This window comes from Gemmatimonadaceae bacterium, assembly GCA_035606695.1.
GTDB lineage: Bacteria > Gemmatimonadota > Gemmatimonadetes > Gemmatimonadales > Gemmatimonadaceae > JAQBQB01.
Genome location: DATNEW010000017.1, coordinates 1 through 57,671, shown reverse-complemented (window position 1 = coordinate 57,671; position 57,671 = coordinate 1). Strand labels below are relative to the sequence as shown.

Annotated in this window: 46 protein-coding genes (1 of these 46 running past the window's edge); 22 read left to right on the top strand and 24 right to left on the bottom strand. The window is 65.1% G+C overall.

What is annotated here, in order from left to right:
* The 5 genes from VN706_07000 to VN706_06980 all read right to left on the bottom strand — a co-directional run.
* A protein-coding gene (locus VN706_07000) for a xanthine dehydrogenase family protein molybdopterin-binding subunit (GenBank protein HXT15361.1) crosses the window boundary here: on the bottom strand, positions 1-428 show its 5' portion. Its footprint begins 1,693 nt before the window's first position; 428 of the gene's 2,121 nt are visible here — the first part of the coding sequence; it begins with the start codon at positions 426-428; its stop codon lies off the left edge, out of view.
* Positions 425-1,417, bottom strand: a complete 993-nt coding sequence (locus VN706_06995) for a xanthine dehydrogenase family protein subunit M (protein HXT15360.1) — start codon at positions 1,415-1,417, stop codon at positions 425-427. The genes VN706_07000 and VN706_06995 overlap by 4 nt, the downstream gene beginning before the upstream one ends.
* Positions 1,414-2,439, bottom strand: a complete 1,026-nt coding sequence (locus VN706_06990; protein HXT15359.1) for a 2Fe-2S iron-sulfur cluster-binding protein — start codon at positions 2,437-2,439, stop codon at positions 1,414-1,416. Before VN706_06990 ends, VN706_06995 begins: the two co-directional genes overlap by 4 nt.
* 63 nt (positions 2,440-2,502) lie before the next feature.
* Entirely contained in the window at positions 2,503-2,952 is a 450-nt protein-coding gene (locus tag VN706_06985; protein HXT15358.1) for a PIN domain-containing protein, read from the bottom strand.
* A gap of 28 nt (positions 2,953-2,980) precedes the next feature.
* Positions 2,981-3,235, bottom strand: coding sequence for a hypothetical protein (locus VN706_06980; GenBank protein HXT15357.1), 255 nt, complete (start codon positions 3,233-3,235; stop codon positions 2,981-2,983).
* A gap of 202 nt (positions 3,236-3,437) precedes the next feature.
* Between VN706_06980 and VN706_06975 the strand changes: the two genes are divergently transcribed.
* On the top strand, positions 3,438-4,574 hold the full coding sequence (locus tag VN706_06975) for a type IV pilus twitching motility protein PilT (GenBank protein ID HXT15356.1): 1,137 nt from the start codon (positions 3,438-3,440) through the stop codon (positions 4,572-4,574).
* On the opposite strand, the gene VN706_06970 is transcribed toward VN706_06975, so the two are convergent.
* Positions 4,571-6,319: a cation:proton antiporter gene (locus tag VN706_06970; protein HXT15355.1), complete on the bottom strand. Its 1,749-nt coding sequence runs from the start codon at positions 6,317-6,319 to the stop codon at positions 4,571-4,573. The two genes, VN706_06975 and VN706_06970, sit on opposite strands and share 4 nt — an antisense overlap.
* Before the next feature lie 228 nt (positions 6,320-6,547).
* Here VN706_06970 and VN706_06965 point away from each other — a divergent pair, with 228 nt between their 5' ends.
* Complete coding sequence (locus tag VN706_06965) at positions 6,548-7,744, top strand: type II secretion system F family protein (GenBank protein ID HXT15354.1); 1,197 nt, start codon at positions 6,548-6,550, stop codon at positions 7,742-7,744.
* Positions 7,745-8,020: 276 nt separating this feature from the next.
* Positions 8,021-8,551 (top strand): hypothetical protein, encoded by a 531-nt coding sequence (locus VN706_06960; protein ID HXT15353.1) that lies wholly within the window; start codon positions 8,021-8,023, stop codon positions 8,549-8,551.
* Between the two features lie 59 nt (positions 8,552-8,610).
* On the opposite strand, the gene VN706_06955 is transcribed toward VN706_06960, so the two are convergent.
* Together VN706_06955 and VN706_06950 are read right to left on the bottom strand one after the other, a co-directional pair.
* Complete coding sequence (locus VN706_06955) at positions 8,611-11,271, bottom strand: ADOP family duplicated permease (GenBank protein HXT15352.1); 2,661 nt, start codon at positions 11,269-11,271, stop codon at positions 8,611-8,613.
* A gap of 10 nt (positions 11,272-11,281) precedes the next feature.
* Positions 11,282-11,626 carry a PadR family transcriptional regulator gene (locus VN706_06950; GenBank protein ID HXT15351.1) on the bottom strand — a complete coding sequence of 115 codons (345 nt, stop codon included), beginning with the start codon at positions 11,624-11,626 and terminating at the stop codon, positions 11,282-11,284.
* 358 nt (positions 11,627-11,984) lie between these two features.
* Here VN706_06950 and VN706_06945 point away from each other — a divergent pair, with 358 nt between their 5' ends.
* A complete protein-coding gene (locus VN706_06945) occupies positions 11,985-13,334 on the top strand; it encodes an amidohydrolase family protein (GenBank protein HXT15350.1) in 1,350 nt (449 codons plus the stop codon).
* Here the strand turns inward: VN706_06945 and VN706_06940 are convergent.
* Positions 13,331-15,985: an ABC transporter permease gene (locus tag VN706_06940; GenBank protein HXT15349.1), complete on the bottom strand. Its 2,655-nt coding sequence runs from the start codon at positions 15,983-15,985 to the stop codon at positions 13,331-13,333. The two genes, VN706_06945 and VN706_06940, sit on opposite strands and share 4 nt — an antisense overlap.
* The gene (locus tag VN706_06935; protein HXT15348.1) at positions 15,982-16,311 is read right to left on the bottom strand and encodes a hypothetical protein; all 330 of its coding nucleotides are present in this window, start codon (positions 16,309-16,311) and stop codon (positions 15,982-15,984) included. Before VN706_06935 ends, VN706_06940 begins: the two co-directional genes overlap by 4 nt.
* 129 nt (positions 16,312-16,440) lie before the next feature.
* On the opposite strand from VN706_06935, the gene VN706_06930 reads away from it, so the two are divergent.
* Positions 16,441-16,776, top strand: coding sequence for a helix-turn-helix transcriptional regulator (locus tag VN706_06930; GenBank protein HXT15347.1), 336 nt, complete (start codon positions 16,441-16,443; stop codon positions 16,774-16,776).
* The gene (locus VN706_06925; GenBank protein ID HXT15346.1) at positions 16,773-19,547 is read left to right on the top strand and encodes an ADOP family duplicated permease; all 2,775 of its coding nucleotides are present in this window, start codon (positions 16,773-16,775) and stop codon (positions 19,545-19,547) included. Before VN706_06930 ends, VN706_06925 begins: the two co-directional genes overlap by 4 nt.
* A 63-nt stretch (positions 19,548-19,610) precedes the next feature.
* On the opposite strand, the gene VN706_06920 is transcribed toward VN706_06925, so the two are convergent.
* The 5 genes from VN706_06920 to VN706_06900 all read right to left on the bottom strand — a co-directional run bounded on the left by VN706_06920 (position 19,611) and on the right by VN706_06900 (position 26,166).
* On the bottom strand, positions 19,611-20,336 hold the full coding sequence (locus tag VN706_06920) for a hypothetical protein (GenBank protein ID HXT15345.1): 726 nt from the start codon (positions 20,334-20,336) through the stop codon (positions 19,611-19,613).
* A 111-nt stretch (positions 20,337-20,447) separates the two neighbouring features.
* Entirely contained in the window at positions 20,448-23,090 is a 2,643-nt protein-coding gene (locus tag VN706_06915; GenBank protein HXT15344.1) for an ADOP family duplicated permease, read from the bottom strand.
* Between the two features lie 10 nt (positions 23,091-23,100).
* The gene (locus tag VN706_06910; GenBank protein ID HXT15343.1) at positions 23,101-23,427 is read right to left on the bottom strand and encodes a PadR family transcriptional regulator; all 327 of its coding nucleotides are present in this window, start codon (positions 23,425-23,427) and stop codon (positions 23,101-23,103) included.
* 94 nt (positions 23,428-23,521) lie between these two features.
* Complete coding sequence (locus VN706_06905; protein HXT15342.1) at positions 23,522-24,724, bottom strand: metallophosphoesterase; 1,203 nt, start codon at positions 24,722-24,724, stop codon at positions 23,522-23,524.
* 20 nt (positions 24,725-24,744) lie between these two features.
* Positions 24,745-26,166 carry a DEAD/DEAH box helicase gene (locus VN706_06900; protein ID HXT15341.1) on the bottom strand — a complete coding sequence of 474 codons (1,422 nt, stop codon included), beginning with the start codon at positions 26,164-26,166 and terminating at the stop codon, positions 24,745-24,747.
* A 19-nt stretch (positions 26,167-26,185) separates the two neighbouring features.
* Here VN706_06900 and VN706_06895 point away from each other — a divergent pair, with 19 nt between their 5' ends.
* Both VN706_06895 and VN706_06890 read left to right on the top strand, forming a co-directional pair.
* Positions 26,186-26,902, top strand: a complete 717-nt coding sequence (locus VN706_06895; protein ID HXT15340.1) for a hypothetical protein — start codon at positions 26,186-26,188, stop codon at positions 26,900-26,902.
* Between the two features lie 6 nt (positions 26,903-26,908).
* Entirely contained in the window at positions 26,909-27,499 is a 591-nt protein-coding gene (locus VN706_06890) for an NADPH-dependent FMN reductase (GenBank protein ID HXT15339.1), read from the top strand.
* On the opposite strand, the gene VN706_06885 is transcribed toward VN706_06890, so the two are convergent.
* Positions 27,433-27,807: a YciI family protein gene (locus VN706_06885; GenBank protein ID HXT15338.1), complete on the bottom strand. Its 375-nt coding sequence runs from the start codon at positions 27,805-27,807 to the stop codon at positions 27,433-27,435. The two genes, VN706_06890 and VN706_06885, sit on opposite strands and share 67 nt — an antisense overlap.
* A gap of 84 nt (positions 27,808-27,891) precedes the next feature.
* Here VN706_06885 and VN706_06880 point away from each other — a divergent pair, with 84 nt between their 5' ends.
* From VN706_06880 to VN706_06860, 5 genes are all read left to right on the top strand, one after another.
* A complete protein-coding gene (locus tag VN706_06880) occupies positions 27,892-28,692 on the top strand; it encodes an alpha/beta hydrolase (GenBank protein ID HXT15337.1) in 801 nt (266 codons plus the stop codon).
* A 44-nt stretch (positions 28,693-28,736) separates the two neighbouring features.
* A complete protein-coding gene (locus tag VN706_06875; protein HXT15336.1) occupies positions 28,737-29,438 on the top strand; it encodes a response regulator in 702 nt (233 codons plus the stop codon).
* Positions 29,435-30,520 (top strand): ATP-binding protein, encoded by a 1,086-nt coding sequence (locus VN706_06870; protein ID HXT15335.1) that lies wholly within the window; start codon positions 29,435-29,437, stop codon positions 30,518-30,520. Before VN706_06875 ends, VN706_06870 begins: the two co-directional genes overlap by 4 nt.
* 105 nt (positions 30,521-30,625) lie before the next feature.
* The gene (locus VN706_06865; protein HXT15334.1) at positions 30,626-30,907 is read left to right on the top strand and encodes a hypothetical protein; all 282 of its coding nucleotides are present in this window, start codon (positions 30,626-30,628) and stop codon (positions 30,905-30,907) included.
* Positions 30,908-30,989: 82 nt separating this feature from the next.
* Entirely contained in the window at positions 30,990-32,918 is a 1,929-nt protein-coding gene (locus VN706_06860) for an APC family permease (GenBank protein ID HXT15333.1), read from the top strand.
* Between the two features lie 185 nt (positions 32,919-33,103).
* Here the strand turns inward: VN706_06860 and VN706_06855 are convergent, their stop codons facing one another.
* Genes VN706_06855 through VN706_06835 form a run of 5 tightly spaced genes read right to left on the bottom strand, consistent with a single transcriptional unit; the run spans position 33,104 to position 38,438 of the window.
* On the bottom strand, positions 33,104-34,546 hold the full coding sequence (locus VN706_06855) for an APC family permease (GenBank protein ID HXT15332.1): 1,443 nt from the start codon (positions 34,544-34,546) through the stop codon (positions 33,104-33,106).
* An 18-nt stretch (positions 34,547-34,564) separates the two neighbouring features.
* A complete protein-coding gene (locus VN706_06850) occupies positions 34,565-35,974 on the bottom strand; it encodes a dipeptidase (protein HXT15331.1) in 1,410 nt (469 codons plus the stop codon).
* Positions 35,971-36,738, bottom strand: coding sequence for an SDR family oxidoreductase (locus VN706_06845; GenBank protein HXT15330.1), 768 nt, complete (start codon positions 36,736-36,738; stop codon positions 35,971-35,973). Before VN706_06845 ends, VN706_06850 begins: the two co-directional genes overlap by 4 nt.
* Positions 36,739-37,752, bottom strand: a complete 1,014-nt coding sequence (locus VN706_06840; protein ID HXT15329.1) for a 2-dehydropantoate 2-reductase — start codon at positions 37,750-37,752, stop codon at positions 36,739-36,741.
* Positions 37,749-38,438: a creatininase family protein gene (locus tag VN706_06835; GenBank protein HXT15328.1), complete on the bottom strand. Its 690-nt coding sequence runs from the start codon at positions 38,436-38,438 to the stop codon at positions 37,749-37,751. The genes VN706_06840 and VN706_06835 overlap by 4 nt, the downstream gene beginning before the upstream one ends.
* Before the next feature lie 137 nt (positions 38,439-38,575).
* Between VN706_06835 and VN706_06830 the strand changes: the two genes are divergently transcribed.
* On the top strand, positions 38,576-40,651 hold the full coding sequence (locus VN706_06830) for a CocE/NonD family hydrolase (GenBank protein ID HXT15327.1): 2,076 nt from the start codon (positions 38,576-38,578) through the stop codon (positions 40,649-40,651).
* 138 nt (positions 40,652-40,789) lie between these two features.
* Here VN706_06830 and VN706_06825 read toward each other — a convergent pair whose 3' ends face one another.
* Both VN706_06825 and VN706_06820 read right to left on the bottom strand, forming a co-directional pair.
* On the bottom strand, positions 40,790-42,139 hold the full coding sequence (locus tag VN706_06825; protein ID HXT15326.1) for a HAMP domain-containing sensor histidine kinase: 1,350 nt from the start codon (positions 42,137-42,139) through the stop codon (positions 40,790-40,792).
* A 10-nt stretch (positions 42,140-42,149) separates the two neighbouring features.
* On the bottom strand, positions 42,150-43,796 hold the full coding sequence (locus VN706_06820) for a DHA2 family efflux MFS transporter permease subunit (protein ID HXT15325.1): 1,647 nt from the start codon (positions 43,794-43,796) through the stop codon (positions 42,150-42,152).
* Positions 43,797-43,950: 154 nt separating this feature from the next.
* Between VN706_06820 and VN706_06815 the strand changes: the two genes are divergently transcribed.
* The 5 genes from VN706_06815 to VN706_06795 all read left to right on the top strand — a co-directional run bounded on the left by VN706_06815 (position 43,951) and on the right by VN706_06795 (position 51,076).
* Positions 43,951-44,595: a TetR/AcrR family transcriptional regulator gene (locus tag VN706_06815; GenBank protein ID HXT15324.1), complete on the top strand. Its 645-nt coding sequence runs from the start codon at positions 43,951-43,953 to the stop codon at positions 44,593-44,595.
* An 18-nt stretch (positions 44,596-44,613) separates the two neighbouring features.
* A complete protein-coding gene (locus VN706_06810) occupies positions 44,614-46,173 on the top strand; it encodes a DHA2 family efflux MFS transporter permease subunit (protein HXT15323.1) in 1,560 nt (519 codons plus the stop codon).
* A 173-nt stretch (positions 46,174-46,346) separates the two neighbouring features.
* The gene (locus tag VN706_06805) at positions 46,347-49,673 is read left to right on the top strand and encodes a S41 family peptidase (GenBank protein HXT15322.1); all 3,327 of its coding nucleotides are present in this window, start codon (positions 46,347-46,349) and stop codon (positions 49,671-49,673) included.
* A 25-nt stretch (positions 49,674-49,698) separates the two neighbouring features.
* Positions 49,699-50,445 carry a dienelactone hydrolase family protein gene (locus tag VN706_06800; protein ID HXT15321.1) on the top strand — a complete coding sequence of 249 codons (747 nt, stop codon included), beginning with the start codon at positions 49,699-49,701 and terminating at the stop codon, positions 50,443-50,445.
* Between the two features lie 244 nt (positions 50,446-50,689).
* The gene (locus VN706_06795) at positions 50,690-51,076 is read left to right on the top strand and encodes a response regulator (protein HXT15320.1); all 387 of its coding nucleotides are present in this window, start codon (positions 50,690-50,692) and stop codon (positions 51,074-51,076) included.
* Here the strand turns inward: VN706_06795 and VN706_06790 are convergent.
* A complete protein-coding gene (locus tag VN706_06790) occupies positions 51,042-52,994 on the bottom strand; it encodes a multiheme c-type cytochrome (protein ID HXT15319.1) in 1,953 nt (650 codons plus the stop codon). The genes VN706_06795 and VN706_06790 overlap by 35 nt on opposite strands.
* 396 nt (positions 52,995-53,390) lie before the next feature.
* Between VN706_06790 and VN706_06785 the strand changes: the two genes are divergently transcribed.
* From VN706_06785 to VN706_06775, 3 genes are all read left to right on the top strand, one after another.
* Positions 53,391-54,758 carry an arylsulfotransferase family protein gene (locus VN706_06785; GenBank protein ID HXT15318.1) on the top strand — a complete coding sequence of 456 codons (1,368 nt, stop codon included), beginning with the start codon at positions 53,391-53,393 and terminating at the stop codon, positions 54,756-54,758.
* A 282-nt stretch (positions 54,759-55,040) separates the two neighbouring features.
* Positions 55,041-56,531, top strand: coding sequence for an aryl-sulfate sulfotransferase (locus tag VN706_06780; GenBank protein HXT15317.1), 1,491 nt, complete (start codon positions 55,041-55,043; stop codon positions 56,529-56,531).
* Positions 56,532-56,710: 179 nt separating this feature from the next.
* The coding region (locus tag VN706_06775) for a sulfatase-like hydrolase/transferase (protein HXT15316.1) at positions 56,711-57,671 on the top strand (961 nt) is incomplete at its 3' end.

Genomic DNA, 57,671 nt, shown 5'->3' with positions numbered 1-57,671 from the left:
AGTGGATGGACCTGATCGGGCGGATTCTTCGGCGCGGTGTCCATGTCGAGCACCGCCTGCTCTTCGTCGTATCGCACCCGCACCATGTGCGAGGCCGCCGTCGCGTGTTCGAACGTGTCGGCGATCGCCAGGCCAATCGGCTGGCCATTGTAATGAACGTCGCGGTCCTGCAGCAGCGTCGGACGACGCATGGTCGCCGCGCCGGCGCCGGGCAACTTCGGCGCGTTGAACGGCGTGATGATCTTGATCACGCCGGGCGCGCGCTCCGCCGCCGACGTGTCGAATGCCGCCACGCGCCCTTTGGCGATGGTGCTCGTGATCATCACCGCATGCACGAGGTTCGGTATCGCAAACTCGGCCGCGTACTTCGCGCCGCCGGTGACTTTGAGACGTCCGTCAACTCTGTCCAATGGCTGGCCGAGACTCATGCCGACACCTCCGTCAGTGCGCGCACGAGCGTGCGTTTGGCTAATTCCACTTTGAACGCGTTGTCCTTGTGCGGCTTCGCACCGGCGAGGGCGGCGTTCGCTGCCGCGCGGAATGTCGCGGCGGATGCGGGCTTGCCGATGAGCGCATGCTCTGCTTCGCGCGAGCGCCACGGCTTCGTTGCGATGCCGCCAAGCGCGACGCGTGCATCGCGCACCGTGCCATTCTGCACGTCGAGCGCGACGGCAGCCGCGGCCAGCGCGAACGCGAAGCTCGCGCGATCGCGCACCTTCAAATACATCGACCGCCGCGCGAACGATATCGCCGGCAGATCGAAACCCGTGATCACGTCGCCAGGCGCGAGCACCGTTTCGCGCTCGGGATGCGCGCCGGGCAACACGTGCAGCGTCGAGAAGGGAAGCGTGCGGTCGCCATGGACACCGCGCACGCGCACCGTGGCGTCGAGCGCGGCGAGCGCCACCGCGAAATCCGACGGGTGCGTCGCGATGCAATGCTCGCTCGTCCCGAGAATGGCATGTTGGCGGTTGAAGCCGCGAATCCCGGAGCAGCCGCTGCCAGGCGCGCGCTTGTTGCATGCGCTCGCGGTATCGCGGAAGTACACGCAACGGGTGCGCTGAAGCACATTGCCGCCCATCGTCGCCATGTTGCGCACCTGTCCCGACGCGGCGAGCAGCAGCGACTGACTCACGAGCGGGTACCGCTCCCGCACGCGCGTGTCCCACGCGACGTCGCTCATGTGCGCGAGTCCGCCGAGTCGCAGTCCGCCGTTCGGCAGATCGCTCACCGACGCGAGCGATGCATCGCGCCGCACGAGCGGATTGAGATCGACGACGCGCGCCGGCCGCTCGACGTCGAGCTTCATGAGATCGATGAGCGTCGTTCCGCCGGCAACGAACCGTGCCGCGGTTGTCGAGCCCGCGCGGACGGCGGAATCAAGATCGGCGGCGGTGACGTATTCGAAATCGATCATTGCGACGCCCTCCGCTGCCGCACGTCCTGAATGGCGGCGACGATGCCGACATAGGCGCCGCAACGGCAGATGTTCCCGCTCATCGCTTCGCGCACGTCGTCGTCGTTCGGTCCCCACGGCTCGGCGAGCATCGCCGTCGCCGACATGATCTGTCCCGATGTGCAGTAGCCGCACTGAAAGCCGTCGTGCGTGATGAACGCTTGCTGCATGGGATGCAGCTCGTCGCCCTCGGCGAGACCTTCGATCGTCGTGATGCGCTTGCCCTGCTGCATCATCGCGAGCGTGAGACAGGAGAGCGTGCGGCGGCCGTCCACGTGCACGGTGCACGCGCCGCACTGGCCGTGATCGCACCCCTTCTTCGTCCCGGTGAGCGCGGCGTACTCGCGCAATGCATCGAGCAGCGTCACACGTGGCTCGAGCGTGAGCGCGACGTCGCGTCCGTTGACGTTGAGCGTCACGTCGCGCGCGGTCGACGTCATCACCGCGGCGGCGCGTTCGGCGCGTGCGAACTTGGGCTCGAGCGTCAGCGTGATCGCGGCGCCGAGCACCGTGGCCACGAACTCGCGACGCGACCATTGGCCGCGCGCCGAAACCGGCGCGATCGCCGCGCTGATCGAGCGGCCGAGCGTGACGTCGTCGAGCGGGTCGCCGACATGTCGCCAGCGAACGAGGCCGTCCGCATCGATCACGAACACGGCCGCTTCGCCCTCGACGCCGAATGCGCGCGCTGCCGACGCTTCGCCGTCGAGCACGGGAATCGAGACGTCGTCATCGCCGAACGCGAGCGAGCGCCACGGTCCATCGCCGCCGACGCTCACCAGTCGCGCGGCCGCGACACCGGGCAGATGGGCAATGAGGCGGTTGTACGCGTCCACGTGCGCCTGGCGAGCGGGATCCCAGCCCGGCGGATGGAAAACGAGCAGCAGCGGCGAGCCGCGAAATTCAGAGAGTCGTCGGGATTCGCCGGCCGCCGTGACGAGCGTGAAATCGGGCGGCTGCTGTCCCATGGAGAGAACGGGCATCGGCAGTCAGTTCGCGTGGTTGACGAAACGCGACCTGGCGCCGCAAAAGGCGTGCTTCGCCCATCAAAGGACGGCGGCTGTCTCTCGAAATTGAAAGCCGCGCAGATGGCGTTGAATCGCCGCGAAGTCGCGCACGTTCTCCGTCACGAGGATCGCCTCGGCTTCGCGGCACGATGCGGCAAGCAGCGCATCGTTGACGAGCGAGGGCGGCCCGTCCGCCAGGCGTCGTCGTTCGCGCGTGGCGAGATCCGACAACACTCGGCCCGCCTGCGTGTATGCGTCGAACGACGGCACGATGAGGCGATCGCGCGATTGATACGGCGCAATGAACGCCTCGAGCGCGGCCCGTTGTCTCGGGTCATTCGCGCCGGCGCGCAACTCCAGCGCGACGACCGCGTGCAGACGCAGTCCGTTGCCGGCGCGCACGCGGAAGCGCTTGAGCGCCCCGAGCCGCTCAGGGTCTCGGAGCGCCGTGATGTAGACGTTGGTGTCGAGCGCGTAAAGCCCGCTCACGTCCGGTTAATTTCGGGAAATGCCGGTGTCACCGCTCGGCGACGCGGCGACGGCGCGCCGCGGCGTTGCCGGCGAACACGTCGTCGAGGCCGCCGAGCGAGGCCAAACGGTCGAGCGCGGCGAACTCATCGCCGAGCGCGACGATGTAGTCGAGCGCGAGGTCGACGGTTTCCGTATCGTTGCGCGCACCGAGCACGCGCTTGGCGGCGTCGAGCTTGGCCGCGTCCATATCCATGTTCTTGCGGACGCGGCCGGCTTTGTAGGTGGCGGGATTCTCAGTCATGTCAGTACAGAAAATAAGTTGACAAAATATGTACGAATCGTCCAGGAATGTCAACTTTGTCGGTCGCCATTCCCCGCAGGCCTTCGGGGCGCGCCGACGGTCAGCTTCCCCTTGGCTGGGTTCGCCATTCGTTGACCGATGGGCTCGTAGATCGTCTGTATAAGTCAGTTATCCCATCTCGCTCAGGTCAGCACCGACTTCGATGACCGCTCCTACCGCAACACCTCCCTCCGTCGCGCCGCAGTCGCTCAACCTCCGGGTGCTCCTGGAGGAGATGATCGAGCGTGGCGCGTCCGATCTGCACGTCACTGCCGGCGAGCGCCCCATGCTTCGCGTGGACGGCGACATGACCCGGTCGTCCATCGATTACGTGATGCAGCCCAAGGACACGCTGCAGCTCGCGTATTCGGTGTTGACCGAGAATCAGAAAAAGCGCTTCGAGATGGAGGATGAGCTCGATTTCTCGTTCGGCATTCAGAACCTGGCGCGCTTCCGCGGCAACTGCTTCAAGCAGCGCGGCTGCGTCGCGATGGTCATTCGTCAGATCCCCTTCAACATCAAGACGTTCGAGCAGCTCAACCTCCCGAAGGTGTTGAGCGATCTCGCCGATCGTCCGCGCGGGTTGATTCTCGTCACGGGCCCGACGGGCTCGGGCAAGTCGACGACGCTCGCCGCGATGCTCGACAAGATCAACAAGGAAGTGAAGGGGCACATGATCACGATCGAGGATCCGATCGAGTTCATTCACAAGCACCAGAGCTGCATCGTCAACCAGCGCGAGGTCGGCAGCGACACCAAGAGCTTCAACGCGGCCCTCAAGTACGCGCTGCGGCAGGACCCGGACATCGTGCTGATCGGCGAAATGAGAGATCTCGAAACGATCTCCGCCGGTCTCACCATCGCCGAGACGGGCCACTTGGCCTTCGCGACGCTCCACACGAACAGCGCGGCCGAGGCAATCAACCGCATCATCGACGTGTTCCCGAGCCACCAGCAGTCGCAGGTGCGCGCGCAGCTCGCCTTCTGTCTCGAGGGCGTGGTGACGCAGACGCTGCTGCCGAAGGTCGGCGGCAAGGGCCGCGCGATGGCGGCGGAGATCCTCGTCGTGACGCCGGCGATTCGCGCCCTCATTCGCGACGACAAGATCCACCAGATCTACTCGATGATGCAGTCCGGCAAGAAGTACGGCATGCAGACGATGAACGACGCGCTGTATCAGCTCTACATGAGCAAGACGGTGGCGTTCGAGGACTGCATGCGCGCCAGCCACGACGGAGCGGAGCTCATGCGCATGTGCGGCATGACGCCGGAAGAGAAGGGCGCGCCGGCGAAGCGCTAGTCGCCGTCGTTCCGCGTTTCGGAACGCCGCTCTCGTCGTAGTCGATCCAGCAGGCGGTCGGTTTCCACCGGGTCGATGCCGCTGCGTCCGAGCGCGTAGCGAGCCATGCCGAGCGCGAGCTCTCGCTCGCCCATCACCGCGGTGCCGACGCGCCGCTCCTCGAGCCACTGCTGCTCGGCGGCGCTGTGCGTGCGCACGACGATGTCCATCGATGGGTTGAACGATCGCGCGAGATCGACCATCGCTCGCGTTTGATACGCGCCGGGCGCCGCGATGACGAGGATGCGCGCGGTCGCGATGCCCGCGTGCTCGAGCACCGTCCGCCGGCTCGCGTCCCCGAAGATCGCGTCGATGCCGCGGCGGCGAAGATCCTCGACCGCCAACCGGTCGCTCTCGATGACGACGAACGGAATCGACTCGGCGCGCAGCGCTTCGCCGATCGTCGCGCCGACGCGGCCATAACCGACGAGCACGACGTGTCCGGTGACATCGGCCTCGTCGGCGACCGGGTTTGCGTCGCGCAACTCGCGATGCTCGAGCAGGCGAGCGGCGCGAGGGTGCGCGTTCAGCCACGTGACGGTTGGCTTGGCCGCCGCGAACAGGAGCGGGTTCACGATGATCGACACGATCGCCGCGCCGAGGATGAGACTCTGCCCCTCGGCGGGCAGCAGTCCGGTCGCGAGTCCGAGCGTCGCGAGAATGAATGAAAATTCGCCGATCTGCGAGATGCCCGCGGAAACCTTGAGCGCGGTCGCGACGGGATAGCGGAAGCGAAGGACGAGTGCGAATGAGATGATCGCTTTCGCAACGACGGCGATCAGGGTGGCGACGAGCAGAGCGAGCGGCCGCTCGACGACGACGCGTGGGTCGAACACCATGCCGACCGAGACGAAGAACAGCACCGCGAACGCATCTTGAAGCGGAAGCGCTTCGGCCGCGGCCTGGTGGCTGAGATCCGATTCGGCGATCACGACGCCGGCCAGGAATGCGCCGAGCGCGAAGGACACGCCGAACAGCGATGCGGCGCCGAACGCGATGCAGAACGCGGTGGCGAGCACCGACAAGGTGAAGAGCTCTCGCGATCCGGTGCGCGCAACGGAGGCGAGAAGCCGCGGGATGAAGCGCGTTCCAGCGAACAGCATGATCACGACGAAGACCGCGACCTTCGCGAGCGTGATCGCCAGCGATTTCGCGATCGCGCCCGATCCCCCGGCGCCGTGTCCTGCGCCGGCGAGCGCAGGGAGGAGCACCAGGACGACTACCATCGTCAAATCCTCGACGACGAGCCAACCGACGGCGATGCGTCCTTCGGTCGAGGTGAGCAGTCCGCGTTCTTCGAGTGCGCGAAGAAGCACGATCGTGCTGGCAACGGATAAGGCGAGACCGAACACGGCGCTCGCGCCGAGACTCCAGCCCCATGCGTGGGCCACGAGCATCGAGAGTGCGGTGACGAGCGCGATGCGTAGGAGCGCTCCGGGCACCGCGACGTGCCAGACCGCGAGCAGGTCGCGGATGGAGAAATGCATTCCGACGCCGAACATGAGCAGGATGACGCCGACTTCCGCGAGCTGCGAGGCGAGACTGGCGTCGGCAACGAAACCCGGCGAGAACGGCCCGACGAGGATCCCCGCGGTGAGGTAGCCGACGATCGCGGGAACGCGGATCCGGGTCGCGATGAAGCCGAAGACGAAGGCCAAACCGAGCCCGGCGGTGATGGTCGCGATGAGCGCCGTTTCCTGATGCATGCAGGGAATTACGCGTGGTGGGGAAGCGTGATCCACATCACCGGCAGCTTGGGCGGCCGCGAAAGGCGCCAAACGCGGTTTCGGCGGGTTCCGGCTTCGTAATTCTTCGTAATCTTTGGCCCGGTCGGATCGTCTTCAGAGGGAGCAAAGAGGGGCGAAGAGGGGCAGAGGGGCAAAGAGGGGCAACGCCGCCCGCGGACCATTCATCCGACGAACGAGCTGTCACGCATGCCGCAATTCACGTATACCGCGCGCGCCGTCAATGGCGACCTGAAGCAAGCGACCATGGACGCGCCGAATCGCGACGAGGTCATCAAGCAGCTTCGCCAGCAAAAGTTGAACGTCATCAAGATCGACGAAGGCTCGTCGACGCCGAAGAAGCGGTTGGGGTCGATCAAGATGCGCGACATCGTGATCTTCACCCGCCAGTTCTCGACGATGATCAACTCGGGACTGCCGCTGGTGCAGGCGCTGGACATTCTCGCGCAGCAGAGCGAGAACCCGGCGCTGAAAGCCGTGACGCGCCAGGTGGTGTTCGACGTCGAGTCGGGCAACACGGTCGCCGACGCGCTGCGCAAGCATCCCAAGGCGTTCAGCGAGCTGTACGTGAACATGGTCGCGGCGGGCGAGGCGGGCGGTATTCTCGACACCATCCTCATGCGTCTGGCCGTGTTCATGGAAAAGAACGACGCGCTCGTTCGCAAGGTGAAGGGTGCGATGATTTACCCGGGCGTCATCATGAGTGTGGCGGCGATCGCGATCACCGTGCTGCTCGTGTTCGTGATCCCGACGTTCGAGACGATGTTCTCGAGCGCGAACATTCCGCTGCCGATGCCGACGCGCATCGTGATCAACCTGTCGCGGGGCCTCAAGAGCTACTGGTACCTGCTCGTTGGCGCGATCGTGGCCGGCGTGGTGAGCCTCAAGCGCTTCTACGCGACGCCGAACGGCAAGCTGACGATCGATCGCCTGTTGCTCAAGGCGCCGATCCTGGGCGACGTGCTCCGCAAGTCCGCCGTGTCGCGCTTCACGCGCACGCTCGGCACGCTGATCTCCTCGGGCGTCAGCATTCTCGACGGCCTCGAGATCACGGCCAAGACGTCGGGCAACCGGGTGATTCAGGATGCGATCATGGAATCGCGCGCGTCGATCGCGGGCGGCGAGACGATCGCGGCGCCGTTAAAGAAGTCTCAAGTGTTCCCGCCGATGGTCATCTCGATGATCTCGGTCGGCGAGCAGACGGGCGGCCTTGATGAAATGCTCACGAAGATCGCGGACTTCTATGATGAAGAGGTCGATGCGGCCGTGGGCGGGTTGCTCGCGATGATGGAGCCGCTGATGATCGTGTTCCTCGGCGTCGTGGTCGGTGGCATGGTGGTGGCGATGTATCTGCCGATCTTCGACATGGTGAACGCGGCGGGGTAAGCGTCATCCCGAGCGAAGCGAGGGATCTAACGTCACGAGAGAGGGGCATTCGGCGTTACGCCGAATGCCCTTTTTGCCGAATGAGCCGCGGTTACGTCGTCACAATGGCCCGGCACCAATCCTCGTCGATGAAGGTCGCTACGTATGAGCAAACTCGAATCGACGCTCGCTGATGCGGATATGCAGGGCGCACCGCGCGCCACGGCGTACGAAATGCGCGTCGTGGTTTCCGGAAACCGATGTCCCAACGATGGTCCTCTGCAAGGCTCGGTTCACATGAAACAGATGAAACAGATCTTCAATCGTGCCGCGGTGCTACTCGTCGTCACGGCGTGCGTCGGCAAGCCTGACGCGCCGGCGATTCAACTGACCGACGTCGGTTTCGTCCTGCACTTGCCCCCGGCGATGCAGCAGGCGCTCGACGCCACGGCACCGGGCTTTCAGCCGGTGCGTGCGACGAACTTTCGGTCCGATGTGAGCCAAGCCGCGGTCGCTGGCGGCGGAGGCCCTCCCGCACTCTCGGCCACCGTTGGCGACTTCGATCACGACGGGACGGTTGACGCGGCCGTCGAAGGAGCCGCGCCGGGCGACTCGGCCCTTCGTGTATTCGTAATTCTCAACGGGGCAACGCCGAGGGCGATTGAGGTGGCGAGGTTCGCGAGCTATGACGCCGATGCGGTCGGCATTTATCTCACCGGTGTGACCGGCGGAGCGACCGGCGCGTTCGAGGTGGTCAGCTATCCCGATTCGTCGACGCTGTTTCGATACGAGAACGGAAAGTTTCAGGGCTCGAAGATCGGGAGTTGAGGAAAGGACGCGCGCACGTAGATACAACCGCGATGCGCTCTTCAACGGCCGCGCATCTATCAGCCCTCACTCGCGAGCGCACGTACCGGGTCGATGTGCGCCGCACGCCGCGCCGGGATGTAGCCCCCGATAGCGACGCCCAGGAGCAAAGCAGCGGCCGCGCCGGCGAGCGCCGCAGGGTCACCGCGCCGAACCTCGAACAGCTCCGAGGTGAGGAATCCAGTCCCAACAAGCGTCAACACGCCTCCGAGTGCGACCCCAACGAGCGCGACCCGGACCGAGTTCGCCAGAGCAAATCGGACGACGTCGGCGCGCGTTGCGCCGAGCGCGATGCGAATGCCAAGCTCGCGAGTCTGCGCCCGGACGACAAATGCAACGACGCCGTACACTCCGACACTCGCGAGAAAGAGCGCGAGCGCCGCGAAGACGGCGAGCACGAACGCCTCGACCCTCGGGCGACTGAGCGGTCCGGCGAGCACGTCGTCCATTGTTTGTGCGCGCCAGAGCACAATGTCGTGGTCGCTCGCCGCCGCCGCGCGACGCAGATCGGGAAGCAGAGTCGCAAGCTCGCCGCGCGACCGCACTGCGAAAATTCCCTGCTGGAAGGCTTGTGGATATGACAACAGCACGGTCGGCGTTGGGGTACGCAGCGAGCGATAGTTGAGTGGCTTGATAACACCCACCACGGTACGCCATGCGGTGTCGCCCGCGCTGGTGGTGCCCGCGAATCGCAGCTGCTTACCCAGCGCGTTCTCTCCCGGCCAGTACTGGTTTGCCAGGTCCGAAGTCACTACCGCGACGTCGGGTGTCCCCAGACGATCGGCCGCGCTGATGCCGCGTCCGCGGACGACCGAGGCATCAAATGCTTTCGAGAACTCCGGGCCGACGGCGTCCCAAGACACGTACGGCGCGTCGGCGCTGCTGAGCGCCGGCCGATCGCGCACGTCGAAGCGTGCGGCGAATACGTTCGATCCCGTGAACGGCCACGCGAGCACTGGTGTGATCGCGACGACGCCAGGCACCGACCTCATTTGACGTTGCGCCGCGTCGAAGGCGTCGTTGAACTGTTGCGGCGTGCCATACTTGTGAAAGGGTGCCGTAATCTGTACGATCGAAAGATGCGTGGGATCGTATCCGAGGTTCGCGTCTTCGAGGTGCACTAAGCTTCGCAGCAGCAGTCCCGCGCCCGCGAGCAGCACCAGCGCGAGCGCCAGCTGCGCCGCGACGAGTGCGGAGCGAACGGAGCGCGCATGACGGGAATCGGTCCCCGCACGGCTGTCGGAACGCAACGCTTCGATCGCCGGGCTGGCCGACGACACAGCCGGCAATACACCAGAGAGAAGGAGCGCCATCGTCGTCGCGACCGTTGCCACAGCCAGCGCCGCGGGCGACAACGCAACCTCGTCGATGCGCGGAACCCCGGCCGGCGCCACGGCTATGAGAATCCGGAGCAGCAGCTCCGCAACGCATGCTCCGAGGACGGCACCGGCGAGTGCGAGGACGCTGACCTCAACGGTGAGCTGGAGTGCGAGGCGCCGCGAGCTCGCGCCGAGCGCGCGACGAACGGCCATCTCGCGTGCCCGCGCAGTCGAGCGAACCAGCATGAGGTTGCTCACGTTGACACACGCAATGAGCAGCAGTCCCACGACGGCAGCAACGAGCACCGTGAGCCCCCGCCGCGCCGATCCAATGATGACTTCCGACAACGGTTGCACGACGGCATCGCTTGCCACGAGCGAGCGCGCGCCGAGGCTCGTGGGAAACGCTCGCGCGTCGTTGCGAATGAACACCGCGAGCTCGGCGCGGGCCGCGTTCGGCGTCGTGCGATCGCGCAGTCGACCGACGAGATCGACGGCCGGGTACTTCGTCGGGACGATCGGCAGCCAGTAGTCGGCGCCATTCGGGTACTCGAGGCCGGCAGGCGCGACCCCGACGATGGTCGCCGTCATCTCGCGATTCAGAATTGTCACACGGCGTCCAACTGCTGTTCGGTCGCCGCCAAATTCAGATCGCCAATATCGCTCGCTGATCACGATGACCGGCTCCGCACCGATCACATCGTCCTCGCGGCGCAGCAGTCGGCCGCGAACCGGAATGGCGCCGAGCACCGCGAAGAAGTTTCCGGTGACGACGGCCTCGCGTGCGTGACGCGTCACGTCGCGATCCTGTAGGGGCACCAAACTGGTGCCGTAGTGGGCGAAGCCGGCGACGTCCGCCAGTGTCGTGGTCGAACGCCGAAAGCGTTCGTATCGATCGAGGATCGTTGGAACTTCCGTCGCGGCACCGGGTGCGGTTGCCCACAGCGCAACCACCCGATCCTGCGCGCGGATCGGCAGTGGCCGAATCAAAACGGTGTCCGCAACGGAAAAGACGGCGGAGGTGGCGGCGATCCCGAGGCCGAGCGTCGCGATAGTCGTCACGCTGAACGCAGGTGCGCGGCGAAGCGCCCGCAGAATGATGCGCAGATCCTCAGCCAGTGATTGCACCGCATCCCTCCAGGTGTTGTACCGATGAACGGCACGATCGTGCGCGTAGAGCGCGCGCTCAACGGCGACCAGGTCGCCGAATCGTTCGCGGGCCAGCTGTTCCGCCGCGGCGCGTGTTGCACCGCGGCACTCGTACTGAGAGATGAGCGATTCGAGATGAAAACGCAGCTCATCATCGATGTCGCCGTCGATGTCGCGGCCCCAAAAGCGCGCATAACGTCGCGATGCGCTCATTGCTTGCCTCTCAGCTGAGCGCTGGTGCCGCGCGCATGACGCGCGTCATCGCGCGCGAGAACCGGTGCCACGCCGCGGCTTCATTGCGCAGATACGCGCGCCCTGCAGTCGTCAACCGGTAGTAACGGGCGCGTCGGTTGTTCTCCGACAACCCCCAATCCGAGCTGACATATCGCTTGTCCTCGAGGCGGCGGAGGGCGGGATAGAGCGACCCTTCTTCAACGCGCAGTGCGTCGTCCGTCGTTTTCTCGATCCAGCGAGCGATGCCATAGCCGTGGGCCGATTCAGCGAGGAGAGCCTTCAGAATCAGTACCTGCAGCGTGCCTTGCAGTAGATCGCTAGACTCGATCGGCAATTTACCCTCTCCCTGTCACGTCTATGGGAGAGCTAATATGAGGCCGCGCATGCCGCAAGAGACCGGCACGACAATGTGAGCATCTTCATCTCGGGTAAGGCACCGGGCAACGGGAACGTTGTCATCCAGGACGGCGCATACTACGGGCAAAAGGTCACGGTGAGCCTGACGAGAACCGTCACGTGCTCGGACGACAGCAGCGGCCCGGTCCTCAGCGGCCAAGTTCTAGCGCAAGGAAGGGTTCGGGACGATCTCGCTGGACACCTGAGGATGAGCGGTTGTCGCTCGGCGTAGCGCTCGTGGCGGTACGCTTCGCCAAGCGCCATCTTCCGGCTCGAACCCAACCGAGTCGCTCGCGATGCTCCACCGAACTGTTCGTCTATTCCGGCTCACCGTGCTGGCGCCATTGTTCGCCAGCACGGGAATGCCGTTGCTGGCACAGGCGCCGGCTGCCGACCGCGCGCTCCTTACCGAGATCCGTCGCATTCGCGCGATCGACAATCACTCGCACCCGCCGAAGCTCGTGGCGGCGGGCGAGAAGGATGATGAGTTCGACGCCTTGCCGTGCGATCCGCTCGAGCCCACCGCGCCCGGGCTGATGACACGACCGGAAAACCCGCAGTATCTCGCGGCCTGGAAAGATCTGTGGGGCTACCGCTACGACGATCGCACACCGCAGCACGTACGTGAAGTCATCGCCGCCAAAGCGCGCGCGCACGCCGCGCATGGCGACGACTATCCCGCATGGATACTCGGCCGCATCGGGATCGACATGGAATTGTCCAACCGCGTGGCGATGGGCCGCGGATTGAACGATGCGCATCATCGCTGGGTGCCGTTCGACGACGCGTTGCTCTTTCCGCTCGACAACAGCCCGCTGGCCGCGCAGACGCCCGATCGCAAGTTCTTTTTCTCGCGCGAGGACATGCTGCGCGGCCGGTACATGCGTGACATCGGCGCCGGCGCGCTCCCCGCGACGCTCGCCGATTACGTGCATCGCGTCGTGACGCCCGTGCTCGAACGACAGAAGCAGCAGGGCGCCGTCGCGATCAAGTTCGAGGTCGCGTATTTGCGTTCACTCGATTTCGCCGCGGCCGGCGAGCGTGATGCGGCCGCCGTGTACGAGCGATACGCGCGCGGCGGCGCGCCCGACACCGTCGAGTACCGCCATTTACAGGACTATCTCTTTCGATACGTCGCACGCGAAGCGGGGCGGCTCGGACTTCCGGTGCACATCCACACCGGCGCGGGGTGTGGCGGCTATTTCTATCTTGGTGGCGCGAACCCGTTGCTGCTCGAGCCGGCGCTCAACGATGCGAGCCTTCGCGGCACGACGTTCGTGCTGCTCCACGCCGGCGCGGTCGCGTACACGCAGTCGATCGGCTATCTCACGATGAAGCCGAACGTCTACGCCGACCTCTCACAGCTCACGTGGATGGAGTCGCCGGAACATCTCGCGGCGTCGCTGCGCAATTGGCTGGAATGGTATCCCGAGAAAATTCTATTCGGCACCGATCTCTACCCGAACACGCCTGAGATCGACTGGGAGGAGGTCGGGTGGCAGGCGAATGACACGGCGCGCCGCGCATTGGCCATTGCGCTCACCGGTATGATGCGCGACGGTGAGGTCACGCGGACGCAAGCGCTCGTCATCGCGCACGACGTGCTGCACGACAACGCCGCGAAGCTGTACGGCTTCGCGCGCTAATCCGCGCGAAGGGCGGTCATTGGATCAACTCTGGCTGCCCTCCGCGCGGGTCCGTACGCCGTTGCAATCACGAGCGCGGTAAGCAGCGCGGATGCGGCGAAGAGCAGTCTGCCGTCGTACGGGTTGACACCCACCAGGAACACGGCGAGCCACTTGCCGCTGAGCAACGCGAGCGCGGCGCCGATCGCGATACCGATCGCCGCGACACGAAGCGCGTCGACCACGACGCGCCGGCGCACGTCGTGCGCGGCTTCGCCCAGCGCCATGCGAATGCCAATTTCGATCGTGCGACGACTGACCGAGTACGCCACGACGCCATAAATCCCGATCACCGCGAGCGCGAGTGCCAGCGCACCGAGCGTCGCCATCAGCGCGGCGCGAAAGCGCTGCGCACCGAGCGATCGCGCGACGCGCTGATCCATGGTCGCGATGTCGGTGAGCGCGACCGTCGGGTCGATGGCGCGAAGCGCCGTGCGCGCCCCGGCGATGATCACCTTCTCCGAGGCGGTGGTACGTATCACCACGTAACGCCACCGCCGAGGTGCCTGCGTCGCCGGCACGTACAACACGGGCCCCATCTCGTCAGAGAGCGACTCGAGATGAGTCGACGCAAGGACGCCGACCACGCGCCAATGTGGTTGCCCGTTCCAGTTGATCCGTTGGCCGATGGGATCGCGCCCCGGGTACATGCGTCGCGCCGCCTCCGCGTTCAACATCACTACATGTTCAGCGCTCGAATCATCCTGGGCGGTGAACGATCGACCGCGCAGCAGCGGAATTCCCAATGCGCGCTCGAAGCCGGGGGCATCGACGGAGATGAAGGCCTGCGGGTTCTTCGCGCCTTGATCGCCCCGATCCTCCTGAATGAACGTATCGAGGAAGCAGCACCCGCCGAACGGCAGCAGCGTCGTCGTCGAGACCGACGTCACACCAGGAAGCGCGCGCAGCGCCGTCGTTACCTCGCTGTAGTAGTGCTCGATGGCGGCGCCGGAAAAGTGGCGTTCTCTCGACGGGTAGGTGTGAAACGTGAGCGTGTGCCGTGAATCGAATCCAGGATCGACGCGCTCGAGGCGCCAGAACGTCTGGCCGAGCAATCCGGCGGAAAAGAGCAGCGCGAGCGAACCCGCGACTTGCATCACGATCAAGACGCGACCGGTCCGCCGTTCGCCGCGGTGCCCGCTCGATCGGCTGCCGCCGCGCAGATCGTCCGTCAAATTCGGCCGCACGATGCGACGCGCGGTGGGGATCGCCGAACAGACTGCCGCCGCGACCGTGACGATGACGGCCACGAACACGACGGGCATGCCGATTCCAATCTCGTCGGCGCGGGGCAGTGCGTCGGGATAGATCGCGACCAGGAAGTGCGTCAGCACCGGAGCGATCAGGAGTCCAAGGACGCCGCCAATGGCCGCGAGTACGAGGCTCTCCGTGAAGACCTGCCGGCGCACGCGCGACGGCGTACCACCCAGTGCCGAGCGCAGCGCGAATTCGCGAGTGCGGGCTTGAGCGCGCCCGAGGACGAGGTTCGCGATGTTGATGCACGCGATGAGCAGCACCGCCGCGATCGCCGCGGCGAGCAGCTCGAGCATTGGCCGCACCGAGCCGACCACCGCTTCACGAAGGGGGACGATGCGCGCCGACAAATCATGATTAGAGTTCGCGAATTGCACGGCCAGCAACGCCGCGACCGATGCGAGATCTCGCTGCGCCTGCTGGAATGACGCGTGCGGCTTGAGCTTCGCGGCCGCGGTCGCCCACAGCGCGCCGCGATTCTTACGAAACGAGGTCGACAGGATGCCGAGCGGCAGCAGCAAGTCCACCGACTCGCGCGGGAAGACATAGCTGTCTTCGGCCAGTACACCGACGACGGTCACCGGCTCGTTGTCGATGCGGATGGTGCGCCCGACGAGCGCTCGATCGCCGCCGAACTCGCGCATCCAGAAGTCGTACGACAACACCGCTACCTTCGGCGCGCTCGACGAGGAATCCGTCGCGGTGAGCAGCCGGCCAAGCGCCGGTCGCAGCGCGAACACGCGCGCGTACGCGTCATCGACCTCGAGGGCGCGCGGGTTCTGCGGGTCTACGCCGTGCTGCAGAGTCACGTCACCGCGCGCGAACAGCGTGATGTCGGAGAAGTCCGGCACCAGCCGCCGAAAATCCATTGCGTCGGGATACGCGACCGTCGGCGCGACCTGCTGGCCGCGAACGACCGTCTCCAGCTGAACGACGCGATCCGACTCAGGAAAGGGAAGCGGGCGCAGAAGCACACCCTCGGTCGCACTGAACACGGCGACCGTCGCCGCGATGCCCAACGTCATCGTCGAAACGATTGCGATTGATGCAAGTGGGCTGCGCCGGCTCAGACGAAGCGCGTAGCGGACGTCGACCATGGCGTCGGACCAGCGCGCTCGTGAGGTCGGAGCGTCAGACGCATCGCGCCGGCTCAGACGACGTGCAACGAGCGGCACAATCGAGCGGACGGCTTCGCCCCAATACCACGCGCGCGCCGCGCGGATACCGTCGCGGTGCACTCGTTCGTCGAACGCGTCACGGAAATCCGAGAGCACGAAGCGGCGATCGTTCGCCGGCGATGCGATCGCCACCAGCCATTCGGCGATCCGCGGCGGAGCCGCCGTGTCGGCGCGTGTCATGTCTTCGCTCCGAGCTCGAGGCCTTCGATCATGCGCGCGACGGCGACGGTAGACTGACGCAACGCGCGCGTGCCGGCCGGTGTGATGCGTACGTACTTCCGCGCCCTGCCGCCGGGGATGGGGAGTGGGTCGGACACGTGAAAGACGACGAATCCCTTGTCGGCGAGTCGGCCTGCGGCGGCGTGAATTGCGCCGAGCGATGCCGGGCGTTTCGCGCGCTGCTCGATGTCTTTCTTGATGGTGACCGCGTACGCCTCGGCGCCGAGCCGGAGGAGTGCCGCAAGCACGAGGAGCTCGAACTCTCCGAGGAATTGGCCTTTGGGCATGGCGAGATGATATACAAACGCGAAGAAATAGACAAGAGGGAGCGACCCAACCCTTTCAGCCTGACGGCTGTCCCATGAACGTGGGAGGACGGTCCTTGCGACTCAAATTAAACAAAGTTTAGTTCACGCATGGCGAAAGGCGACTATCTGGGCGAGTTCGAGCACCTCGTGCTCCTTGCGATCGTCCGTGCTGGTGGACAGGCCGGCGGTGCGGACATTCACGGCGAGATCGAACGGGCGTCGCGGCGCGGCGCGTCGCTGCCCGCGGTCTACGTCACGCTCGGACGTCTCGAGCAAAAAGGCTTCGTTCGAACGGCCGACGTCGTCCCGCAGGAAGAGGGCGGCGGACGACCGCGACGCTTGTTCGAGGTCACGCGCGCGGGAACGACGGCGATGCGCGCCACCCGGCAAGTTCTCGAGCGCATGTGGCTCGATGCACCGGCGGTCGCGCGTCCACGCCGATGACACGCACACCGTCGTCGCACGCGCCGCCACGAGCCGCCGAGCTGCTGCTGCGCATCCTGCTGCCGCGAACGATACGTGAGGTGCTGCTGGCCGATCTTGCCGAAGCGTACGCGAGGCCGGGTCGCCGCCAACGCGTGGCCTGGTACTGGGGCCAGGCCGCGAGGGCGTGCTGGCCGCCGACGTTGCTGGCGCTCTACGCCCAAGAACGCTCATCGGAAGAGAGAATGGTCATGCCCGAACCGACGTCGATCCTCGAGATCCTGCGATACGACGGCCGCCTTGCGTTGCGCGGCTTCCGCCGCCGGCCGTTGTTCACCGCGATGATCGTGACGACGCTCGCCTTGGGTGTCGGCGCGAACGCGACGATGTTCGGCATCATCGATCGCGTGTATTTCGAGGCGCCGCCGCACATCGCGAATCCCGATCGCGTGGCGCTCCTGAGCTTTGGCACCGCCGTCGACAATTATTCACAGACGGCGCAGCCGTACGTCGTCAAGACCGCCCTCGAGCGAGAGGTCTCCGACTTCGACGGCGTTGCCGTCGCCACGATGAGTGTCGGACACCGACAGTATTTCCCGGTCGGCCGTGGCGCGGTGGCGACGCGCGTTGCGGGAGGACTCGTCAGCGCGAACTATTTCTCGCTACTCGGCGTCAAGCCGCTGCTCGGTCGATTCTTCATGCCCGAGGAGGAAGTCGAGTCGAACGCGCCGCGCAGCGTCGTACTCGGCTACGGCTATTGGAAGCGCCGCTATGCCGGCAGCCGTGACGTTATCGGTGAGACCATTCCGATTGGGCCGAACACGTACACCGTCGTCGGTGTCGCGCCGCGCGGATTCACGGGAACGGAAATGCGCGACGTCGATGTGTGGCTGCCGATCGCCGGCGCGGAAGGACTGCGATTCGACAGCAGCCCCGATTGGGCGACGAGCACCAACTCGCAATGGCTGCTCGTGCTCGCGCGATTGAAGCCTGGTGTGACCGAACAGCACGCCGCCGCGCAGGCGGGTGCCGCGTATCGCGCGCTGATGCGAACGTCGCTCAAGCGTCCGACTCCGGCGCTCCTGGCGTACTACGACTCGACCGGTGTATCGGTCGGCTCGATCATTCCGGGAAAATCACGGGGGAACTGGGGCTTATCCGGCTCGTCGGGCGGCGCCGCCGTCAGCACAATGCTCGGCGGCGTCGCGTTGATGGTGCTGCTCATCGCGTGCGCGAACGTGGCGAATCTGCTGCTGGTCCGCGCACTCGGCCGGCGACGCGAGATCGCGGTTCGGCTGGCCCTTGGCGTTAGCCGGCGCCGATTGGTTGCGCAGCTCGTCGTCGAGGGTGTGCTGCTTTCGTCAATTGGAACCATTGTCGCGTTCGGGATCGCGGCGCTGGCGTCGCCGTTTTTGCGCACGTGGCTCATTGGCGACGGCGCATGGTCCGACGGCGTGCTCGGCGTGCGCACGCTGACCTTCACGGGCACGCTCGGTGTCCTCACCGGCGTCGCCACCTCGCTCGTACCGGCGCTCGAGGCAAGCCGGCTCGACGTCTCATCGTCGCTCAAGGCCGGCGCGCGCGAAGGGTCGATTCAACGGTCGCGAACGCGTACCGTGCTGCTCGTCGCACAGGCGTCACTCGCGATTCTCCTCCTGTCCGGCGCGGGCACATTCATTCGCAGCCTGCGCAACGTTGCCGGTCTGGATCTGGGCATCGATCGCGATCACGTGGCGCTCGTGAGTTTCACGCCGGCCGTGCTGTCGATGTCCCTCGACGAAACCCGCGCGCTCTTCGATCGATTCGCGGAGCGGGCGCGAACGATTCCTGGTGTCGCGTCGACCGCGGTGACGATCGGACTTCCATTCAGTCTCTCCTGGAACACACGAGTGTACACGCCGGGTCGTGACGTGCCGCGGCTACGCAACCCAACGGTGCAATACGGTGTCACCCCGGCGTACTTCGACGTCCTTGGGATTCACTCTTTGCTTGGACGCTCATTCACGAGTAGTGATCGCATGGGCGGCGCGCCGGTCGCCATCGTCAATGAAACAATGGCGCGGCTGTACTGGCCGAATCAGAGCCCGGTGGGTGCCTGCATCAAGATCGGCGCCGACAGCATGCCCTGCACGACCGTCGTTGGCGTCGTTACCAACACGCGGCGCCAGGATCTCGTGGAGGGGCTGGTGCCGCAACTCTATCGCCCGCTCGATCAGCTCACGCCGGAACAGTCGGAACACACGGTCGACTTCTTCGGTTACACGCTCGTCGTCCGCTCGGCCGGCGACGCGTCGACGATCGTCGAACCGCTGCGGCGTGCGGTGCAGGGAACGAGTGGCGCCGTGCCGTACGCGAACGTGCAAACGATGAACGATTTGCTCGGCCGGCACACACGAAGCTGGGTGCTCGGCGCGCGGGTATTCACGGCGTTCGGCGCGCTCGCGTTGCTGCTCGCGGGAATCGGGATCTTCAGCATTGTCGCATTCACGATCGGCCAGCGCATGCACGAATTCGGCGTTCGTGCGGCCCTCGGTGCGAGTGGCGCGGACATTCTTCGTCTGACCCTCGCGCGCGGCATCGCGCCGGCCGCGGCGGGGATCGTCGTGGGAATCGCGCTGACGCTTGTGGCGGCGCGGTTCGTCGAATCGCTGGTGTTCCAGGTATCGGCGCGCGATCCGATCACGTTGGGCATCGCAAGCGCGGTCATGCTGGTCTGCGCGGTGGTCGCGGCGTTCGTTCCGGCGATGCGCGCGACGCGCGTCGACCCGACGATCGCGCTGCGATCAGAATAGCGAAAGGCGTGCGAGCTCGGGATGCGAGATCGAACCTCTGGTCTCGCGTCCCGGAAGCCTCGCTCAATGGATGGTCGTCAATCCAAGAATGCTGTTGAGAATATTCGATAGAATGTTCCCGGAGCCATTCGAGAACGAGCCGTAGCGGCTCTGGTTCGCGTAGCCGTCCGCATAGCCGCGCTGAAAGCCCTGCCGGAAATAATAGTTGTAATCGGACTGCGGCACGTACGCGCCATTGTAGCCGTAGTTCGCGTCTTGATAGGCGAACGAGCGGCGATAGTCAGACCGCAGACCATCCGCGCGGTCCGCTTGACCCTGCTGATAGCCCTGAGAGTATCCGTTGTTTACCGATTGGCGAAGGACGTCGGCGCCGTATTGCGTCGTTTGGCGGGATGCACCGTTGAGCCGGTAGCGGTACGTGAGCGGAGCGGTGATGTAGGGATCATGGGCGATATCCCGCTGCGCTTGCAGTCGCTGCTGTTGCTGACGAAGGGCGTCGACGTACCGTTGCTGCTGCGCGAGTGCCGCCGCGTGACGTTGCGCCTGCAGTTGGGCCTGCTGCGCCTGCGCGGTGCGAAGCTGAGCGTTCAAGTGGTTCTGATAGTCGCGCTGCCGTTGCTGTTCCTCCGCGATTCGCCGCTGCTGCTCCTGCTGCGACACTTGGTTTCCATGATTCTGATCGTCACCGCGCCCGCGACCGCGGCCACGGCCATGGTCATCCTGTGCACCAGCGGCTGTGATCGCCAACAGCGACAGCGCCACGGCAGCGACAAACTGATTATGTCTCATCGAGAACGGACCTCTGGAGGGTAATTGGCTGACTCTTCCTCCCCAGGTGTCGCACCGCCTATGCCGTGAGGGTCGCTGCCGGTCTTGTAACGCGAAGAATTTGTCGGCCGACTACTCCAACCGCATCGCCACTACGGGGCTGATGCGCGTCGCCTGACGCGCCGGCAGCAGGCTCGCGAGCGCGCTCACGGCGAGAAACACGATCGCCGTCCCGCCGAAGCTGGCGGGATCGGTGGCGCTCAATCCGGCGATGAGAAAGGCGCTCAGCGGCGCGGTCACGAGCGCCGCGATGCCAAGTCCCAGCGCGAGTCCGAGTCCAACCTGCAGTGACGCGTCGCGCACGACGAGACGCAACAGCGCGCCACGCGACGCGCCCAGCGCGGAACGAATCGCAATCTCCGAGATGCGGCGGCTCACATTGTACGAGACGATCGCGTAGAGTCCGAACGCCGCGAGCACCAACCCGAGCAAGCCCAACGTGCCAAGCAGCGCGGCGCCGATTCGACTCGGCAACAGAGCGAATTGAAGGGCGGACGACATTGGTTCGACCGTCACGGCAACCGAGTGATCGAGGTCGCCGAGCGCGCGACGCGTCGTCGAGACGAGCGTCGCAGGGGCGCCGGTGGTACGCGCGACGACGAACGCGACGTCGAGGTCCTTTGGATGTTGGCGCAACGCCAGATAGATCGCGGCGCGCTGAGACTCTCCGAGCGTGCGGTATTTGCTGTCACTGACGACGCCGACGACCTGAAATTCGGTCTTGTCCAGGAAATGCACACGCTGGCCGAGCGGATTCACCGCGCGAAAGTAGCGGCGGGCGAACGTTTCATTGATGATGCCGGCGTTCACGCTCGTGGGCGTGTCCGTCGCGTCGAACTCACGGCCGCCGATGAGACGAATGCCCATCGTCGCGAAATAGCCGGGGCCCGCGTAGTTGCGCGCGAACTCGATGTGCTCGGGATTGGCGTTGTTGCCGATCCGCGCTGAGGTGCCGTTCGTCGAGCCGGCACGGAGCGTGAGCGGAATGCCGTCGGCGTATGCCGCGCTCACGACGCCGGGGAGCGAACGCACTCGCGCGACCGCGGCATCGAGCAGATCGAAGCGACTGTCGGGCGAGCGCGCCTGCGTGAATCCCAGCTGCGACACGAGCGTGTGCTCGACGTCGAACCCGATGCTGGTGAGCCGGGCGCTCGAGAGATTTCTCACGAAGAGAAAAGCCGTGACCAGAAGCACGGTCGACACCGTCACCTGACACACGAGCAGTATTCCGCGAGCGGAGAATCGCCGAGCTCTCAGGAATGGTTCATCACGCTTGAGCGCGGGCACGAGGGCAAGGCGGGTCGCCTGCAACGCCGGGAGAAGCGCGGATACCAACATCGTCAACACGACGACGCCGAGCGCGCCCAACAGGATCGGGCCGTCGAGCGACAAGTGCAACGCGATCGGCATCGGGATAGGCAGCGTCGCACTGTTGATCGCGCGCATACAAGCGAGACTCAGCGCCAGGCCCGCGACGGTTCCGATCAGCGCCAGCCAGAATCCTTCAATGAGAAGTTGCTGAACGACGCGCGCCCGGCTTCCGCCAATGGCAAGACGAATAGCGATTTCCTGCCGCCGTCGCGTGCCGCGCGCGATCAACAGCCCCGCGACGTTCGCGCACGCGATGAGCAGTACGAACAGCGATACGAGACCGAGCAGCGCGAAGAATGCGCCGACGATCGCCACCGACTTGCCCGTGGCCAGCGAACCGACGGGCGCGAACTCCTGCACGCCACCGTAGAGTGTGTCGCCGCGGAGTCGCTCGAGTCGTCGATCGACCGCATCCAGCCCCGCGCGTCCCTCGGCGAGGGACTGTCCCGACCGCAGGCGTCCGAGCAGCTGTACGACAGGCGCGTCGGGTTCGGCGAGCTCGGGCGCGAGCGCGCGATTCAGCGGTACGTATATCCCCGGCGCGATGCCGAAACCGACGACACTTCGCATTCGCGGCGGCAACACGCCGATGACGACGTACGACTCACCGTTGAGCATCAGCGTGCGGCCAAGCGCCGAGGTGTCCGCGCGAAGCTCGCGCCGCCAGAACTCATGGCTCACCACCGCGACGCGCGGATCGAGCTCGGCGCGCGCCTCAGCTTCTGAAAATCCTCGGCCCAAGGCGAGCGGCGTTCCGGTGACGTCGAAGAAGTTCACGGTGACGACCAGCGGTACGATCGACACGGCGGCATCGCCGTTCATCCAATTGATCTGTTTCTCGATCGAATAGCCCGCGACGCCGGCCAGCGCCCCGCTCGCGGCGATGTCGCGCCAGCGCTCAAAGCTGACGTGACTGCCATGGCTTACCTGGATGTTGATGAGCGTCGAAGGGTCACGGACGCCGGGTGGCGCGAAGACGATCGCGCGGACAAGGCTGAAGACCGCGATGTTGCCGGCGGCGCCGAGCGCGATAGACAACGTCGCGGCGATAACGAGCATGGGTTCGCGGAAGAGTGCGCGCAGCGTGCGGCGAAGGTCGCGCATCAGATTTTCGACGATGGCCACGCCGCGTGCATCGCGCGCCTCTTCGCGAACGGACTGGACGCCGCCGAAGGTGCTCAATGCCGCGCGTCGCGCTTCATCGGCGGTCATGCCGGCGGCGACATGCTCTTCGATCTGCCGCTCGATGTGCGATTGCAGCTCGCGATCGAGCTCGTTGTCGGCTCGGCGGCGAAACACGAGCGCGCGGATGCGAAGGCGGAGGACGTCGATCACGCGCGGCATTGCATCTCCTTCATGCGTCGCGAAGCGTGAGGCGGATCGCGGCCGACAGGCGCTCCCACTGCGTGAGCTCGACCTCGAGTTGCGCGCGGCCGGCCCGCGTCAGCGAGTAGAACTTGGCTTCGCGCCCCGTCTCGCTCTCGCGCCACTCCGCCCGGATCATGCCCTGACTCTCCAGGCGGTGCAGCGCGGGATATAGCGAGCCTTGCTTGATCTGCAGTACGTCGCGCGAGACGGTTTCGATTCGCTTGGCGATGGCCCAGCCGTGCCGCGGCTCGGTGGCGAGCGACTTCAGGATGAGAACGTCGAGCGTTCCCTGAATGAGGTCGGATGGTCGCACGGGGCTCGTCGCTGGCGTGATACCAAGATCATCTACAATGACACCTCGATTATCTACAATTGAACGCCGCGGCTGTCAAGCAAGACCCGCGAGACTACGCCGCGCGCGGCTTGTGGACGCGCGCCGCCGCGCGATCGGCACGGCGCAGCGTGACGAGCGTGACCTCGGGAAGGGCGCCGAGGCGGAAGGGAATTCCCCAGTAGCCGGTGCCGGGGCTGATGTAGAGCACCGATGTATCGTCGTGGTGCGCGCCCATCGCGTGCTCGAGAAACGGCGAGGCGAGACTCCAGCCGAGTCGCGGCATGGCGAACTGGCCCCAATGCGTGTGTCCGCTCAGCGTCAACGCAACGCCGCGTTCGACCAACGGAGGCCACAGCGCCGGATTGTGCGCGAACGCGATGACGATCGCGTCGGACGCCACATGTGACATCGCGCGATCGATGTCCGGCGCAACGCGCGCCGTGCCGCGCCGGCCGCCCGCGGGATCCCCGGTGCCAACGAGCGTGATGGCGTCGCCGCCGCGGTGAATCGAGCGCGCTTCGTTGACGAGCACGGTGCCAATTCCCGCCACACGCAACGCGTGTTCGACGTCGTCCCATCCGGCGTAGACGTCGTGATTGCCGGGTATCATGTAGACGCCGAGTGGAGCGTCGAGCGCGCCGATGGTGCTGGCGTAGACGGCGACGTCCTCGGCGCGGTCATCGATCAGGTCGCCGGTGACCGCGACGAGATCCGGCGTGAGCGCGCGCGTCGCCGCGACGACGCGGTTGATGAATCGCTTCGACGTGTGCGGTCCGATGTGCAGATCCGACAGCTGTGCGATGCGAAGTCCATCGAAGCTCTCGGGAAGTCCGGGGACGTCGACGTCCACGTGACGCACGACGAGACGCCGAGAGCCGAGATATCCGGCGACAAGAATGGCGGCGACGACGATCGCGACGACGCTCGCCAGCGTTCGTCCGATCAGAAGCGCATGACCAAACGGCCAACCCACGACGAGGCCGAGCAATCCCGCCGCCGCGACGAGCGGGAGCACGAGCTGCGCGTACCAGAACGGACGCACCACCAACAGCCGAAACCATGCGTTCGGGTAGAACGGCCAGCCGCGCCACCGAATGAAGACGATTAACGGAATTGTGAAGTATGTCGCGACGAGCGCCGTGACCCACGCGCCGCCGGCGAATGCGCTCGATGCCAAGACGGCGACAACGCCCCACGCAAGCACGAAGTACGTGACGACGCGGAGCGCGATCGCAAATACGCCGCGCGAACGGCGCCGAGGGCGTGAGTCGGCCATTCCGAAAGCTATTGGGTCCGCTACTTCACATCGCTGCTCGGGCCGGTTCGGCCGTGCCCACCGCGACGGCGACGACGGCGCTTGCGTGCCGCGCTCGACGCTGCCGATTCGTCGCGATATGGCGATGCCGGCGAGGTCGGAGAGGCTGACGAGGCGGATGACGCCGACGACGCCGACGATCGTTGCTGAGTCGACGGCTGCTGCGGCGGCGAACGACGCGCCTCCTTTTCCTTCGTCCGCTGCCGCTCCACCGCGCGCTGCGCACGATGCTTCGCCAGACGCTCGGCGATCGGAACCTCGAGTCTCGCGGATGGTCTCGCGTTATAATCGAAGTCCGGCAGCGTCACGCGCGGCAATGCCTTGCCCACGGCGCGCTCGATCGCTTTCAGATCGTCGGCTTCTTCGGGCGACACGAACGTGAACGCCTCGCCCGTCATCTCGGCGCGCGCCGTACGGCCAACGCGATGGATGTAATCCTCGGGTGCGAGCGGCACGTCGAAGTTCACCACGTGTCCCAGCTCCTCGACGTCGATGCCGCGCGCCGCGATGTCCGTGGCAACGAGCACGCGATACGTGCCACTCTTGAAACCCGCGAGCGCATCGGTACGCTGCGCTTGCGAGCGATTGCCGTGAATGCGCGCCGCGGCGACACCGTGCTTCGTGAGATATTCCCACAGGCGATTGGCGCGATGCTTCGTGCGCGTGAACACGAGCGCTTCGGCCATGATGTCGCGTTGTAGCAATGCGAGCAGCAGCGAGGACTTGAGCTCCTGCTGCACCGGATAGATCGCCTGCGTGATGCCGACCGCCGGTGCCGCTTTCCGCTCGAGGTTGATCGTCGCGGGATTGTGGAGCATCTCGCGCGTGAGCTCGAGAATCGGCTTCGGCATGGTCGCGCTGAAGAAGAGCGTCTGCCGCTTGGGCGGAAGATGCTTGAGCACGCGCCGAATGTCGGGCAGAAATCCCATGTCGAGCATGCGATCGGCTTCGTCGAGCACCAGATGCTGAATGTGATCGAGCTTGGCGTACGGCTGCTTGAGGTGATCGAGCAAGCGGCCCGGCGTCGCGACGAGGACGTCGACGTTGCTGCGGAACGCATGCTCCTGCGGGCCCATGCCGACGCCGCCGTAGATGGCCGCCGCGGTGATCGGCGTGTGCGTCGCGATGCTGTTCAGCTCCTCGAGAATTTGTGCCGCCAACTCACGCGTCGGCGTCACGATCAACGCACGCGTGGCTCGGCGCGGATGCGCCAGTAGGCGATGCAGCACGGGCAGGAGGAACGCGACCGTCTTGCCGCTGCCGGTCATCGCGCAGGCGAGGACATCGCGGCCTTCCATGGCCGGCGGAATGGCGTCGTTCTGGATTGGCGTGGGGCGGACGAAGCCCAGCTCCTTCACGCCTTTGAGCAGATTGGGTTCGAGCTTGAATGATGCAAATGACATCACGAAAGGTAGTCGCTACATGACGCCGTTGTATCGGCCGGCCGCGACGTGCGGCGGGTTGGCGTGGTTGGTTGCATTCACTCGTATCATTCACGGCATGCCCACCATCGAGCGCTTGACGGCGCGTGTCGTGTTTGCGACGACGCTGTTCGCGACGACGGTGTTCGCGGCGCCGGCCGTCGCCCAGTCGATTCCCGGCGCCGTCCTCGCCGTGCGCGAGCCGCATCACCATCTGACGTATCAAGATTCGGTGATGCGAGTGTTGCGCGTCCGCGTCGCGGCTCACGACACCACGCTCCTCCACGAGCACGATCCCGACTACTTCTGGATCTCGCTCGGGGCAAGTCGGTTGGTCGACGCACGACCCCGCGTGCCGGACGCGACGATCGACTCGAAGGATTTGAGCATTCACCACACGCCCGGACACTTCGCGCACGTCGCGCGTAATCCCGGCGACGTTCCCTTCGACAACATCACCGTCGAGTTGCTTGGTGCGCAGTCACACGTGCGCAATCTCTGCGAGCCGGCGATGGCCGCTCAGCCGCGGTCGCCGGCCGCGACGAGTGTGTGGATCATTGCACTCGATACCATGCAGACCCGTGCTTCCCTCGTCGTTCACGGTGGGCGATGGATCGGCGGGGTGTATCGCCCACGCGGAACGGATTGGTCGATCGAGAATCGCGGCTCTGGTTCCGCGAAGATGATCACCGTCGCCGCACTGCCATCGTCTCGGTAACGCACAGTGAGACAGCTCAGGATTCTCACCGTTTCCGGTAGTTTGCGCGTCGTCTCGTCGAGCGGTGCGGTGCTCGACGCCATCGCGCGATTGGCGCCGAGCGATGTGATCGTCGAACGGTACAGCGGCATGGCGAGCTTGCCGCACTTCAATCCGGACGTCGAGGAAGTTGCGTTGCCGCATGAAGCGGCCGAGTGGCGCGCTCGCGTCGCAGCGGCCGATGCGCTCCTGATCGCGAGCCCCGAGTACGCGCACGGCGTCCCGGGATCGCTCAAGAATGCGTTGGACTGGCTCGTCGGTGGTCCGGAATTCGTCGACAAGCCCGTCGCGGTCGTGAATCCGTCGGCGCACTCGAAGTTCGCGCACGTGCAGCTCATCGAGACGCTGCGGACGATGTCGGGAAACGTCGTGATGGACGCATCGGTGACGCTGCGAGCGCGCCCCGCCGCCGGAAATGCCGATGCGATCGTCGATGACGCCGAGCTCGTGGCGCTACTTCGGTCGGCGCTTGCGGCGTTGTGCGATGCAACTCAGAGCGGCTCGCCCTCCTCGTACATCGGGCGCACTTCCGTTTCACCCTCCCATTCGGGCCAGTGAATGCGGTGCAGCTCCATGAACTTGATGGCCTCCTGAATTGCTTCCTCCCGCGACGCCAGGTTCATGACCGAGAAGCCGCCGATGACTTCCTTCGTTTCGGTGAAGGGGCCGTCGGTGGTGACGATCTTTCCCTTCGTGATGCGAACGCGAGCGCCCTCGGCGGTACGCCGCAGGCCGCCGAAGGAGACGAGCTTGCCCTCGCGGGCGGCGTCCTGGCCGTACTGGTCGATGGCGGCCATGAGGGCGGCGGGAGGGGGGCCGGAGCGGTCGAACGATTCGTCGCCTTTGACGATCATCATGAAGCGCATGCAGAAGCCTCGGGATTGGGGTTTGAAAGGGCGACGAATGAGGCGCGTTAAAATCGACAACTGCCCAGCAGTTTACGATTCTTCGTGACACTCGACCATCTTACCTATACCGACACCGGGACGGGCGCTCCAATTGTCCTGATCCACGGCAGCGTCGACGACATGCGCACCTGGAGCTACCAGACCGCTCCATTCTCCGCGCACCACCGTCTGATCACGTACAGCCGGCGCTACCATTGGCCGAACACCGGCGCCGATAGCGCGACCGCGTATCGGGCAACGGACCACCGCGACGACCTCGCCGCGCTGATCGAGGAGCTCGAGCTCGGACCGGCCCATCTCGTCGGGGCCAGTTACGGGGCGGTGGTCGCCCTGCTCTTGGCGGCGACTCGCCCCGAGCTCGTACGCTCGCTCGTCCTTGGCGAACCGCCGGCGTTCAACTTTCTCGATCGCGCCGAGCTGGAGGCGAACTATCGCACCCAGATCCTTCCGGCGAAGGAAGCCTACGACGCCGGCCGCCCGATCGACGGTGTTGAGCATTTTCTAAACTCGATCGTTGGGCCAGGCGCCTTCGCGCGTTTTCCGCGCGGCGCGCGCCAGGTCGCGCTGGACAATGCACCCGAGTTCGGCCTCGAGGCGCGTTCGACGCCCGAGGAATTCTTTGGGCCGCTCACCGCGAGCGATCTTCGCAGCATCCAAACGCCCGCGCTCCTCGTCCGCGGCGAACGCAGCCCCGAAATCTTCGGCCGGGTCATCGACGTCCTGCGATCGAACTTGCCGAACGCGCGGTACCTCCTCGTGCCGGGTGCGTCGCACGCCATGCACCGACACAACGCGCCGCTGTACAACACGGCGGTGCTCGAGTTTCTTGATGCCGTCGGCTGACGCGCCGACTGGTCAACGCAGGCGAACCGCCGCAGCTTATTCGCGTGGAGCACGATCTCGTTCTCGTCATTGACGACGAACCGCAAATCCGGCGCGTGGTTCGCAACGCCGTCGAAGCCGGCATCGGCAAGGTCATCGAGGCGTCGACCGGCCGCGCGGGCATCGACCTCGCCGCGGCCGAGCGTCCGTCGCTGATCATTCTCGATCTTGGGCTGCCCGACGTCGACGGCGCGGACGTGTGCCGGTCGATTCGCGCGTGGTCGGCGGCGCCGATCGTCGTCTTGTCGGCGCGTGGCTCCGTCAACGAGAAAGCGGCGCTCCTCGATGCCGGCGCCGACGACTACATCGCGAAACCATTCAGCACGATCGAGCTGCAGGCGCGCGTGCGCGCCCAATTACGGCGCGCACGGCTCGCGCCCGCGGCGGTCCCGGCGCACGTGCTCGAGATCGACGGCGCGTCGATCGATCTCGCGAAGCCGTCGGTGAAGCGCGACGGCGTCGCGGCGCATCTCACGAAGACCGAATGGCAGCTGCTGCGAACCTTGATTCAAAACGCCGGGCGCACGATGACGCATCGCCAGCTGTTTCATGCGGTCTGGGGGAACTCGCACGGCGACATGCAACAGTACTTGCGCGTGCACATTCGCAGCATTCGCCGCAAGATCGAGCGCGATCCGGTGCGTCCGCGCATCATCGTGACGGAGCCCGGCGTCGGGTATCGCTTCGAGAACGAGCTGCCGCCATGAGGATTCGCTCATCATCGCGGTGGTTCGTCTGGACGGTCTCGTTCGCGGCGCTGACCGGCGTGACCGCGGCGATGGTCGCCGTGCGCGACCGGCTGAACGCGGCGCATGTCGCGCTCGCATACCTGATCGTCGTACAACTCGCCAGCGTGCGCGGCGGACGAGCGCTCGGCCTGTCGCTCGCGGTGACGTCGTTTCTCGCCTTCAATTGGTTCTTCCTGCCGCCGTACGGCACGTTCGCGATCGCGAACCCGATCGACTGGTTCGTGCTCGTCGCGTTCTTGATGACGAGCATCATCGCCGCCGAATTGCTCTACCGCGCGCAGGCACTCGGCGCGGAGCGCGAGCGCCTGGAAGCGACGACGCGCCGAGCGCGTTCGCTCGAGGAAACGAATCGGTCGAAGGATGCGGTGCTGGCCGCGGTGTCGCACGACCTCCGCACGCCGCTGACGACGATCAAAGGCCTCGCGCACGAGATCGCCGACGCGGGCGACGAACGCGCGGAGATCATCGAGGAAGAGGCCGATCGGCTCAACGCCTTCGTCGGCAAGCTGCTCGACTTCTCGCGCGTCACGATGGGCACCGCCGCACTCGATGTGCAGCCCAACGAAGCGGAAGACTTGCTCGGCGCCGCTGCGCAGCAGGTACAGGGGCGGCTCGACGGACATCCGCTGGTGCTGCATGTCGAACCGTCGGACGGCATGCTGTTCGGCGGGTTCGACTTCGTGCAAACGCTGCGCGTGCTGGTCAATCTCATCGACAATGCGTCGAAGTACTCGCCTGCCGGCGCGCCGATCGAGGTCGGCGCGCGGCGTCGCGACTCGTCGCTCGAGTTCTGGGTCGCGGACCGCGGATCGGGCATCGCGGAGAGCGAACGCCAGCGCATCTTCGAGCCGTTTTATCGGCGTCCCGGCGAGGCGTTGAACGTGGCGGGCGCGGGGCTCGGGCTATCGATCGCCCGCGGGATCGCCGAGGCGCAGCGTGGGACTGTGACGCTCGCGGCGCGCGAGGGGGGAGGGAGCGTGTTTACACTGACGGTGCCGGCGATCGATCTGGATGCGACGAGCAGCGGGGACGAGTCGTAGTCGCGTCGACTTTCATTTACGAAAGCTTCACGCAACGCGGCACATCCTTCACGCCGCGCATATGCGCCGCGATCCAGCGTTCGGAGAGTATTACCGGACTCTATCATGCGCCTTCCAACTCACGTTCGCCTCCTCGACGCGTCGGACCCCGAGCATGGCGGACCGATCGACAAGCTCGAATTCGAGGTCGCGCTGGCGGCGCGGCTCAAGGCGGGCGACCTGGTGTTGTGCGCGGCTGGCGACGTCATTCCGGCGACGGGAGACATCGTCGAAGGAACGGCAACCATCGTCAACGACACGTCAACCGAGGTGGCGTCTCGGCGCCGCCGAATTCCGCGCGGCAGTCAAGTCGTGTCGGGCTATGTCGTGATTCGAGTCGCGGGGTAATTCCCGCCGACAACCCCCAAATTTCACGGAATCTTTACGCGGCTCGCGCTCTATTTCGATGAGTAGCCTCGAGAGAGCCGTAATGACCACCGCGTACTCCCAACTCAAACGACTCGTTTTCGGCCAGCCGCTCGCGTCCGATCGGCTGGAGCATGAACGATTGAACAAGAAGACCGCGCTCGCGGTCCTGTCCTCCGACGCGATCTCATCGGTCGCATACGCCACCGATCAGATTCTGTTCGTCGTCGGCGGCGCGCTCGGCCTCGCGTCGCTCAGCTATGTTCTGCCGATCTCGGCCGTCATCGTCGGGCTCCTGGTGCTCGTCGGCATCTCGTACAGCCAGACGATTCGTGCCTATCCGGGCGGCGGCGGATCGTACACGGTCGCGAAGGAAAACCTGGGAACGTCGTCGGGACTCGTGGCCGCGGCGGCGTTGCTCACGGATTACGTGCTGACGGTGGCGGTGTCGATCTCCTCGGGCGTCGCCGCGATGACGTCGGCCTATCCATCGCTCATTCCGCATACCGTGGTGCTTGGCGTTGCGTCGATCGTGCTTCTCACGATCGTGAACTTGCGCGGCGTTCGCGAATCGGGTGTCGTGTTCAGCGTACCGACCTATGCGTTCATCGCGATGATGCTCGCGCTCATCGGCTTCGGGATCTATCACGTGCTCCTCGGCGATCTCTCGGGCGTCGTGATCACGTCGCCCAAGCTCGATCCGCATACGGCCGCGGCGCATCCGACGGGTGTGGCAACGGGGTTCGCGTTCTTCTACCTGCTGCTGCGCGGCTTCGCTGAAGGATGCGCGGCGATGACGGGAACCGAGGCGATCTCGAACGGCGTGCAGGCGTTCAAGGAGCCGGCGCGCTCCAATGCGCGTCGAACGCTCGGGTGGATGGTGACCATCCTCGCCGCGTTCTTTTTGGGCGTCAGCTATCTCGCGCAGCATTACGGCGCCATGCCGACGGCGGATCAAACGGTGCTGTCGATCCTCGGCCACCGCATCTTCGGCAGCGGCATTGCGTACTACGCGTTGCAATACTCGACGTTCGCCGTCCTCGTGCTTGCCGCGAACACCGCGTTCGCCGACTTCCCGCGGTTGTCGAGCATTCTCGCGCACGATCGCTACATGCCGCGACAGTTTCAGGCGCGCGGCGATCGATTAGCGTTCTCTAACGGCATCGTCACCCTTGGCGCGGTCGCGCTGCTGCTCGTGGTGATGTTTCGCGGTGATACTGCTCGCCTGGTACCGCTCTACGCGCTCGGCGTGTTCGTCTGCTTCACGCTGTCACAGGCCGGCATGGTGATGCACTGGATGCGCTCGCACGATCCTGGCTGGCGTTGGCGTGCGGGACTCAACGGCCTGGGTGCCGCGGCGACCGCGCTCGTCGCGATCGTGCAGGTGGTGACCAAGTTCACCGCGGGCGGCTGGATCGTCGTCGTGATCATTCCGGTCATCATCTACGTGCTGAAGCGCATTCACAGCCACTACGAGCATTTCGCGGAGGAAGTCCGGTACACTGGACAGTCTCCGCTCATGTTCCTGCATCACACGGTGGTCGTGCCGGTGAATGGCATCACGAAGCCGGCCGCCGGCGCGCTCGTGTATGCGACGACGATCTCGGAGGACGTTCGTGCCGCATACATCGAAGTCGATGCGGCCGCGACCGCCGATCTGCGTCGTCAGTGGGATGCGTGGGACATCGGCGTCGACCTGGTGGTGCTGCCGTCGCCCTATCGTTCGATCCTGCGTCCGCTCGTGGAATACGTGGACGGACTTGCCGCGCGCGGCGAGGCGGATTTGGTGACCGTCGTCGTACCGGAGATCGTGCCGCGCAGCTGGTTGGGGCATCTGCTGCACAACAAGACGTCGCTGTTCATTCGCACGGCGTTTCTCTTCCGGCCGAATGTGGTGGTGACGGCGGTGCCGTATCGGATTGGCCGGGCGGCGCGGCTGCGGCAGCGCGCGGTGCATGATGATTCGCTGGATCTGGATCTCGTGTCGTCCTGAGCGCCGCACTCGTCGTCATCCCGAGCGAGCGGAGCGAGTCGAGGGACCCCCGTGCGCCGAGGAGAACTCCTCCGCCGGGACGGGGGTCCCTCGACTCCGGCGCTACGCGCCTCCGCTCGGGATGACAGGAGGCGGCACGCTACGCGCCTCCGCTCGGGATGACAGGAGGCGGCGACGCGCGCGCCTCAGGATGACACAGCTACCGGGTCCGCCGCCGCCCGCCGCCGCGCCGAGGCATAGATCGCCACGCCGACGATATTCGCGCCGACGATCACCATCGCGATCTTCCCGGCGAACGACAATACGCTCGTCACCGCGATGATCGGGAACGCCGACAGCACGACGTACAGCACGGTCATCATCAGCCCGGAGAACGAGACAACGCGCAGCCAGACCGGCGGCCGCGGCGTCACGTTGCGCAATCCGAAGATCGGAATGGCGAACATCACGATGTATGTCAGTGCATAGAACATCCCACTCGCGTTGAACAGCAGCTGAAACGCCTCGGCCTGCCCGACACCGATGAGACTGAGCAACGCCATGCCAAACGCGATGGCGCCGACGAGCGCGATCGAATTCACCGGCGTGCGATAGCGCGAGTGGAGCCGGCTGAACCACGCCGGCAGCAATCGATCCCAACCCGCGACCATCGGCAGGCGCGTCACCGCCGTGAACGCGACGCTCGTCTGCGCGATGCGCATGAACAGCGTCAGCAGGATGGCGATCGTCACGAGCTGCGTGGCGATGCCGAATGGCCCAAACCCGGCTCGCAGTACCTGCGCCACCGGTCCGATCAGGTCGATGTCCTTGGTCGGGATGTACGCGATGACGGTGCTCGTGCCCAGCACGAACATCAACGCGATGATCGGCGCGGCGATCATCACCGACCGCCCCACGGCCTTCGACGGCGAGCGGGTTTCGCCGGCCAGAATCGCCACGTACTCGAAGCCGCCCAGCGCACCAAAGGCCAGCTTGCCGAGTATGTTAAGATTATATAATGAGAAATCTGGTACAGCCGTCTTGAAGGGATGATACGCCGGCAAGTGCCCCGTCGCCAGCCCGATCAGCGGCATCACGATCAGCGAGCCGAAGATCACCAGCATGATCACGCCGCCGGCGTTGTGCACCCACTTGCCCACCGATAAGCCGATCGTCGATGCCACGACCATCAGCGACAACACAATTGCCGACGACAACCCCACGAACCACGTACTCTTGGTGATCGCATCCGCACTCGGCCCGATCGCATAGCCGATGTACGTCGCGCACTGGAGCCCGATCTCCGACGTGTTCATGATGACGTACAGCCAGAGATTCCACGCCAGCATGAACCCGACCGCTTCATTGAAGCCGAACTTCGCCCACTGATACAGTCCGCCCTCGAGCGGCATGAGCTTGTTCAGGTAGATCACCACGGCGGCCGACGGCAGATAGAACAGCACGAGCGCCAACGACCACATCACGACGTGCGAGGCCCCAAGCTTCCCCGCGACGCCAATCCACGTCAGCCCAACGATGAACAGGATCTGCGTGAGCGCCAGATCGCGCACGCCCAGCTCCTTGCGCAGCGACGCACTGTGCTCTTCGACCTGCGCTTCGCCGCGCGCCAGCTCCGTCGATGCCGTCATCGTTCGATCATCAGCAACTCACCCGCGATTCGGTTGTTCGCCGAGTATGGTCCAGAGCCGCGCCCATGCCTCGAGCCCTTCGTGCAGGCGATGGATGCGGAAAAACTCGTTCGGCGCGTGATAGTCTTCGTCCGCCGTCGAAAACGAAAAGAACACCGTGTCCAATCCCATGTGCCGTTGAAATAATTCCGAGATCGGAACGGTGCCGCCCATGCGCACGATCAGCGGCGGTACACCATATACGGCGCGCAGCGCCGCACCCGCTGCCTCGAGCGCGTAATGATTGGCCTCGATGTGCGCGGCCCGGGCGCCGTGTCTGCCGGGGCGAATCGCGAGCGTCGTCCCCGGCGGCACGCACGACTCGAGATGGCGCGACACGAGCGCCACGATCTCGTCGGGATCCTGATCGGGCACCAGGCGACACGTGATCTTCGCATGTGCCTCACTCGGAATCACCGTCTTGCGGCCAGGTCCGAGATATCCGCCCCACATCCCGTTCACCTCGAGCGTTGGGCGCGTCCACAAACGCTCGAGCGTGCGGTAGCCCGCCTCGCCGAACGTGGCCGGTGCGCCGACTTGCTCCAGATACACCGCTTCATTGAATGGCAGCGCCGCGATCGCCTCGCGTTCGGAAGCGCTCAGGTCACGCACGCGATCGTAGAATCCAGGGACGGCGACGCGCCCCTCATCATCGTGCAGCGAAGCGACGAGCCGCGCGAGCGCGTGCAGCGGATTGGCGACACCGCCGCCGTGACGCCCCGAGTGAAGATCCTTCGCCGCGCCGGTCAGCGTGAGATCGAGCGACGCCAACCCGCGGCTCGACACCGTGAGCGACGGCTCGTCGATGCGCCACATCGCGCCGTCAGCCGACAGCACCACGTCGGCGGCGAGCAATTCCGTGTGATCGCGAATGAACACGTCGAGGCTCGGAGATCCGATCTCCTCCTCGCCCTCGAACATACATTTGACGTTGATGGGTAGCTGTCCAACTGTTTCAAAGAATGAGCGCGCGACCGCGATCGGAATCAGCATCGGCCCTTTGTCGTCCGACACGCCGCGCGCATAGAGACGTCCATCGCGAACGCGCGGATCGAACGGCGGGCTCTGCCACTTGTCGACGGGATCCTCGGGCTGCACGTCGTAATGCCCATACACCAACACCGTGAGCTTGCCGGGGGCGCCAAGCCACTCGCCGTACACCACGGGATTTCCCGCGGTCGCAATCGTGCGAACGTCGAACGGTCCCGCTTCTCTGAGCTTGGCCGCTACCCACTCGGCCGCGTTCTGCACGTCGCCCGCATAGGCCGGATTGGTGCTGACGCTGGGGATCGACGCGAACGCGACCAGCTCGCGCAGAATCTTCTGTCGATTCGCCGCGAGATGATCGAGCACCGATTGAATGCCGGCGGTCGCTCCGTCGTCGGTCATTTGCCTCCGTCGATGCAGATGACCTGGCCCGTAATCCAGTTCGCGAAGTCGGACGCGAAGAACAACACGCCGTGCGCAATGTCATCGGCCGTGCCGAGCCGCTTGAGCGCGATCCGCTCGACGAGCGCGCGCTGGCCGTCGTCGCCGTACGATTCCCACTGTCGTTCCGTCGCGGGATTCGACCGCACGAATCCCGGCGCAATGTTGTTGACCGTGATCCCCCACGGCCCCAGCTCGTGCGCGAGTTGCCGCGTCAATCCGATCTGCGCGGCTTTCGCCGACGCGTACGCTTGAATGCCCGTGAGGCTGATGCCAAGTCCCGCGCCGCTCGAGATGTTGACGATGCGCCCCGCATGCGCCGTCTTCATTCCCGGCGATACCGCCTGCGAGCAGAAGAACGCGCCGCTCACGTTCACGTCGAAGATGCTCTGCCATTCCTCGGGCGGCACGTCCTCGAGCGGGCGACCGACCTGTCCGAGCACGCCACCCGCGTTGTTCACGAGCACGTCCACGCGGCCCGTTGCCGCCGAGGCTTCCGCGACGAATGCGTCGACCGCGCTCTTGTCACGTACGTCGACGACGCGCGTGACGCATCGGCCCGTACATCCGCCGCAGATGCGCCGCGTCTCGAGCAGCTCGGGCTCGATGACGTCGCATGCCCACACACTCGCTCCGCGCTGCGCGAACGCCAGCGCGATCGCTCGGCCGAAGCCATGCGCCGCGCCGGTGACGATGACGGTCTTGCCGGTGAATTCGATATGCATTCAGATCGCGTTGGCTCGAATGGACTGAAGATTGTCGATCGAAAGTGAGCGTCGGCCTTGCTCGATCTCGTGAATCATCTCGACGATCCGTGCGGTGAGCGGCGTCGGTACGCCGGCCTCTCGCCCGAGAGCAACGACGATGCCGAGCTGCGCGTCCACTTCGGTCGGTCGCTTGCGGACCGCGAGATCGCGCCAGATGCCGGAGTGTGATTTCGCCGATCGCCGATTGAACGCCACGAGCGCATCGAGCGACTGCTCGGCCGCGCCGCTCGGCGCATCGGGGAGATACGCCGCCGGATCAAACCCGTCGAACGACTCGGGCGTCACACCGCGCGCGCTTGCGACGGCGAGAATCTCGCGTGCAAGGTCGATGTAAAGATCGCGATGGTGCGGCATGGCGAGCGCGTCGGCGATCGAGTCGTCGGTGAGCGCCGTCGCGAAGAGCACGGCGCCGTACGCTGCCTTCCCCCACAAATAGCCCCAGATATTCCCGGTCGCTATCGCCCGTTCGTCGAAATCACGCCATGCATCGCGAATCGCCAGCGCGCGCGGCGACATGCGTCCGTCGATCTCACCGACGACGACCGCCCCGCGGCCACCAAAATGGATGACGCCCGGTTCGAGATAGTCGGCGCCGAAATTCACGAAGGCGCCGACAGTACGTTCGCGGCCGACGACGTCGGCGATCTCGAGCTCGTTCAATCCATTCTGCGCCGAGATGACGCAGCCGCCGGCGGAGAGATGCGGGCACAGTGCGCGGACAGCCGAGGTGGTGTGATGGGCTTTGGTGGCGAGAATTATCGCCGGCCATTCGCCGCGCAGCGTCGACGGTGTGAACGCAGGGAGCTTCACGTCGAACTCATCGATCGGTCCGGCGATGCGAAGTCCGCCGCGCTCGATCGCCTCGACGTGATCCTCAACGACGTCGACGACCGTCACGTCGTGACCGGCGCGCGCGAGATACGCGCCCATCGTTCCGCCGATGGCGCCGGCACCCCAGACCAGAAACTTCATTCCCCCCACGAGCCGGTGAGCAGCGCGCGCGTCTCCTCGACGGCGACCTGCCAGATCGCATTCATGTCGGCGTCGGAGCGCTGATACACGCCGCCATAGTTGCCGTCGCCGATGTAGTCGCGCAGCGACTCGGGATCGAGCAGCCGGACCTTGGCGATGTCGATCATCTCACGTTGATGCGACGGCATATCGACGTCGGGCAGCCGGGTCCACGGAAAGTTTTCCATCCACGATCCGTGCGATGCGACCGGGTCGATCGCCATCACCTTCTCCCACGTGCGCGGCGCGTTCCACCAGTTATGAAACATCACTCGGCACTGGGGATGATCCGCCGTCCACTCCGGCACGTACTGTTGCACGGCGCTGTTGCCGCCGTGTCCGTTCACGATCAGGATGCGCCGAAATCCGCTGTTCGCCATGCTGTCGAGAATGTCGCGCACGACTCGCAAATGGGTCTCGACGCGCAGCGAGATCGACCCCGGGAAATTCCGGAAGTACGGCGTCACGCCATACGCGACGACCGGGAAGACCGGTATGCCGAGCGGTTCCGCGGCTTCCGCGCCCACGCGCTCGGGAAGAATGCAATCTACGGTGAGCCTGAGATGGCTATGCTGCTCGGTGCTGCCCAGTGGAAGGATGGCGCGGTCGTCGTGCTTCAGATACGACTCGACCTGCATCCAATTCATGTCGCTGATACGCACTCGCGATTCGTGCTCCGTTGCGGACGCGACAACATACGGTGCGGGCGCATCAAGAGCGAGACGATTCATCGTCGCCGAGCACAGTCTGGCGCCGAAGCCCGACGCCGCGCATTGTGTCGCCCATGAAATACTTCGGACGCCCGACACTCGCCGCCGCCGGGACACTGGCGGTCCTCGTGGCGTGCGCTACTGCGCCGTCACACTCCCTCGCCGGCGACTGGGACGCGTACCTCGCGAACGGCTCGACGACCAACCCCGGCTTCGAGGGCTGGCGACGCATGGGGTTCGCGCATTTCACGAGCGACTCGGGCGCGCCGGGACTCATTCGCCGGCGTACGGGCGAAACGATGCTCGACGTCCGCGGCATCACGAGCCACGCCGACTCCGTCACCCTGACGGGAACGAACGGCCAATCCGTAGCGGGCGCTTGGCGCGGCGACACGCTCACCGGCGTCCTGCTCGCGAACGGTAAGCCATCCGGCCGCCGCATTCGTCTCGTGCGGCGAGCCACGCCATTCACTGCCGAGCGGTCGTATGCGCTTTGGCCCGGCGCGGTGTCGGATTCGCAGTACGCCGTCACCGAAGACACGCTCGTCTTCATGACGACGCGCGACGGGGCGCGTCTCGCGAGCTACATCGCGCGGCCCGCCGGCAACGGACCGTTCGGCGTCGTGCTGCAACGCACTCCGTATACGCGCATTCTGCATCCCGCGGGACGCTTCTGGGCGTCCCATGGCTACATCTTCGTCGCGCAGCACGTGCGTGGCCGCGACGTTTCCGACGGAAAGGATTTCGGCGATTACGACACCGACGTGCGCGACGGATATGATGCGGTCGAGTGGGCCGCGAAGCTGCCGGGCGCGAACGGCAAGGTGGGATTGATCGGCCACTCGGACGAAGGGCGTCTCGCGTGGTACGCCGCGGTGAGCGCGCCGCCGCATCTCGCGGCGATCGCGCCGTCGGCGGCGACTGGCGATCCATGGCGCATCGTCCCCTACGAAGACATGGTGTTCTCGCCGATCAATGTCGACTGGGCGTGCCTGATGCGTGCGCGCACGCTCCAGAATACGAGCGAGTTGGACATCGGCTCCGCGCTCATGCATCTCCCGCTCAGCGATCTTCCGCAGCGGCTCGGCTGCGGCGACGTGGCGCTGTGGGATCGATGGATCGCGCATCCGACGCTCGACGCGTACTGGCGCGCGCACGCGGTGACGACGAACATCGCGAACGTGAAGGCACCGGTGCTTCAGATCTCCGGCTGGTACGACGACTCGCGCGGGCCGATCGACTACACGGATGCGCTGAACAAGGTGCCGGGCCATCCATTCATGCGGCTCGTCATGGGTCCTGGCGCGCACAAGGGAGTCGACTACGTTGCGGGAGAGTTCGGCCCGCAGTCGCGCGTCGACACGCGCATGCTCCAGCTTCGCTGGTTCGACCACTACCTGCTCGGCAAGGACAACGGCGTCGATCGCGAGCCGCCGGTGGACATCTTCGTGTTCGGCGACAACGTGTGGCGAAAGGAGCAGGCGTGGCCGCTTGCGCGCGCGGTACCGACGAACTGGTACGTGTCGTCGAACGGCCACGCGAACACGAGCGCGGCCGACGGCCTGCTCGACACGATTCCACCCTCCGGCGCCCCGGCGGACACGTTTACGTACGATCCCGCCAATCCGACGCCTTTTCTGATCGATTCCCGCGAGCTCGAGACCTCGCTGAACGAGGATTACACTTCTCTAAACGCGACGCGCCGTGACGAGCTCGTGTTCACCTCCAAGCCGCTGGCGAAGCCGGTGGAGGTCACCGGCCAGATGTCGGCGACGCTCTGGGCCGCGACCGACGCGAAGGACACGGACTGGGACGTCATGCTGCTCGACGTATTCCCTGATGGTCACGCGCAGCGGGTGCAGGACGGCGTGGGCCGCGCGCGATTCCGTCACGGGTTCGAAAAGGAAGTCCCGCTCACGCCCGGTAGCGTCGAGCGCTACGACATCGACGTGTGGTTCACGTCACGCGTGTTCGAGCCGGGTCATCGGCTGCGCGTGACGGTGTCGTCGGCTCTATTTCCGAAGTACGACCGCAATCTGAATACGGGCGGGAATAACGAGCGGGATAGTACGTTCGTCGTAGCGCACCAGCGGCTCGTGCATGATGCACAGCATCCGTCGCATGTCACGTTGCCGGTGGTGCCGAGATAGACGCGTCCCGCGCGCACAACAAATAACAACGATCAAGTCCGACAAAATCCGACAACATCGGGAAACTGATCTTGTCAGATTTTGTTAGATCTGGTCGTAATTCTCGGTTGTTTTTCGTTTTTCAGACCCGGTCGCCCGCTACGCGGGCAACCACAACGTGAACTGCGCCCCACCACCCTCGGCCTCCCCAACCTCGATGTCCCCGCCGAGTGCACGCGCCAGGCGACGGCTGATCGCCAGTCCCAGACCACTGCCCGTCGTCGAACCCTGCGTGCCGGGCGCGCGGTAGAACTCATCGAAGATTCGGTCGCGCAAATCGGGCGGAATGCCGGGGCCGTTGTCCACGACGCAAATGCCGACGCGCGGATCGCCGTCCGGCGCACGCGTCGACAATACGATGCGACCGCCCGGCGGCGTATACTTGATCGCGTTCGACACCATGTTCGCGATGATGCGCCGAACCCGCGCCGCGTCGGTCATGATCACCATCGGCTGCGTCGGGCGCGTCACGACCATCTCGATCTGCTTCTCGGTCGACGCCGCGCGATAGTCGTCGGCCAGCTCGTCGACGATCGTTCCGATTTCCGCCGGCGCACGCTCGAACGACAATCGGCCCGCGTCCGCGGCGGCGACGTCCAGCAATTCAGCGATCGTCCCGAGCGCGACGTCGACCAACCGCCGGACGCGCCGCACCATCGCCACCTGCTCCGACGACAGCGGCCCGCCAATCCCTTCCTCGAGCAGCTCCGCATATCCCTTCGCGGCGCCGAGCGGATTCTTCACGTCGTGCGTCACGCCGTGAATGAGCGAGGAGCGCGCTTCCACCGAACGCGCGAGCGCGGCGCGATCCTGCTCGATCGCTTGCGCCAGCGCCAGCACGCGCCGCCCCGACCAGAACACCACGCCCATGGCCGCAAGCGCGATCGGCCCCAGGATCGCGATGGTGACGACCTCGAAATGTGCGTAGCGCCGAACCTCGATCCTCGTCTCGTCGAAGACGCGCGTCAGGTAGTCGTCCAGCGCTTCGGCGGCTTGCAGGACATCGAGCGCGGTGTTCGCGGTGTTCGATGAATTCTCCAGCGCGACGCTCGTGTCGGCGCGCTGATGCCATGAGCGCGCGAGCGCGCGAAACTCCACGAATCGCTCGACGGCCTCCGGGCTGATACGCCGCACGAGCGAATCGAGGCCGCGCTCATCGTCGATCTCGCTGGCGCGCGTCGCGCGGCGAATACTGTCGACACGCTGGGCCGGCATCCGGCTCGCCGCGTCGCGCAGATACAACTCCGTCGCGAGCGCCGCCTCGAGATCGTTCACGAGCACGCGCGCCTGATCGCTCACGTCGCCCCGATTTTCGCGCAGATGGCGCACGCGGTAGCTCACGGCGATCGGAATCGCGAACAACAGCAGGAGCGACGCCACGACGAACGCCGTCGGCGCCCATCGTGACGAGCCGATATGACGTGCAACCGACGGTGAATCTGGCGTCATGCGGTCTCGATCAGTGCACCTCGGCCGGCGCCGCCCGGTTCTTCGGCTTCCGCAACATCAACACTGCCGGCGCCACACACACGAACGACAACAAAATCAACATCCACGCGTCGTTGTAACCGAGCATACTCGCCTGGCGCATCAACGTTCCTTCCACGGCTTTCATCGCCTGCGCCTGCGCCGTGGCGAGCGACGCGCCCTTCGAGATCATGCCCGCGACAGTCGCTTGAAATCGCGCGTCGAACGCGGGATTCCCTGAATAAATATTACTGACGAGATCGGCGCGATGATACTGAATGTGCCGCGACAGATACGTCGTCAACACCGCGATGCCGAACGACCCGCCGAGTTGGCGCGACAAGTTGATCAACCCCGACGCCTGCTGCGCCTCGCTCGGCTCCAGACTGCCGAACGCCACGTTGTTGATGGGCGTGAACAGGAGACCCATCGCCGCACCGCGAATGATCAGCGGCAACCGCGCATCGGGCTCGCCGGCGGCCGAGCTGAGATGACCCAGCTTCCACATCGAGACGAGGAAGAGAAAGATGCCGCAGAAGATCAGAATGCGTGGATCGACGAGCGGCCGGCGTCCGTTCAGCGCCTTGCCGCACACCAGCGCGAGCGCGGCCGACGCGAGACCGCCGGGAAGCATCGTCAATCCGGTCATCGTCGGCGTGAAGCCGAGAATGCTCTGCGTGAACAGCGGAAACAGGAACGTGCCGCCGAACAATCCGAAGCCGAGCACCACGAACAGGAAGATCGACGCGGCGAGATCGCGATTGTGTAACACACGGAACTGAATGATCGGATGCTTGTTGCGCTTCGACAGCTCCCACCACACCATCGCGACGAGCGAAGTGACGGCGAGAATCGCGAGGCGTGTAATCGTCGCGTCCTGAAACCAGTCCTTGCGATTGCCTTCCTCGAGCACGTACTGCAGCGGCCCAACGCCGGCGATCAGCAACGCAATGCCGAGCCAATCCACCGGACCCGTCCGCCGATCGCCCGGCGGATCATGCAAAAAGCTCGTCACCAGAAATGCCGAGACGAAGCCGATTGGAATGTTGATGAAGAAGCACCAGTTCCACTGGTAGTTGTCGGTGATCCATCCACCGAGCGTCGGGCCCACCGTCGGCGCGACGATGACGCCGAGCATGAAGATGGCCTGCACCATTCCTTGTTCTTCGCGCGGGAAGATTTGGCGCAACGTCGCTTGCGCCGTCGACAGCAGCGCCGCACCGCCCGCGCCTTGCAGCAGCCGCCACGCCACGAGCTCGCCGAGGCTGTGTGAGGTGCCGCACATGAACGACGCGAACACGAACAACAGAATGGAGAACGTGAGATACCGCTTGCGTCCGAACGTGGCGGCGAAGAATGCAGTCATCGGCAGCACGACGACGTTCGACAGGATGTACGACGTGGCCACCCACGCGATCTCTTCCTGGGTCGCGCCGAGATTACCCGCCATCTGCGGCAGTGAGACGTTGATGATGGTCGTGTCGAGAATTTCCATCATCGCCGCGGTGATCAGACCCAGCAGAATGAGCCAGCGGTATTTCTCGACGTCGGTCGTCTTGTGCTCCGCTGCCGCCGGCGGTGCCGAGGAGGCGCGCGGGATGTGACCGACGGTCGCGCTTGTCTTGCTGCGATTTGCCACGTGTCGTTCGAGAGAGTCGTTGAGAGTGTCGTTGACGAGTGTCGTTAGCGAGTCGAGATCCGCCCCGCCGTACGACCAAGTACAGGATGCATGCCTCGTTGCCCGCGAGACCGCGGCTCAGTATTATACTCACAGGTCAAATACTTGGTCCCCTATGACTGGCAAGGTTCTTCGCTGGGAACGTCGGCCTGACGAACGGCCAAGCGAGCTCCTCGAGGCCGCGCTCTACACGTTTGCCGAGCGCGGCTATGCGAACACGCGGCTCGAGGACGTCGCGGCCACCGTTGGCGTGACGAAAGGCACGATCTACCACTACTTCGCCACGAAGGAGGACCTGCTCCTTCGCGCGATCGAGCAGTACCACGAGCGAGTGTTCGCGCCGCTCGAGGAAATTCGCGCACAACACCGCGATTCCGTCGCCGCAACCATCCGCCTCTTTCTTCGCCGCGCGTTTGGCAACCTCGACGCCGCGCGGCTGAGTGTGCTGACGCTGCTGGTGCAGGGTGTATCGCCAGACGTGCCGAAAGCGTTCGCGCGTTGGCTCGAGTCCGGTCCGGTGCGCGGCTGGCGCATTCTCGCGGAACTGATCGAGGAAGGTCAGGCGAACGGCGAATTTCGGCGCGATGCGGATGCCGAGGTCGCGGCGCGCATCACGATGTCCGGGCTCGTGCTTCAGTTCGCGTGGCAACGCTACGGCGAGTCGGCGCCGAGCGTCGTCGCCGATGCGGGTCGTTTGATCGACGCCGCCACCGAACAGTTGCTGCACGGGCTCAAGGCTCCGACCCGCACGGTTCGCTAGGAGGTGCGAACAGAGTCGATGAGCGACGAAGCCGGCCGCTCCGCGAATCACAAGTGGATCATCGCGGGCACGGTCCTCACGGGCACCATCATGGCCGTGCTGGACTCGAGCATCGTCAACGTCGCGCTGCCGGACATGTCCGGCACGCTCGGCGTAACGATCGAGGAGATCACGTGGGTCGTCACGTCATACATCCTCGCGCAGGTGATCGTCATGCCGATCACCGGACTGCTCTCGGCGCGGTTCGGCCGTAAGCGTTTCTATATGACGAGCGTGGTGTTGTTCACCGCGGCGTCGATGGCCTGCGGGCTGGCGCACAGCCTTGCGTCCATGGTGGTGTTCCGCGTCATCCAGGGATTTGGCGGCGGCGTGCTGCTCACCGTGTCGCAGGCCATTCTGCGCGAGAGTTTTCCGGCAGAGGAACAGGGCATCGCGATGGGCCTGTACGGCCTCGGCGCCGTGCTCGCGCCGGCATTCGGCCCCACGCTTGGTGGATGGATCACCGATCAATACTCGTGGCCGTGGATCTTCTACATCAACGTGCCGGTAGGCGTGCTGAACATCATGCTCGTCACGCGCTTCATCGAGGATCCGCCGTATCTCATTCGCGAGAAGGGCTACATCGATTGGCCGGGGCTCGGACTGCTCGTGCTCGGCCTCGGCGCGCTGCAGCTGATGCTCGAGGAGGGTGAGCGCAACGACTGGTTTCAGTCGACGTACATCGTGCGGCTCGGGATCGTCGCGACGATTGGGTTGATCGCGTTCGTGTGGCGCGAGCTCGTCGCCGAGAAGCCGGCGGTCAATCTTCGCATTCTGCGCAACATCTCATTCAGCTCGGCAACGGCGCTTGGCGGCGTGCTCGGGCTCGCGCTCAATGGAAGTTTGTTCTTGCTTCCTGTGTTTTTACAAAACCTGCTGCGCTTCGACGCGATGAAATCGGGCATCACGATGATGCCGCGCAGTCTGGCGATGGCGGTGTTGATGCCGATCGGCGGACGATTCTACAATCGGCTCGGGCCGCGCGTTCTCGTCGGCAGTGGATTGTTGATCTGCGGCTACGGCTTCTACACGATGGCGAAACTGACCACGGACATCGGCTATTGGGATCTGTTCTGGCCGCAGCTGTGGCAAGGCGTGGGGTTCAGCCTGATCTTCGTCGCGCTGAGCACGGCGGCACTATCGACGATTCCGAAACCACGAATGACGGCGGCGACCGGCTTGTACAACGTCGTGCGACAGGTGATGGGAAGCGTCGGCATCGCGCTGGCGGCGACACAGCTCACGTCGAGCACCGTGCGCTATCACGCGATTCTCTCGGAGGATGCCGGCGCGTCGGGCGGCGCGCGGCAGATGGTGAACGCGGTGACGTCGGGCATGATGAGCAAGGGCGCCGACGCATTCACCGCGAAGGCACAAGCCCTACAAATCATCAATGGAATGATCGAGCGCCAGGCCGCGGTGCTTGCGTACAATCATGTCTTCGTGCTGGTGGCGTCGTTGTTCTTCATTGGGTTTCCGTTGGTGTTCCTGCTCAGGAGAGGGACGCCCTCGGCAGAGATCGAGGTGGCGGTCGATTGACCACGGACTGAGGCGGACGTACACGGAACGGCACGGAGACTACGTGAACTGCTGTTAACGGCCGTCGACGCGGTCTCCGTGCCGTTCTGTGTATGTCCGATTGGGTCGGTGGTTGGATCTTGTTTGAGAGGTGCACGGCGCGTATCGTCGGACAACCTCCGACCCCACTCGTCATGCGCGTTTTTCTTTCGCTCGCCATCGGACTCGCTTCGGTGGCCCCGCTCGCGGCACAGACTCCGACCGCCGGCTACTATCGTTTCCCCACGATCTCGAACGGCACGATCGTCTTCACCGCCGAGGGTGACTTGTGGCGCGTGCCTGTGGCGGGCGGTGTCGCGCAGCGATTGACGACGCACCCTGCCGAGGAATCGCACGCGGCGATCTCGCCCGACGGGCGCACGATCGCATTCTCGGCGAGCTATGAGGGGCCGACCGAGGTGTACACGATGCCGATCGACGGCGGATTGCCCGTGCGTCGCACGTTCGACGGCGCGGCGGCGACCGTGATCGGGTGGACGCCCGACGCGAAAGTCATCTACAGCACGCGCAAGTACTCGACGCTTCCGAACACCGAGCTCGCCACGGTCGATCCGAAGAACAACGCGATCGCGCTCGTGCCGCTCGCGCAGGCAGCGGATGGATCGTTCGACGCGAACGGTACGCTCTATTTCACGCGCTACGCGTTTCAGGGAAGCAACACGAAGCGCTATCAGGGCGGGACCGCGCAGAACATCTGGAAGTACGCGCGCAACGGCGCCGCGGCGCAGCCGCTCACGCCGGACTGGAAGGGCACGAGCCGGTCCGCCATGGTGTGGCATGGTCGCATCTACTTCGACAGCGATCGTGACGGCACGATGAACCTCTGGTCGATGGACGAGAACGGAAAGGATCTGAAGCAGCTGACGCATCACGCGGGCTTCGACGTGCAGAGTCCTTCGCTCGCCGACGGCAAGATCGTGTATCAGCTGGGCGCCGACCTCCGCGTGTATGATGTCGCGACGAATCAGGATGCCGCCGTGCCGATCAAGCTCGTCTCGGATTTCGAACAGACGCGCGAACGGTGGGTGCGCAATCCGTCGGATTGGATCAACGCCGTGCATCTCTCGCCGACGGGCGACCGCGTCGCGGTCACGGCGCGCGGTCAGGTGTTCGTCGTACCGACGCAGCAGGGACGGCTCGTCGAAGCGACTCCGGGCAAGTCGGCGCGGTGGAACGACGCGCGGTTCATGACCGACGGCAAGACCGTGCTGGCGATCGGCGACAAGAGCGGCGAGCAGGAGTTCTGGACGCTGCCGGCGAACGGGATCGGACAGGAGAAACAAGTCACGCGCGACGGCAAGGTCGTGCGATGGGAAGGTATTCCGTCCCCCGACGGCAAGTGGCTCGCGCACACCGACAAGAATCAGCAACTCTGGCTGACGGACGTCGCGACGGGCGTGACGAAGCTGCTCGGGACGAACAAGGAAGGCGACTTCGACGACATGAAGTGGTCGCCGGACGGGAAATGGTTCGCGTACGCGGCGCCGGCCAGGAATCTCTTCGGGCAGTTGTATCTGTACAATGTCGAGTCGGGAAGCAGCACCGCGGTGACGACCGATCGATACGACAGCTACAGTCCCGCGTGGACGCCGGACGGCAAGTGGTTGTACTTCCTGTCGAATCGCAACTTGCAGTCGTCGGTGCAATCGCCATGGGGCGCGCGCGAACCGGAGCCGTTCTTCGACAAGCAAACGAAGATCTACGCGCTCGCCTTGGTGCCGGGTGAACGGAATCCATTTCAGCCGGACGATGAGCTGAGCATGGCGAAGAATCCGAAGCCGGATAGTGCCAAGGTGCCGGCCGACAGCGCGCAGTTGAATCGTCCATCGCCGAGTCCGGCGCGGCAGGACGTGCCGGCGACCGCGGCGCAGCGCATCGTTCTGGACGGCATCGAGCGCCGGTTGATCGAGCTGCCGGTGCCGCCGGGCAATTACAATAGTCTAACAACCGACGGCAAACGGCTGTACCTCGTCTCGCGCAACGCGGGCGTCGACGGCGCACCCGATCTCAAGACGCTCGCGATCGACAACAAGAAGCCCGAGCTCGAGACGTTCCTCGCCGGCGTGCGCGCCTACGAGATCTCGGCCGATCGCAAGAAGATGCTCGTTCGCAAGACGAACTCGAACGACATCTACGTGGTGGACGCCGGCGCCAAGGCGCCGACGGATCTCTCGAAGTCGCAGGTGGATCTCAAGAGCTGGGTGCTGCACTTCGATCCGCGTGAGGAGTGGCGGCAGATGTTCGCGGACGCGTGGCGGCTCGAGCGCGACTACTTCTACGATCGCGGCATGAACGGCGTCGATTGGCGCGCGATGCGCGATCATTACGCGCCGCTCGTCGAGCGCGTGACCGATCGCGCGGAGCTGAGCGATCTCCTGGCACAGATGGTCGGCGAGCTCTCGGCGCTGCACATCTTCGTCTACGGCGGCGACATTCGGCGAGGAACGGACGCCGTCCTTCCGGCGTCGCTCGGTGCGCGGCTCGCGCGAGACGATCAGCGCGGCGGCTACCGCGTCGAGCACATCTACCAGACGGATCCGGACGAGCCGCGCAATCTCTCGCCGCTGGCGCGCTACGGCGTCGACGTGCATGAAGGCGACGTCATCGCCGCGGTGAACGGCGTGCCGACGCTCTCGGTGCCCGACATCGGCGCGTTGCTGCGCGACCAGGCCGATCATGAAGTGCTCCTCCGCGTGCGCCCGGCGACGGGCGCCGAGCGCGAAGTCGTCGTGACGCCGATGTCGCAGGGTGCCGAAAACAATCTGCGATACGCCGAGTGGGAGTACACGCGCCGTGAAGCGGTGGAGCAGAAGGGGAAGGGTGATATCGGGTACGTGCACCTGCGTGCGATGAGCGGCGGCGACATCGCGCAGTGGGCGCGCGACTTCTATCCGGCGTTCGATCGCCAGGGCCTGATCGTCGACGTACGCCACAACAACGGCGGCAACATCGACTCATGGGTGCTCGAGAAGCTGATGCGCAAGGCGTGGTTCTATTTCCAGTCGCGCGTCGGCGACCCGACGTGGAACATGCAGTATGCGTTTCGCGGGCACGTGGTGGTGTTGACCGACGAGAACACCGCGTCGGACGGCGAAGCGTTCTCCGAAGGATTTCGGAGACTGGGCCTTGGCAAGCTGATCGGTACGCGAACGTGGGGCGGCGAGATCTGGCTGTCGTCGAGCAACGTTCTGGTCGATCGCGGGATTGCTACGGCGGCGGAGACGGGCGTGTACGGACCGGAAGGGAAGTGGCTGATCGAGGGCCACGGTGTCGATCCGGACATGGTCGTCGACAACGAGCCGCACGCGACGTTCGAGGGGAAGGATGCGCAGCTCGACGCGGCGATCGCCTACTTGCAGCAGGAGATCAAATTGCATCCGGTGCCGGTTCCCCCGCCGCCGGCGTATCCGAACAAGTCGCTCAAGGCCGTCATTCAGGCGGGCGACGCGAAAAAGCCGTAACAAAGGCCGTAAGGAGACGAGACGAATGCCGACGCGCACGGAATTGAAGTTGAAGACGCAGGATGGCGTGTGTGACACGTACCTTTTTCAGCCGGATGGTCCGGGGCCGTGGCCCGCGGTGTTGATGTACATGGACGGCATCGGCATGCGGCCGGCGCTGTGGGAGGTGGCGGACCGCATCGCGGCGCAGGGCTATTGGGTCATGCTGCCGGACCTCTTCTATCGCGTCGGCTACAAGGCGGAGTACGGCGTCAACGTCTTCACGAACGCGGAGCAGCGCGCGGACCTGATGACGCGCATCATGCCGTCGGCGAGCGCGTCGAACGTCATGCGGGACACGGACGCGCTGCTGGCGCACGCCGCGCAGCAGCCGAACGTGCGTCATGAGAAGATTGGTATTACAGGATACTGTATGGGCGGCCGTCTCGCGATGTACGCCGCCGGCTACTACGGCGACCGCGTCGCCGCCGCGGCGGCGTATCACCCCGGCGGTTTGGCCACGGACGCGCCGGATAGCCCGCACACGCTGGCGCCGAACATGCGCGCCCAGGTCTACGTGGGCGCGGCGATGGAAGATCAGAGCTTCGACGCCGCGCAGAAGGAACGGTTCGACCAAGCCCTGACCGATGCCGGCGTCGCGCATACGATCGAGACGTATCAGGCGCGGCACGGCTTCGTCCCGCCGGATACACCGGCGTATGACGCCGCCGCCGCGGCGCGACATGATCAGACGCTCTTTGGGCTCTTGAGGTCCGAGTTGCCTCGCGCCTAGAAGGCTCGAACGGAGTTCATCAAAAAAGAACAACGACCACGTCCGACCAGATCTGACCGCATCTGAAAAGCAGTTCTCAGATCGTGTCGGATCTTGTCAGACCCGGTCGTTTTTTCTCTTTTGTAGTCCGAGCGCCATCCCCTCAGACCTTGTCCTGTCTCGAATCGATACAACCTGTATCGGTTTGGGAACGATCCGTGGTACCTCGGCCTTCCTGTCATAAATCCCACCCGCATGCGGTTTTATGAAGCAGAATGGCGACACCCGCCGGTTCGTCCTGATCGTCGATCCCCACGATGGAGTCTGCGCCGTGCTCCGGCGCATGCTGAATGACGCGAACATCGAGACGGTGATCGCGAAGAGCTGCGCCGAGGCGCTGACGCTCGTCAAGTCGCACGGCGAGTTGATCGACGTGCTGCTGACGGAGCTCGAGGGGCCCGAGTGCGCCGGTGCGGGCCTCATCGCGGACGCGCTCCGTCATCGGCCGCACCTTCCCATCGTGTGCATGTCCACCGCCGCCAACGACGACGTTCACATTCGTCGTCTCGTGCCGGCCCGCGCCGCTGTCGTACCCAAGCCCTTTACAGTCGCCCAGCTCACCGCGGCGATTGCGAGGGCGGTGGCGGCGTAGCGATCGCGCGCAGCAACGCCGCGGCTTGTGGATTCGCCGCGGACGCACGCAGCGCATTCTCGAACGTCGCCGCCTCCGTACTGTCCAGGCGTGCGGCCGCATGAAATTCCTTGGCCGCCGAGTCGTAGTGCCGTAGTTCGCCGTAGAACGTCGCGAGCCGCAGCCGATTCGGCGCACGATCGGCGTTGTAGTGCTGGCTGTCGACGAACTCCTCAGCCGCCGCGTCGAATGCGTGGCGATCGTCGGCGCTCAGGGCGCCCGCGAACGGCGCAAGGATCCACGCGGCCTGCTGCCGCAGCGCGCGACGTGGATCGCGCAGCAACGGCGTCGCGATCGCGATGCGATCGTTCTCGGCGAACGCGTCGAGAATCTGAAGGGCGTACAACCGCACGACGGCATTGCTGTCGCGCGTCCACCGGCGAGCCGCCTCGAGCGCGATCGGGCCCGGCCGCGCGCCCAGCCGCGCGAGCGCCGACGCTCGCACGATCCACGGTTCGGTTGGATCGTTCGCGACGACGCCGAGTGAGTCCGCGGCGCCCGCCGATCCATGGTCGTCGAGGGAGAAGGCCTGCGCGAAGCGCTGAAATCCGGGGTTCGGTTTCGGATACCACGTCGCGATCGCCTTCGCCGCCCACGCGGCCGGCTTCTCGGTGTGGCAGCGAGTGCACGCGTTGGGCACGCCGAGCGAGACGCTGAGATCCGGCCGCGGTATTCGAATACTGTGATCGTGCCGATGGTCGATCACCATGTACGTCGTGTCGGGAAGATGACATGCCGCACACTGCGCGCCCGCGCTGCCCGGCGTGTGAAAGTGGTGCGCCGGCACGTCGTATTTCGCGGGGCGGTGACACTGCGCGCACGTCTGGTTGCCCGGACGGCGCAGCTTGCCCGAATGCGGATCGTGGCAGTCGGAGCACGTCACGCCGGCGTGATACATCCGGCTCTGAAGGAACGACGCGTACGTGTAGACCTCATCGTGCTGCTGGCCGTCGGGTTGATAGAGTCCGGCGAGAATCGGCAGCGGCGTGTAGTAGTCGAGCAGCGGCGCGCCGGCGACGTAGCCGTCGGCGATGTGATTGCGCCGCGCGTGGCATTGCGCGCACGTCTCGATCTCGCGATCGCTCGGCCGCGGAACGTTGCGCGTTGCGTTGCCCGTGGCGGAGTCGATGCTCCAATGGACGCCGGCCCGATCGTGCAGCGGATTCCGTATCCCGTCGTCGTGCCACAGGAGCCGCCGAGCAAAGGCGGGATACTTCGCCCAGGACACGTGGTCGCTTGCGGGTCCATGACAGGCTTCGCACGCGACGTTGATCTCCGAGAACGTCGTGTGGAATGCGTCGCTGTCCGGCTCGTACTGCTTGCGCACGGCCGTCGAATGGCAGTCGGCGCACATGTAATTCCAGTTATATGCGCGTCCGGTCCAGTGGAATGGATCGGTGTGCGACGCTTCGGCGTCCGCGCTGAGGGCGAACCAGCGCTGGCCGCCGGTCGACGCCGGCCGGGCGTCCCACGCCGCGAGCAACGCCTGAATGTGGCCGTTCGGCAACTCGACGAGATACTGCTGGAGCGGCCAGACGCCGAACGTGTAGCGAATGGCGTAGTCGTGCGCCGCGCCGTCGGCGCCGATGGTGTTCACGACCGCGGTGTCGCCGTGCCGCAGAAATGCGTAGGTCACGCCGCCCGTCGTGAGGCGCGTGCCATCGAAGCGGCCAAGGACCGTCTTTGGCGTGGCGTTCTGCATGGCCATGGAGTGCTGCGACGAGCGCCAGCTCGAGAATTCTGCCGTGTGACAGCTCGCGCATCGGGCGGACCCGACGAATTGCGGTTCGCCAGATCGGCGGCACGCCGCGCCCAGCGCCACGAGAGCCGTGAGCGCCGCGAGTGCAACCCGGCGAGTGGTCGGTGAAGGCGTGGGCATGGCGAAGCAGTGGCAGGGCGCGAAGCGACGAGGAATTTGGCACCGCGCGCTGTCGGGGGCCAATCCCACAAATGAGAGGAGTAGGAACGCGCGCGGGACGGTTGGGGAACGCTCGTGCAACGCGCCCCTCGTATCATGGTGGTGCAGCTCGAGTGTGTCACTCGCGCAGGTGGTGTGTGACGTGGCGCACAAAGACGGTCTGAGGGCGCCGGCGCGTTAACAGAAATCTCATGCCGGCGTCGCACGGCGCAGAGAACGCAACACTCGGGGAATTCGACCATGCATGACGCTCACCGTTGTATCCGGATCCCGGTCACCGCCGCGTGTGTGTTCGCGCTTGCCGCGTGCTCCGCCGAGTCGCGCGACATGACCGGAGGCCCGACCGGTATTCAGACGATGCCAGTCGTTCCGGCGACCGTCAACGCGACGGTTGGCTCTGCGCTGAGCGTTCTTCAGGCGCGTGTGACGGTCGACGCCGTGGGCGCCGACTCCGTCCGCGTGGTGTACCAGGCCGGCAATGGTGTCGCGCAGGCCACCCCATTTCGCACGCCCCGTACGTCGTCGGATACGATCCTCGTGCTCGGGTTGCATGCAAAGACGCTGTACACCTACTACGTCGAAGCACTGACGGCCGGCGTGTCGCAACGCTCGCCGGCGGGCACGTTCACCACGGCGGCGCTGCCGGGTCAGCTCGACAACGTGCGGTTGCAGCAGATCAGCGGCGTGCAGCATCACGACGTCGCGACCGGCGTGACGACCGGCGACGGCGGCTATGCGGTGATCTTCGACAGCACCGGCGCGCTCGTATGGTATCGTGACTTCACGGACACGAAGATGACGGTATCGAACGTACTCATGCAGCCGAACGGCAACATCACGGCGTTCATCGGCAACACGTCGGGCTGGCAGCCGGCGGACGGCTATTACGTCGAGATGAGCCCAGCGGGTGAGATTCTGCAGACGTATCGCGCGCCGCCCGGCTCGTACATGGACGATCACGATTTTCTGATTACCGGCGGCGGGGACACGCGGCAGCTGCACTACTTCACGTACACCATTCGCCAGATGGACCTCTCGCCGATCGGCCTCGGGACGAACGTCGCGACGGCCGGCCATCAGGTTCGCCGCGAGAGCGCCGCGGGGCTCGATTTCACCTGGGACGCCTGGGATCATTTCACGATCACCGATTGGATCGGCGACGCCGCGGCGAAGGCGACGCGCGGGAACAGTACGGATTACGACCATCCCAATGCGCTCACGTTCGACAACAGCGGCAACTACGTCGTCTCGTGGCGCAACCTCGATCAAGTCACCGCTATCGACCCGAACAACGGCAATGTGCTGTGGCGTCTTGGCGGCAAGAACAGCGATTTCACGTTCGTGAATGATCCGTTGAACGGATTTACCAAGCAGCACTCGGTGAAGGTGCTCGCGAACGGCGACATCCTGCTGTTCGACAATGGAACGGATCACACGCCGGCGCAGAGCCGGGCGGTGGAGTACAAGCTCGACTTTGCGACCATGACGGCAACGATGGTGTGGGAGTCGCGGCACACGCCGACGTTGGTCGCGACGTACGTGGGTTGGGTGGATCGCTTCACCAATGGCAACACGTGGGTGGCGTATTCATTCTTCGGCCGCGCGGTCGAGGTGGACGCCGCGTCGAACGTGGTCTGGGAGGGGCAGCTGGTGGTGAACGGCAACACCCCGGTGGCGTATCGCATGGTGCCGGTCACATCGCTCTATAGGTATGTGAAACCATAGCCTTGATGTGCGGGTGGAAAACGGCGGCACGAGCGTGACAGCTCGTGCCGCCGCGGTGCGTGTGCGAGGGACACATGTAAGAACTGTAATAACCTGTTTACGAGCGGCCGCGTTCGCATCGGCGTGATACGCGTCACGCCGCGCCGCCATCGCGCGCGATATCCGCATGCGGGTGCTTTGGTTGGCTCCGGCCTTGCCTTATCGCGCACCACCGGTGCGCCGGTCGTCAGTGGACCGCCCGCGCACGGTGTCACTTCACGGACCAATCTGGAGCTTCAACGCATGTGGTCGCTGAGTCGTCGAATTCGCTGGACTGCGCTCACCGCTTTCGCCGCGGGCGCGCTCGCCGCGTGCTCTGATGGATCGAGATCGTCGAGCGGAACGGACTTGCTCACGCCGGCCGCGCCGATCGTTCCCGCGTCGGTCACCGTCGTCGTCGGTTCGGCGACGATGGTCTTGCAGGCTCGCGTGTCCTTCACCGCCGCGGGTGCGGACTCGGTCCGCGTCGCGTATCAGGCGCCGAACGGGCCGGTGCAGTTCACACCGTTCCACGCCGTCGGTCAGAACGGCGACACCATTCTCGTGCTCGGACTGCGTCCGAAATCGCGGTACACGTATCACGTCGAAGCGATGACGGGCGGCGTCTCCGCATCGTCGACCGACGCCGCGTTCACGACTGCCCAGGTGCCCGGGCAACTCGACAACGTACAGATCCAGCAGATCAGCGGCGCGCAACATCACTACGTCGCGACCGGCGTGCTCACGGGCGACGGCGGTTATGCGGTAATCTTCGACAGCACCGGCACCATCGTGTGGTATCATGACTTCACGGCAACCAAGCTGACGGTGTCGAACGTCGTCATGCAGCCGAACGGCAACATCACCGCGTTCCTCGGCAACACCTCCGGCTGGCAGCCGCTGGAAGGCTACTACGTCGAGATGAATCCAGCGGGTGACATCGTGAACACGTACCGCCCGCCGGCCGGCTCGTTCATGGACGATCACGAATTTCTGATCACTGGCAGCGGCGCGAGTCAGACGGTGCAGTACTTCACCTTCACCACGCGGCAACTCGACCTGTCGGCGCTCGGCTTGAGCCCCAACACCACGACGGCAGGCCATCAGATTCGACGGTTCAATGCGTCGGGCGCGGAGGAATTCACCTGGGACGCGTGGGATCACATCTCGATCGATGAGTGGGTGGGCGACACGACCGCGAAGACGACGCGCGGCAATAGTACCGACTTCGATCATCCGAACGCGATGACGTTCGACACTGCCGGGAACTACGTCGTCTCGTGGCGCAATCTCGACCAGATCATGGCGATCGATCCCAACAACGGGAACGTGCTGTGGCGGCTCGGCGGAACGAAATCTGATTTCACGTTCGTGAACGATCCGCTGAACGGATTCTACAAGCAGCATTCGGTGAAGGTGCTCGCGAACGGCGACATCCTGCTCTTCGACAACGGCGCCGGTCACGTTCCGGCGCAGAGTCGAGCCGTGGAGTATCGGCTGGACATGACGGCGAAGACGGCGACGATGGTGTGGGAGTCGAGGCACAACCCGCCGCTCTTCGCGGTGTTCGTCGGGTGGGTCGACCGTTTCATGAATGGCAACACGTGGGTTGCCTACTCGTACTTCGGGCGCGCCGTTGAAGTGGATGCGAGCTCGAACGTTGTCTGGGAGGGTCAGCTCGTCGTGAATGGCGCGAATCCAACGGCATACCGAATGGTTCCAATCGTTTCGCTGTACCGATACGTGAAAACTTGAGCCTTGTGGGAGCGGCATAAAGAAACGTTTCAGCACGTTACGGAGGGTGGCCCCCATCGTATATTGGCCGAGGGCTCCGCGATCCCCGCGAGCCACTCTCCTGACGCATTCAGTCGTAGGTCGCGATGGAATTGCTTGTCCGACGTCGGGCACTGCTTCGCCGTTCCATTGTCGCTGTCGTGGCGACCGGGCTCAGCGTCGCCTCGTGCGGCGCACCGAATTCGCCGGATGCGCCCGTCAGTCCCGACCGACGTCCGCCGCCGCCTCGAATGCTCGGCGTCGACGCTCCTCCCAACATCCTGTTTCTGCTCGCGGACGACATGCGCTTCGACGCCGTCGGCGCCGCCGGCAACAAGGTGATCCAGACGCCCACGCTCGACGCGCTGGCGCAGCAGGGCGTGCTATTCAAGAACTCATACGTCACGTCGCCGATCTGCAACATCAGCCGCGCGTCGATCTTCACCGGGCAGTGGGCGAGCCGCCACGGCATCCTCGATTTCGACACCGATTTCTCGCCGACGCAGCTTGCGCAGACCTACCCCGTGCTGTTGCATCGCGCCGGATTTCGTACCGGGTTCATCGGTAAGTTCGGGGTCGGCGACAATCCGCCGGCGTCCGCGTTCGACTATTGGAAGGGTTTCGCCGGCCAGGGCGTCTACGAGACGACCGACAGCGCCGGCAATCCGATCCACCTGACCAAGCTGATGAGCGAGCAGGCGATCTCGTTCCTGCGCAGCCAGCCGCGCAGCAAGCCGTTCATGCTCTCCGTGAGCTTCAAGTCGCCGCATCCGCAGGACGAGGACGCGCGCCAGTTCATTCCCGATCCCGCGGACATGGGCCTCTACGCAGGCATCACCATGCCGACGCCGGCGACGGGCTCGAATGCGTACTGGAACGCGCTGCCGGACTTCTTTCGACAGAACAACGAAGCGCGCGGGCGGTGGCTGAATCTCTTCGCGACGCCCGACATGTATCAGACGTCGGTGAAGAACTACTATCGCCTCGTGACCGGCATGGACCGGGCGGTGAGCGAGATTCGGGCGGAGCTCAAGCGTGACGGACTCGACCGTAACACGGTGATCATCTTCGCCAGCGACAATGGATTCCTCCTGGGCGAGCACGGGTTGTCGCACAAGTGGT

Coding starts and splice junctions, on each gene's coding strand:
- VN706_06995 (HXT15360.1), bottom strand. CDS start 1,417: ATGATCGATTTCGAATACGTCACCGCCGCCGATCTTGATTCCGCCGTC.
- VN706_06990 (HXT15359.1), bottom strand. CDS start 2,439: ATGCCCGTTCTCTCCATGGGACAGCAGCCGCCCGATTTCACGCTCGTC.
- VN706_06980 (HXT15357.1), bottom strand. CDS start 3,235: ATGACTGAGAATCCCGCCACCTACAAAGCCGGCCGCGTCCGCAAGAAC.
- VN706_06975 (HXT15356.1), top strand. CDS start 3,438: ATGACCGCTCCTACCGCAACACCTCCCTCCGTCGCGCCGCAGTCGCTC.
- VN706_06970 (HXT15355.1), bottom strand. CDS start 6,319: ATGCATCAGGAAACGGCGCTCATCGCGACCATCACCGCCGGGCTCGGT.
- VN706_06965 (HXT15354.1), top strand. CDS start 6,548: ATGCCGCAATTCACGTATACCGCGCGCGCCGTCAATGGCGACCTGAAG.
- VN706_06960 (HXT15353.1), top strand. CDS start 8,021: ATGAAACAGATGAAACAGATCTTCAATCGTGCCGCGGTGCTACTCGTC.
- VN706_06955 (HXT15352.1), bottom strand. CDS start 11,271: ATGAGCGCATCGCGACGTTATGCGCGCTTTTGGGGCCGCGACATCGAC.
- VN706_06945 (HXT15350.1), top strand. CDS start 11,985: ATGCTCCACCGAACTGTTCGTCTATTCCGGCTCACCGTGCTGGCGCCA.
- VN706_06940 (HXT15349.1), bottom strand. CDS start 15,985: ATGACACGCGCCGACACGGCGGCTCCGCCGCGGATCGCCGAATGGCTG.
- VN706_06935 (HXT15348.1), bottom strand. CDS start 16,311: ATGCCCAAAGGCCAATTCCTCGGAGAGTTCGAGCTCCTCGTGCTTGCG.
- VN706_06930 (HXT15347.1), top strand. CDS start 16,441: ATGGCGAAAGGCGACTATCTGGGCGAGTTCGAGCACCTCGTGCTCCTT.
- VN706_06925 (HXT15346.1), top strand. CDS start 16,773: ATGACACGCACACCGTCGTCGCACGCGCCGCCACGAGCCGCCGAGCTG.
- VN706_06920 (HXT15345.1), bottom strand. CDS start 20,336: ATGAGACATAATCAGTTTGTCGCTGCCGTGGCGCTGTCGCTGTTGGCG.
- VN706_06915 (HXT15344.1), bottom strand. CDS start 23,090: ATGCCGCGCGTGATCGACGTCCTCCGCCTTCGCATCCGCGCGCTCGTG.
- VN706_06905 (HXT15342.1), bottom strand. CDS start 24,724: ATGGCCGACTCACGCCCTCGGCGCCGTTCGCGCGGCGTATTTGCGATC.
- VN706_06900 (HXT15341.1), bottom strand. CDS start 26,166: ATGTCATTTGCATCATTCAAGCTCGAACCCAATCTGCTCAAAGGCGTG.
- VN706_06895 (HXT15340.1), top strand. CDS start 26,186: ATGACGCCGTTGTATCGGCCGGCCGCGACGTGCGGCGGGTTGGCGTGG.
- VN706_06885 (HXT15338.1), bottom strand. CDS start 27,807: ATGCGCTTCATGATGATCGTCAAAGGCGACGAATCGTTCGACCGCTCC.
- VN706_06870 (HXT15335.1), top strand. CDS start 29,435: ATGAGGATTCGCTCATCATCGCGGTGGTTCGTCTGGACGGTCTCGTTC.
- VN706_06865 (HXT15334.1), top strand. CDS start 30,626: ATGCGCCTTCCAACTCACGTTCGCCTCCTCGACGCGTCGGACCCCGAG.
- VN706_06860 (HXT15333.1), top strand. CDS start 30,990: ATGACCACCGCGTACTCCCAACTCAAACGACTCGTTTTCGGCCAGCCG.
- VN706_06855 (HXT15332.1), bottom strand. CDS start 34,546: ATGACGGCATCGACGGAGCTGGCGCGCGGCGAAGCGCAGGTCGAAGAG.
- VN706_06850 (HXT15331.1), bottom strand. CDS start 35,974: ATGACCGACGACGGAGCGACCGCCGGCATTCAATCGGTGCTCGATCAT.
- VN706_06845 (HXT15330.1), bottom strand. CDS start 36,738: ATGCATATCGAATTCACCGGCAAGACCGTCATCGTCACCGGCGCGGCG.
- VN706_06840 (HXT15329.1), bottom strand. CDS start 37,752: ATGAAGTTTCTGGTCTGGGGTGCCGGCGCCATCGGCGGAACGATGGGC.
- VN706_06835 (HXT15328.1), bottom strand. CDS start 38,438: ATGAATTGGATGCAGGTCGAGTCGTATCTGAAGCACGACGACCGCGCC.
- VN706_06830 (HXT15327.1), top strand. CDS start 38,576: ATGAAATACTTCGGACGCCCGACACTCGCCGCCGCCGGGACACTGGCG.
- VN706_06825 (HXT15326.1), bottom strand. CDS start 42,139: ATGACGCCAGATTCACCGTCGGTTGCACGTCATATCGGCTCGTCACGA.
- VN706_06815 (HXT15324.1), top strand. CDS start 43,951: ATGACTGGCAAGGTTCTTCGCTGGGAACGTCGGCCTGACGAACGGCCA.
- VN706_06810 (HXT15323.1), top strand. CDS start 44,614: ATGAGCGACGAAGCCGGCCGCTCCGCGAATCACAAGTGGATCATCGCG.
- VN706_06805 (HXT15322.1), top strand. CDS start 46,347: ATGCGCGTTTTTCTTTCGCTCGCCATCGGACTCGCTTCGGTGGCCCCG.
- VN706_06800 (HXT15321.1), top strand. CDS start 49,699: ATGCCGACGCGCACGGAATTGAAGTTGAAGACGCAGGATGGCGTGTGT.
- VN706_06795 (HXT15320.1), top strand. CDS start 50,690: ATGAAGCAGAATGGCGACACCCGCCGGTTCGTCCTGATCGTCGATCCC.
- VN706_06790 (HXT15319.1), bottom strand. CDS start 52,994: ATGCCCACGCCTTCACCGACCACTCGCCGGGTTGCACTCGCGGCGCTC.
- VN706_06785 (HXT15318.1), top strand. CDS start 53,391: ATGCCAGTCGTTCCGGCGACCGTCAACGCGACGGTTGGCTCTGCGCTG.
- VN706_06780 (HXT15317.1), top strand. CDS start 55,041: ATGTGGTCGCTGAGTCGTCGAATTCGCTGGACTGCGCTCACCGCTTTC.